The following is a 57,671-nucleotide window of genomic DNA, read 5'->3' as shown; positions in this document are numbered from 1 at the left end:
AACCCGGGTACTTCGACACCAACTTTATGGATAAAAGATCCTGCGGTGGTAGGAGAAAGCTACACCACCTTGGTTACTGACGGAAGTGTAGACACGATGAAGGTTGTGGCTGTGGACCAATCCATAACCGTTGCTGCAGGAACTATTTCCAACTGCTTAAAAATTGAAAATTACGATACCAATAGCCTCGAAGGAGTAAATTATTTCAATTCCAATCAAGGTATTTTTATTTACCAGGAAGAATATGATGAACATACCAACGGTAACCCAGGCATGTTTACTGATTACAAAATGGAATTGGTAAGTTTTAACCCTTAGTTTGTGACATTCCAAAATCACTCCACTAATTCATATTATAAATTTTAATCAAAACAGAAAACACTCGAACAGAAGTAAAGTATCTTCTATTTTTTATAAGCTTTTCTTCCATTTCAGCGTTCCGGAAAGCACCAATGGTGATGTTTGAAATACAGCAGTTGCTTCATTACAGAACTGGAAACAACCTGCTTATTCCGGAATAAATAAAGGAAATGCTTCATTGTATCTATTTAGAAACGAATGAAGCATTTCCTTTTTCTTTTTTTGGCTTAAAGCACTAAACTCCTTAGCAAGTCCGGGTATTCGCTGTAAATATTCCTCCAGATTATCCGTAGTAAACTCGACGGTTTTACCTGTATTATAATCCAACAACATCTTCTTAATTTCTGTAGAAGGAACATAGGTAACACCTCCCATGTAGGGAGTTCCAGGGTAAAATCCATTATTATTTACCGGTACATAAGTAGTAATAGTAGCCACAAATTGACATAGGCTACCAATGGTCATTATGCGATGAAATGATCCTTGAATTTGAATATATACATTCCCATTGCTACAATACCCCCAAACCTTATCTGTCAATATTCGATTAATGTGTAAATTATATGAATAAACCAACTCCTTTTGCTCCAGAACATTTTTTAAGAAATCTTCTTCTTCAGAATTAAAGTCACTTAAAACACTGTCGGCCGGCAATGGGTCGTTGGCCCTAAAGTCATTAATAACCAAATAGATACCTTCGAGAAATTCAAAATCGCCATTCCATTCAACTTTAGTTCGCTCTCCGCTATAATATTGATTGAATCCTTGGAAGGGAAACAACATAAAAGCCCATAGAAATAGTATAATTCTCACTTGCCAAATATACAAACAAGGTGAACCGGTCAAAATCAAAAAATCGACTGAAGCAACCAAAAAATCCATTCGACAATAAAAACCGGAGATAGACGGAATCCTTTAATGTAACAGGAAATGGGCGAAAATTAGGATAACCTTTTATTTCAGAAGGAAGGAGTTAATATTCATAAAACACGGAACCTCCGGGTCTTTGTGCATGAACCAATTTATTAAACCAACCACGGATTTACATTAAATGGAGTTAACACTTAAGTACATAAAGGAATTGACACAAAACAACCAAAAATAACTTGAAAAACATCAAGTCTATGCACGGCAATTGGGTTTTGCACCTCGGGCAACGATAGAGGCAAGTAGCCCACAGGACACCGACGGCGTTAGCCTAGGGGGACGAGGACTACAGCCGAAAGCGTGACCCGAACGCCAGGCACTCTATTCGGGGATTGGCACATTTTTAGGATGGCGGAAGGGGGCCCGCATCCAACTTAGAAATAGATAAAAAACTAGTCAAAAAGAAGAAAGAAAACGACGGGAGAACAGTGATAGAACTCAATAAATAGCATGTAAAGTGTTAAAACCCGACACGATGAACCTTTAAAGTTTAATGAAGAATGAAAATTTAAGCAGTTTTGACCGACAAAATTAGAAAAATGTAATTGTTGGAATGGTTATAATGATTAGATTTGCACATTACCGAAAAAGTGCAGAAAAACCTTAGATATATTTCCCTTCTGTTAATCTGTTTATGGGCATACAGACCAATTGCCTATTCACAAATTAACAATCCGGCAACTTGTTGTGATTATACCCCTTGGAAGCATTACCAATTAATTCAATTTAAGAATGAAAACGGGAATGCATCCGTTGCAGGTGCGCCACATATTTTTTATATAAACACCCAAGCTTTGATTGCTGCGGGAAAATTACAGGCTAACGGAAATGATCTTCGATTTTTAGATTCTCCCTGTGGAAATCCTTTACCATTTTGTATTGAAAGTGGAATAAACACGACACAGACAGAGATTTGGATAAGTTTACCATCCATAGCTTCAGGTGCGACTTTAGACATTTATATGTATTATGACAATGCGGCTGCTCCTTCCGGGACAAATTGCAATGCATTTTTTTCGACCAGTTTAACTATTTCATCGAATCAGACTTTAAGTGGTGTTCAAAACTATGATCGAATTACGGTGAATGCCGGGGTTACAGTTAGTTTAAATCCTCAGCAACCATTGGTTTTTAATGGAAAAAAAATCAATATTTTAGGTAATATTGATGGGAATGGGAAAGGTTATGGACCAGCGAGCGGTCCGCCCGGACCACCAGCCGGATTGGGATTAGGAGGTGATGGGTTTTCTACGATTGGAGGCGGAGGCGGAGGATATGGTAATTTTGGTGGACGAGGAGGGATTTCGACTCCATCGAATGCAGGACAACCATATGGAACGGCGAATGCCAATGATATCGATATGGGATCAGGAGGAGGAGGTTCTGAATGTCCGGCATCGGCAGCGGGAGGTGGTGCTTTTACCGCAACAGGATTGGTTATCAATGTGAATGGGAACATTTCGATGAATGGGCAAAATGCGACCGGCTGCAATGATCCCCAAAAAGAAAGTGAAGGAGGAGGATCGGGAGGAGGTGTATTATTGCAAGGTATTTACATTAATGGAACAGGGACAATAACCTGCAAAGGTGGTAATGGTGCAAGTTCTGTGAATGTGGAAGGAGGAGGAGGAGGCAGTGGGGGACGTGTTAAACGATTTTATACCGTAAGCAATGGTCCGGGATTAGGAATTGACGTTGGATTTGGCAATGCCGGAACCGGAGGACAACCCAATATGACCAATGGACAGACAGGAACCAATGTATCCTTACAAACACCCGGAATAGCCACGACCATATCGGGTACAGAATTTCAGGTAAGTCCGGTACCTGTTGCTGACTTTACTACTCCAGGAGGAATTTGCGAAAATTCGGCAGCAGCTTTTGTAGACAATAGCACAGTTAGTTTAGGTAGTATTCAGTCGTATGACTGGGATTTTGGAAGCTTAACGATTCATTCAGGGTTACAGAATCCTGTAATTAATGTAACCAACTGCGGTCAAATTACAGTTACCTTAACCGTAAATACGGATGGTGGATGTATGGCAAGTACGAGTAGGATTTTAGATGTAACCGGATTACCCGATTTAACGGTAACCCAATCATCTCCATGCGAAGGAGCTCCTGTTGTATTTGATGAAACAGTATTTTTCACCGGAGGATGTACAGACACCTACAGTGTTAGTTATGATTTTGGTGATGGTTCACCTGTTCAAAACGGATCTGATTTATCGCATACCTATGCTTCGGCAGGTCAACAAAACTATTCAGTAACGGCAACAACTCCATCCGGATGTTCGGTTACCAGGACCGGAACAGCGACTGTTTATGCCAATCCAACCGTAAGTTTCACGACTTCTACTACAGGAGGTATTGGACAATGCCCAAACTCACTCATCAGTTTTCAAAGCACCTCCACTGTGCCAACACCATCCACCATTGCAAACTATACCTGGGATTTTGGGGATGGAACAAATCCATTTGGGACCGGACAAATTACCTCACATCCTTATTTAGCCAGCGGTACTTACAATGTTACCTTATCGGTAGTTACTATTGAAAGCTGCCCCGGTAGTGTAACACAGCCGTTGACCATTTATCCCAACCCGATACCATCATTTATTTACGACACTTCATGTATTGGAACACCAACAAATTTTTATAATACAACACCTACTGATCCTGCCATGACCTTTAGATGGCAAATCAATCCTCCAGGAGGCCTATATACAACAGCTAATGCTTCTCATACATTTTCGAGTAATACCAATTGCACAGCAGTTTTAACTATTGTAGACGGAAATCAATGTAGTGCATCTTATTCCGAATCAATCTATGTTCAACCCTTACCGGTAGCAAATTTTACTACTCCGGTTCCAATTTGTGATCCTCAGGATAATGCCATATTCACCAATACCACTATTCCAGCAATTGGAACCACCCAAACCTGGTCGTTCGGAGATGGAACCTTTTCGGTAGCTCATGATCCGGTTCATAATTACTTAGGTCCAGGAACCTTTACTGTTACATTGGATGTTGTTGCCGGCCTTTGTACATCTACGGTTACCAAAGATGTAGTTGTATCTGAAAAGCCAACCGCTAGTTTTACGGTTTCTTCATTGGATTTATGTCAAGGAACACCCATTACATTTATAGATAATTCAACCAATCCCAACGATGTAATTACCCTAAGGGAGTGGGATTTTGGAGAGCCACCCATTGCGACGGTCCAAGACCCTGTGTATAATCCAGTTCATGCTTATATAGGATCAAAACCTGATACAGGATTTATGGTTCGATTGATTGTTGAGAATTTTTCACAGTGCAAAGACACTATGATACAAGAGGTGAAAATTTATCCTCTACCTATTGCCAGTTTTACATCACCAGATGTTTGCGACAAAGTACCTATGATTTTTGAATCAACCTCCACCATTAGTTATGGCAGCATTAATTCATATTTATTTGATTTTGGAGATAATACTACATTTAGTGGGGATTCTACCAGCCATTTATATCCTGCCGCAGGTACCTATGCCACAACATTAACGGTAATTTCGGATCAGGGCTGTATTGGAATGGCAAATACTCCGGTGGAAGTGAATCCGATACCACAGGCTGATTTTGTGATGGATGATGATGAAGGATGTGATGTACACACCGTTCGATTCTCTAGCGGATCTTCACCAATCAATCCTCCTCATCAAATCATCGATTATTTCTGGGATTTTAGCAATGGAAATACATCGGACGATTTAGCACCAGGACCCGAAGATTTCCCAACAGGCTTGTATGATATTACCTTAATTGTTAAAAGCATTGATGGTTGCATAGATACATTGGTTGCGGCAGATGCGGTTACGGTTCATCCATTGCCTACTGCAGATTTTTCAACAGACAAAGAAACGGTTGGAATTTTGAATCCTTCTGTAATAATTGTAAATGAGAGTTTAGGCTGGAATTCATGTACTATCGATTATGGAGATGGGAATACTGACAATTTGAACGATTTAATTGAACATATTTATAACGATACAGGAATGTATCATTTGTTTCTAACCGCAGTAACTGAATTTGGATGCTTAGATACAATTTCAAGGTATGTTCATGTGGTTCCGGACTTTGCCTGGTATATTCCGAATGCATTTACACCTAATCATGATTTGAAAAATGAAATTTGGGGAGGGAAAGGAATGGCAATAAAGACCTACGAATTACAGATTTTCAACAGGTGGGGAGAAGAAATATTCAGGTCAAAAAATCCTGAAGAAACATGGGATGGGTCAGTAAGGGATTTTAAGAATTCGAGTGAAGGGAAGATGATCAAGCAGGATATTTATGTTTACAAGGTTAACATATTGGATAACAACGACATGCGTCATATATATACCGGAAAACTGTATGTTTATCCGGATACAGAGAAAAAACTGACAAAATAATTTAGTTTTTTCGTTTCAAATTCACATGGAATTACACTATCATTTAGGCATAAGTAGTATACTTGCGCCATGGTAAATATTATAGGAAAATCGAACTCAGTTTTCAATCAATTCCTTGCAGAAATAAGGGATGAGACTATTCAAAAAGATCGGATGCGGTTTAGAAGAAACATTGAACGCATTGGAGAAGTATTAGCCTATGAGATTAGTAAGGAATTTGCCTATGAAACCACAGAAGTGAATACTCCGCTCGGAATTGCCAATATTGAATTAGCGAAAGAGCAGCCGGTAGTAGCTACCATATTAAGAGCCGGACTTCCCTTGCATCAGGGAATTCTTAATTATTTTGATCAGGCAGATAACGCCTTTATTTCGGCATATCGTAAACACCACAAGGACGGAAGTTTTGAAATTAAATTAGAATATGTTTCAAGTCCAAACCTTGACAACAGGGTTTTAATTTTAACCGATCCTATGCTTGCAACCGGAGCTTCCTTAGTTCTAACCTACAAAGCCTTGCTTGCGAAAGGAAAACCTAAGCATACCCATTTAGTATGTGTAATTGCAAGCACAGAAGGAATTAATTATGCCAAGAAAAACTTACCGTCAAATGTGACCATTTGGGCAGGAGCAGTGGATGACGAACTTACAGCCCATGGATATATAGTTCCAGGTTTGGGAGATGCAGGAGATTTAGCCTTTGGTGTGAAAGAATAAACTTATTTTTCGGAATTAGTGTTAATTGTTATGGAGAAAACAACCAATAACGATTCGTGTCCGTTAAATTTGTAGTATTAAACATGCTGGAAAATATTCTTAAGATTCTATTTGTAGGCTTTATGAGTGCCGTAAAATTTATTACAGCAGCACCATTGGCTACCGCCTATGGATTTAATTATTTTGAAACGCTCGCTATCACTGCCATTGGTGGAGTATTAGGTGTATCTGTATTTTTTCAAATCAGCAAAGCAGCTCTTCAGGCAATTATTAAAGCCAAAAAGAAAAAAGAACTAGAGAAGCAAAGCAGGGAGGCATTACAAGGGAAAATAACTACAATAGATAAAAAGAGAATTTTCACCTGGAAAAATAAGATTATTGTAATGACCGTTCGAAAATTTGGTTTACCAGGAATTGCACTAATAACCCCGGTTATATTATCCATTCCCTTAGGAACTTTTATTGCCTTTAGGTACTTTCATAACAAAAAGAAAGTTTTTACCTATTTAAGTATGGCAGTCATTTTTTGGGCAATAGTACTTTCCTCACTTACCTTGATATTTTAGATTTCAAAAACCAAGTTAGTCAAGCATGAGGCATTTAGCTATAATTCTTGTAATTTTTATGTTTGCCGGTTGCGGGTCGGATGACTATGTACCACCGGGCCGGCCTGAAGATTATAAAGACCCATTAGTTAAGGCCAACAGGGTTGTAACCAAGAACGAAGCCCTCCAAATTGATCAATACATTCAAAGAAGAGCATGGAAGATGACCCAAACCGGGACAGGTTTAAGGTATGAAATTTATCAGGAAGGGAAAGGAAATTTAGCCCAGCCCGGACAGAAGGCATCTATCAGGTACAAACTTTATCTTTTAGATGGAACCCTTTGCTACGATTCGAATAAGGATGGGGTAAAAACTTTTGAAATTGCCCATGGAGGAGTTGAAAGAGGATTAGAGGAAGGAATTTTATTTATGAAAAAAAATTCCAAGGCTAGGTTTATACTACCTTCGCACCTCGGATGGGGGCTGCCTGGAGATGGCAATAAAATACCAATGAAGGTCGCCCTAGTTTATGACATTGAATTAGTTGATTTAAAATAGTAAAACAATAATGAAAAAAATCTTCCTTTTAGGAATAGCAGCTGCAGTAACCTTTTCCTCATGTAAAAACTCAAAATATTCTGGATTTGATGAATCTGAAACCGGTTTATTCTATCAGTATCACAACCACGATGAAGATGCCAAAGCACCATCGGTAGGAGATATCATTACCCTTCAGCTTGTATTAAAAAATTCTACAACAGATTCTGTTCTATTTGACTCCAGAAAATTCAAAAACGTGCAAAAATTCCCAATGCCGGAAAGCAAATATGCAGGTAGCATTGAAGAAGGATTTGCCATGCTTAATGAAGGAGACAGCGCCACCTTTATTGTAAACGCAGATTCATTTTATAAACATTCGAGCAGAGCACCTAAACCTAAATTTTTTAAAGAAGGGGATGCTTTGAAATTTGATATTAAAATGGTGAAAGTTGAAACCCAAGAAGAATATCAAAAACAAATGCAAAAAGAAATGGCCGCAATGGCATCTCTGGAAGCAGGCAAAATTGCCAGTTATGTTTCTTCAAAAGGTATTAAGGAAAAGCCAGACCAAAATGGAATTTACACCATTATAACAAAAGAAGGTAAAGGTGCTACTCCTCAAGATGGTGATAGTATTACAGTACATTATGAAGGTACATTTCTAGATGGACAAGTGTTCGATAGCAGTTTGAAAAGAAAAAAACCAATTGGATTTAGACTTGGCAGACAAGAAGTTATACCAGGGTGGGAACTTGCATTTTCAAAATTGAAAAAAGGAAGTAAGGCAACATTAATTATCCCTTCTAAATTGGCATATGGTGATGGCGGAGGACAATTACCTCCATTTGCTACTTTAGTATTTGAGGTGGAATTATTGGAAATAAATAAAAAATAAAAGTACTTTGGTTCGTCTCCTTGGTTTACTTTTTATCATTTTGCTTGGTTTTAATTCCTGTAAAACCAAGCAAAACTTAGTTTTAACCGAAGCTAAATCCAATACGAGTTCCAAACGGGAAATCAACAAGGAGTATCAATTAAAATCAGGAGTAAAATATACCTTAACCTCCCTAGGTGATGGGCCCAAGGTTCATTCAGGAGATGAGGTATATTTCCATTATTTGGGCAAATTAAGTACAGGAAAGGTTTTTGACAATAGTAGGGAACGTTACCAACCAATCGGAATTAAAATAGGTAGCGGATTAATAATTAAAGGATTAGAACAAGCCCTACTTGAAATGTATAAAGGAGATAAGGCTATTATTACCATACCTCCGAACTTAGCCTATGGAAACAAAGACTTGGAAGTAATTCCCCCTAATTCAACTTTAGTATTTGAACTTGAACTTGTTGAAGTAAAACCTTACAAACCTTACACTTATCAAGCCATTCAGGGTGATACCCTTCGAACAAATTCCGGATTAAGGTATATTGTTTTAAAGGCAGGTAATGGCAATCCTATTTTACCAAAGCAAAAAGCCATGGTAAACTATGCAGGATTTTTATGGGATGGGACCAAATTTGATTCAAGTTATGATACAGGAATTCCGTACCATTTTACCGTAGGAACCGGTGAGGTTATTCAAGCTTGGGATGAGATTCTTCCGTTAATGAATAAGACAGAAAAAGTCAGAATTATAGTACCTCCTCATTTGGGATATGGAGATAAAGGTAGCCCACCAGAAATACCTCCGCATTCCAGATTAATTTTTGATATTGAATTACTAGAAATAAGCAATTAGTCTTGAGGTTTATTTAATTCAGACCAAATTTTATCTTTTAGTTGCTGAATACCCTGACCGGTATGAGAAGAAATAAAAACATATTGAATGCCTCTGGGGAGGTCCTTTTTCAATAATTTTTCAAGTTCTTCATCCAAGAGATCGGATTTGGAAATAGCCAAAATCCGAGTTTTATGAAGTAACTCAGGATTATACAATTTCAATTCCTTTTCAAGAATTTTGTATTCCTTCTTAATGCTTGGAGAATCGGCCGGCACTAAAAACAAGAGCAGGGAATTTCGTTCGATATGACGCAAGAATCTTGTTCCCAAACCTTTTCCTTCGTGAGCTCCTTCAATAATACCAGGGATATCGGCCATAATAAATGAACGGTAATCCCTGTATTTAACAATACCAAGGTTAGGTACCAGGGTAGTAAAAGGGTAATTGGCAATTTCCGGTTTAGCCGCGCTTACAACACTTAGAAGAGTTGATTTTCCGGCGTTTGGAAATCCAACCAATCCTACATCTGCCAATACTTTTAGTTCTAGGATATTCCAATCTTCCCGACCGGGTTCACCGGGTTGAGAAAAACGAGGAGTTTGACGAGTTGCTGTTTTGAAATGATTATTTCCTAATCCACCTCTTCCTCCCGGGGTCAAAATTCGCTCTTCACCATCAACAGTAATTTCGAAATACACTTCATCCGTTTCAGCATTTTTAGCTACAGTCCCAAGAGGAACTTCAAGAATAATATCCTTACCATCCTTTCCGGTTTTGAGCATACCCTTTCCACTTTCTCCCGGTTCAGCTATAACATGCTTCATATATTTCAAATGAAGTAAAGTCCATAACTGGGCATTACCTTTAAGAATAATGTGACCTCCACGCCCTCCATCTCCACCATCAGGACCGCCTTTTGCAGTTAATTTATCGCGGTAGAAATGCGTACTTCCTCCCCCACCCTTGCCACTGCGGCAACAAATTTTCACATAATCAACAAAGTTGGAAGCCATAAGAAGTTATTAAAGTGTACTAGTAACCTATTTGGTCACAAATTCTAGAAAAAATATCCTCAATACTTCCAATTCCATTGATACCACGAAATTTCGATTGTTTTGAGTAAAAATCCTTAAGAGGAGCTGTTTTTTTATTATACTCTTTTATTCGATTATGAATAATTTCTTCATTTTGATCATCAGGCCTTCCGCTATCCTTTCCTCTTAGTAATAATCTTTTTACCAGCTCAGACTCAGGGACTTCAAGGGCTATCATCATGGCAATTGAAGTACCTTTTGATTCCAAAAACAAGTCAAGAGATTCGGCCTGAGCTGCTGTTCTTGGAAAGCCATCGAAAATAAAGCCCTTAGGCCTTGCATGCTTTTGAACTTCGCTTTCCAGCATCCGAATTGTTACATCGTCAGGAACTAATTCTCCTTTATCCATATAACTTTTAGCAAGGTTGCCAAGAGGAGTTTCGTTTTTAATATTGAATCTAAAAACGTCTCCTGTGCTTAAATGAACTAAACCATATTTTTTAATTAGATTCTCGCTTTGTGTGCCTTTGCCTGCACCTGGAGGTCCGAATAATACGATGTTTAACATGAAGAGGGGTTATTCTGGGTCAATTACATAAATATCTCGAAGATTACGACCTAATCCATCGTAATCCATTCCATATCCAACAATAAAGTCGTTTGGAATTTTTATTCCGACATAGTCGATTGCGAAATTTCGTTTAAAGGCTTCCGGTTTAAATATTAGGGCGGCTACGCTAACGGAGGCAGGATTTTTCTCTTTCAACTCTTCCAGCAAGGCATCAACGGTAGCTCCAGAATCAATAATATCTTCCAGAATTACAATATTCCTTCCTGCAACATCTTCTGTTAATCCGATTAAACTTTTCAATTGTCCACTTTCTGTTCCTGAGTAGGATGCCATTTTAACAAAAGAAATTTCGCATTCATTATTAAAATGCTTAATCAAATCGGCAGTAAATAAAAATGCACCATTTAAAACAGAAAGAAAAAGCGGTTTCTTATCACCCAAATCCCTGTTTATTTCATCGGCCATGTCTTTAATTACACCCAATATCCTTTCCTCACTAATTGCAGGTTTAAATCTAGAATTGTGAATATAAATAGGCTTATCCTTCATGAATCTTAAAGTCTGCGAAGATAATAGAATAAAGTCCCGAGAATCTAAAACTTTTTGTTTCTTTCCTCCTGTTCAATAATCTTTCTAATTCGTTTTTGTTTTTGTTGTTCCAAGTTTTCATCGCTCTTTTCAATAGCAAACTTAACTGCTGAAAAAAGGAAAACAATAATAATCACAGCAATAACAGATAACATGGCAAAAACCCGGTATTTTTGATACCTCTTTTTTAGTTTTCGCCTTAAATTGGATGGCTTTCGGTATTTAACCTTGTTTTGAAATTTAAACCTTTTTGCCGTATTTTCAGATGCTCTTACACGCGGTCTTCCATCCGATTCCAATTCTTTGGCCTCTTCATTTTCTTTGTCTGAAACCATAGTTCGGAATTATGACCAAGATGGATTAGGATTTAAATTGCCGGTTAATTTAAGAACCACAGCCAATAAAACCATTAACCCCATGGCTACAGCAAATCCTATCGATAACTTTTTATAAAATGCAGCATCATGCTGCAATTTTAAACTCTTAATAATATTGAAAATTGCATTCTCAGATCGGTGAAATGCACTTTCACTTTTAACAATATAGTCAAACGCACCATACCTCATAGTATTCACAGCTACATCAATTTTTTCTTGACCGCTGATCATAACAACTTCGGTTCCTGGTAATTCCTTTTTAATTGCCTTGAGAACCTCTAAGCCATTTTTTGCCTTTGCATTAACACTGTTTAATTCATAATCTAAAAATACCAATTCCGGTTTTAATTCCGACAACTTCGACAAGGCGTCCTCTCCGGTTTGGAATGTAAAAAATTCAAATTTTGTTTTAGAACTTAGATGGTCCTTAAACATCTCCAATTGAAACGGGTCATCATCGACCAAAAAAACTCGTTTAATTTCTGACATAATGCTATCTATTTATCTTTTGAATTTGGACAAAACTACAATTAAAAAGTATATATTATATTCAAGAATTTCTAACCAGGCTTCCCCCCCCTAGAAATAGCTATAGGTCATTACCATTTAACTTAACTTTTTATTGGATAATAGCCACAAAAAGGAATACCTTAAATAAAGCCAATAGTACATCCCATTGTACAAAGGACTCTTGTAAAAACCATCTTTAAGGGCAAAATACCAATATAGATTTGCTAATCTAAAACTAGCCGGATTATCTTTCAATTTATTTTTCAAAAAACGCACATAAGCTTTCGGAATCAAAGAGTTTGCCACTAAGGAATTATTTCCTTCACTAAACAAGTTTAAACGGAATTTAATTATTGCTGCAATTTGTTTCAATTCATCCAATCTCTTTATCAATCCTGTTGAAATTTTGGATTCCGGATCCGATAATTTCAAATCAAGTAACCAATGTCCATCCGTTTCAAGCAAACCATTCAATATGGTAAATTCTACCGCTTTATCAATTGAAACCAAGGGAATATGTCCCAATTGGGTTTGACAAGAATCTAATTTATCCAAGAAATACCCTGCATCAAAATTTTCTACCGGAAAGGCCACAGGTCTAATATGTATATCAATACCTACATTTTCCTTTGAAATAAAACCAATCGAATTTTTCCTCAGTAACTTAACATGTTCCAGTTTCTTTTTTGGAATGAACCCTGCCTTTATTAATATTCGACTAGTTTTCTCAAGGTCATGTTCATTGATTAAAAGGTCAATGTCATTCATAGGACGAGTGCCTAAAGAAGGATATACCTTAAGTACAAATACCAACCCTTTTACAAACCCATGTTGAACCTGATTTTCAGAAAGTATCTTACTGACTTCAACCCCATTTTTTATCATTCGGGTGTTATGGAAGAGCGTTCTCTTATAAACTCCCTGAAACCTATCTGAAATGGGATGGTCCTTAAATTTTGATTTATGCCTAAACCATAAATAAGGTAAAAGCCTATACTCCGTATGCGAAAATTCCTTTTCGAAATCCTGATGGTTAACCCAACTACAGAATAGGGAATACGATTTCTCATCCTCCTGCTCCAAACCAGCCTTTAAAAGTAAAATTTGATCTTCCCTATTGAATTGTGGCATTAATATTTCAAAGTTTGGCAAAATTAATCCAGTAATTGAATTAGCAAGACTAAATTCATTTCCACTCCATTCCTTAACAAACGAATATATCTTTGCAGCGATTAATCATGGTAAATAGCATTTGGAACTGGGTTAAAAAAAACAAAGCACTAGTTTTAGGAACTAGTCTGATCTATTTCCTGATCTCACTCTATAATATTAGAGAATTAACTCTAAACGAAGACATTTCAGCCTTCGTCCCTCAAGACTCTACCACCATACAAGCAACCAAGTTGCTATCCGAAAGCGGATTTTCAGATAAAATAATTGTTCTAATAGAGGATAGCACTAGCGAAGACCATTTAATTCAGGTTGGAGATTCGGTATTTGAAAAGCTTCAACACAATGCTTTTAAAAATCTTATCAGAAAAATAGATTACAAAGCCCCGGATACCTTATTAGAGGCCTACCTCGATTTCTTTTATCGCAATTTGGTTTTCCTAATTCCTGACTCAAATTATTCTGCCTTCTCTCCTTTACTTACCGATACCGGAAGTCATAGGCTTTTAGCCGATCTTAAGGAAAAAATTCAAAATCCATTTTCCATTTTTTCAACCCAACACCTAGGACAGGATCCTGTTGGTTTGCAAACTATTGCCTGGAAATTATTGAAGAATATTCAGCCTGATGGTAATTTTGAAATAGTGGATGGAAGAATTCTAACTAAAGATCACCATAACCTGATACTTTTCATAACCCCCAATTACCCTTCTAATAATACTCAGAAAAATGGGGAATTAGTCGATCTCCTTGAAAAAGAATTTTCAATTTTCCCTGCCTATATTTATGGAGGTCCTGTAGTAGCAGTTTCCAATAGTCGCCAAATGAAAAGGGATACCTTATTCACATCCATTTTAGCGATTGTTTTAATTCTTGGAATAATGATTTGGTACTTCAGATCTATTCGAATTCCCTTGTTACTTTTTACACCTGTTTTATTCGGAGCAATATCATCTTTGAGCCTACTAGGAATTTTTGTTGGAGAAATTTCAGTTATTGCCATAGCTGCCGGTAGCATAGTTTTAGGAATTGCAATTAATTATTCCTTGCATTTCTTGACTCATTTAAAGCATGAGCAATCCATACCAAATACCTTGAGTGAAATAGCAAGACCAATGTTGGTAGGTTGTATAACTACTGCCGGAGCCTTTTTTGCATTAACCCTGGTTAAATCTCAAGCATTACAACAGTTAGGAATGTACGCAGGACTGGCACTTATTCATTCCGCCATTTTTACTTTATTGGTCTTTCCCTTATTAGTTAAAGAGAAACAATCCTCCAATGCTTCCAACCTATTAACGTCATGGCTGGAAATACCTTTTGAAAAAAACAAATTTATTTTGATTTCAGTTCTGGGTTTTACCATTCTCTTACTCTTTTTCTCTGATAAAGCTGGATTTGAAAAGGATTTAATGAAAATGAATTTCCTGGATGAAAAAACTCATTTAGCCGAATTAAAATTAGAAACAATTAGCTCCAATTCCATCAAGAATCTATTTGTTGCCAATTCAGGTGCCACTCTACAAGAGGCTTTAGAAATAAATGAAAGACTGAATAAAAAAATCGAAGAGGCTCCATTCAATAAACTAATTCAACAAGCAATTACTCCAAGTTCTTTGATACCATCCTTGAGCAAACAAACTGAAAAAAGAAGAAGTTGGACAAATTACTGGAACAAGGAGAAATTGGTTTTGGTACGAAAAAACCTAGAATCACAGGCTAGGATTCTGGGATTCAAACCTAATTCTTTCGAGGTGTTTTTGAATAACTTGGCTTCACCGCCAAAGGCCATGGACGAGAAGGATATCAAATGGGTTACGACCGCCTTTTTTAATGACTTTATTTTCGAAAAAAACGGAAATTTCTATTTAATAAATCAAATAAAATCTTCACCTGAAAATCGGGAAACACTAACCGAAAAACTTATTGAATCTAATTCAGGAATTGTTTTAGACAAGCAACACCTAACCAAGCAATTCATCCAACTCGTTAGTTCAGATTTCAACACCATTATCTTCACTGCCGGAGGATTAGTATTTTTTGTTTTACTATTAAGTTATGGCCGAATAGAACTTACCCTAATTAATTTCTTGCCGATGGTTTTAAGTTGGATTTGGCTCTTAGGAATTATGGGTATTTTTGGCCTTAAATTTAATATTGTAAACATTATTATTGGTACTCTGCTCTTTGGCTTAGGAGATGATTACAGTATTTTTGTTTTAGGTGGTCAACTGGAAGAATTCAAAACAGGAAAAAAAGTTCTAACCTCCTTTAAGTCGTCCATCTTCTTATCGGCTCTTACCACTTTAATTGGCGTTGGTGTTCTAATTTTTGCCAAACATCCGGCCTTAAAAAGTATAGCTTTAGTTACCATTATTGGTATGGTAGGCGTTTTGATTATTTCTTTTACTATTTCCCCTTTTCTATTTAGAATATTAGCCTTGGATAGAAAGGACAAAAACTATCTTCCTTACACTGCCATTTCTTTTATTTTATCCTTTATTGCATTCTTTTACTTTCTAATAGGATGTACCATTCTAAATGTCATTGGAGCTATACAATTCAGATTGTTAAGACAAACCTCTTCCAGGTCTAAGTTTTTTTTCCACCAATGTCTTTCTTGGTTTACAGGTAGTTTAGTATACCTAATGGCAAATGTTAAGAAGAAAATTATCAATCAATCCAACGAAACCTTTGAAAAACCGGCAATCCTAATAAGCAACCATCAAAGTTTTTTGGATATTCTTACCATTCAAATGTTATCACCAAGAATGATCTTATTGACTAATGAATGGGTTTGGAATTCTCCGTTTTTTGGCACATTCATAAAATACGCCGATTATCTGCCGGTTGCTGATGGCATTGAAAACAACATTGAAAAATTAAAAGCAATTGTAGATCAAGGATATAGTATTCTTGTATGGCCGGAAGGAACTAGAAGCCCAACCGGCAAAATGAAGCGTTTCCATAAAGGTGCATTTTTACTAGCCAAAGAACTTCAATTGGATATTATTCCAATCATTACCCATGGTACCGGTTACACCATGAGCAAAGGAGATTTTTTATTAAAAAACGGAGAAATTACCTTGAAGATAATGCCAAGGATTAAGGCAAAAAAGGAAAAAGAAACCGATATTGGAATGGATGATTTTGGTGAATTACCGGCCGATTTAGCTAAAAATATCGGAAAGTGGTTTAGAAATAACTACGCTAATCTGTGTTATGAATTAGAAACTCCAAGGTTTTACAAAGAAAAACTCATTAAGAATTACATTTATAAAGGACCTGTGTTGGAATGGTACGCAAGAATAAAAATACGCCTGGAAGACAACTATACTCCTTTTCACAAATTAGTTCCTCTTTCCGGAAAAATTACCGATATTGGTTGTGGTTACGGATTTTTAACCTGGATGCTTTCATTCCTTTCACCAGAAAGAAAACTAATTGGATTGGATTATGATGAAAGTAAAATCGAAGTTGCTTCTAACATTTCTACCACCAGTGAAAATGTGAGCTTTAAATCTGCAGATATTGTAAAGGAGGATTTGGAAAATTCCGATGTATTCATCATGGCTGATGTACTTCACTACCTAACACCCGATGAACAAAAGCTTGTACTCCAGAAAATGTTCTCCAAATTAAATCCTAATGGATTGATTATCATCCGGGACGGTGATTCTGATTTATTGAAAAGACAAAGGGGAACCTGGCTAACCGAGTTTTTCTCGACTACCATTTTTGGCTTTAACAAAACCCAAAACAGTTTGCATTTTATTTCTGGAAATTGGCTCCTAAACTTCGCTCTCCTAAATGGTTTTTCGGTAGATGTATTAGATACTACCAAACTAACCTCCAATAAAATTTGGATATTAAAACCACTTCCTAATTTTACCTGATTTTTGCGAATTTTCAATTCCATGTATTTGCTACTTTTATCCATTCAAAGTCAACCACCATGGATCCACTAAAAGACCCAGCAGTATTATTTATTCCAGGTTTTATTTTCCTAATCCTTTTGGAATTGTATTTTGATTGGAGGGACAAACTCAAATTACATGATCCTAAAGATAGTTTTGCCTCTATTGGAATGGGTATAGGTTCCTTGCTCATTGGCTATTGGGTAAAAGGGGCTGCCTTCCTATTATACAGTTTGCTTTACGAATACAGGCTTTATGATATTCCTTTTGTTTGGTGGAGTTGCTTACTTTTATTCTTAGGAGACGATTTTACCTTCTATTGGCACCACCGCTTAAGTCACGAAATACGCCTTCTTTGGGCCGCTCATATAAATCATCATTCTTCTGTAAATTATAATTTGGCAGTTGCTTTAAGACAAAGTTGGACTGAAATCCTTTACAAATATGTTTGGTGGTGTTGGATGCCCTTGCTTGGTTTCCATCCAATTTGGATCATGTTTATGATGCAATTGAGTTTAATTTATCAATATTGGATTCATACCAAAACTATTAAAACATTGGGACCTTTAGAATGGATTTTCAATACCCCCTCTCACCACCGGGTTCACCATGCCAGCAATGTTAGGTACTTGGATAAAAACCATGCCGGTATTCTTATTATATGGGATCGATTATTTGGAACCTTTCAGGAAGAACGTGATGACGACCCGGTTAAATTCGGCATCACCAAAAACATACATACTTATAACCTTATCAAAATTGCCTTTCATGAATATGGAGACATTTGGAAAGACATGGAAAAAGCGCCAAACTTTTTATCCAAACTAAAATATATGTTCATGCCACCCGGATGGAGCCATGATGGAAGTACCCAAGTAGCGTCCAAATTACAAAAAAACCTTCCTTCCGGTCAAACCTAATTAAGTTTACTTAAAAAGTTAATCGTCCTTAATCGACTATAACTAATAATACCTTTTAGGCGGGCCCCCTCCGCCCAACTATTTGTTTACCAAATCCTTAACTACTTGCATGGGCGTTCGGGTCACGCTATCGGCTGTAGTCCTCGTCCCCCTAGGCTAGCGCCGTCGGTGTCCTGTGGGCTACTTGCCTCTATCGTTGCCCGATGCGCTACCTATCCTTGTAAAAACATACCCAAATGGTAACTATACCTATCCTCTTCTGCAAAGGGAAACATCGCCAAACTTCAACCCAACTGCCATGGTTTTCTAAACTCCGGGAAAACCAAGGAACTAAAAATAAGTATGAAATGCGGCAGGTAATAACTTTAAACTAAAGCTGCAGTTCCGGCTAAAGTCAAGATCTAATTATCAAACCAAATGAAAATAATGCTAAGAACATTAGGTAAAAGTCAAGCGATTAGTTGTAGTAAATGATTCATTATATCTGGTATATTAAAAGCTTCCCGGCTTCACGCAAATTCCCATTATACCAAACCATAAATAGTTCCAGGATAACATTTTACAATCCCTTTTAGTTCCAAATTAAATAAGGTGGAAGATGTTTGACTTAAACTTTTTCCAATTTTCAAGGACAGGATATCCATTTTAAGTTTACCATCCAGCTTTAAGGTGTTCCAAATTTGTTGTTCAACTTCATCTAATTCAACAAACAATTGCTTTTGAATAGGTTTGGTATTCTGATTGTCTAATCTCCAGCCAAGAATATCAGCAATTTCTTTGGAAGACTCCACCATTTTTGCTTTCCCCTTTTTAATCAAATCATTACAACCCGCCGAAAATGGGTCAATGGATCTTCCGGGAAATGCCATAACATCCCGTTTAAATTCTGAGGCAAAATTGGCAGTAATTAAAGCCCCACCGGAAGCACCAGCCTCCATAACAAGCACCGCATCTGTCATGGCTGCTACAATTCTGTTTCTATCCGGAAAATTATTGGGGTCTATGGATGTTTTACTCGGATATGCGCTCAAAACTCCTCCGTTCTCCATCATTTTCTCCGCAATGGGTTTATGCAACGATGGATAAAGTGTATCTAAACCATGCCCAACAACTCCAACTGTTTGCAAACCAATATCCAATGCCGCTTTATGCGCTGCAATATCAATACCATAAGCTAATCCACTTAATATTAATGGTTGGAATGGAGCAAGTTCCTCAACAATTTTTGAAGTCATCAATTTGCCGTATTCTGTTGCATTCCTAGTTCCAACAATTGAAATAACTCTATCTGAATTGAGTTGTAAATTTCCTTTACCAAACAATAGAACCGGACTATCGTCCAACTCTTTTATTCGGCGTGGATAATTTTCATCCAAAAAATAGTAGGTTTGAATATCATTTTTCTCAATAAACTTCAGCTCCTTTTCAGCCCTGGGAAGCAAATCATCTTTAAAAATCCCTGAAATATGATTGTCTCTAATCCCGGGAATTTTTGCCAGGATGGATTTTTTTGAACTGAAAATTGGAGCCACACCTCCTGAATAAGCAATTAATTTTCTTGCAGTTACAGGACCTACTCCTTCTATCATTGTGATAGCGATCTTATATAATAAATCGTTGTTTAACAAAGGCGTAAAAGAATTATATTATTTTCGTGGCCGCGAATTTAACATATTTTAAATGAAATCCTATCTTACCCTAGTACTAACAGTCTGTTTTACAGCATTTTACAATTTTTCAATAGCCCAAACAGGAACTGTTAAAGGTGTCATCAAAGACGGAAAAACCCAAGAAACTATCCCGGGAGCCAATGTGGTTTGGGAAAAAGACAAGTCCAAAGGGGCATCAACTGACCTAGATGGAAAGTACGAATTAAAGTTACCTGCCGGAAAACAAACCATCCTTATCACCAGCGTTGGTTTTAAAGAACAAAAGAAAATTGTTGAAATTAAAGATGGTGGAATCGTTCTGCTCGATATTGCCCTGGAAACTGCCACGACCGAACTGGGAACCATTGTATATTCGGAAGGTAAGTTTGCCAAACCCATTGAAAAGGTTACCGTTTCCATGGATGTAATTAAGCCAAACATTATTGAGAATAAAAATACAACATCGATGGATCAGGCCGTTCAACAAACGCCCGGTGTTACTATCGTAGATAATGAACCTCAAATTCGTGGCGGTAGCGGATATAGCTTTGGAGCAGGAAGCCGTGTAATGGTTCTAGTAGATGATTTACCACTTCTTTCCGGTGATGCCGGTCGTCCTTCCTGGGGCTTTTTACCGGTTGAAAATGTTGAACAAATTGAGGTAATTAAAGGTGCTTCTTCCGTATTATATGGTTCTGCTGCCCTAAATGGTGTTATTAACATCCGTACTTCCTACCCAAGAGATGTTCCTCAAACCAAAATAAATGTGTTTACCGGACTTTATGATAAACCTCAAACCGACCAAGAATATTATGCCGGTAAAACATCTCCAATTTACACAGGATTAAATTTCCTACATTCCAGAAAAATTGGCCAATTGGATTTTGTTTGGGGTGGTAATTTATACTATGACCAAGGGTTTATCGGACCTGAAACCGGAGATACCCTTGTTTCCGGAGTTTCCTACAATTACGTTAAAGATGCCAATGATTCCATTACAGGAATTTCCAGAAATGAAAGCATGTACGAAAGAAGAGGCAGAACTAATATAAACCTTCGATACAGATTCAAAAAAGTTGATGGACTTTCTATTGGAGTGAATGGTAACTATATGTATTCTCATTCCAACGGAACTTTATTGTGGTTAAATGATTCATCCGGATTATACAGGCCTTATCCTAATTCTGTAACCGAAACCAAACAAGTTACCTATAACATTGATCCATATTTGACCTATTATGGTAAAAAAGGAGCGTCTCATGCTTTGAGAACCCGAATTTTCCATGTAAACAATGCCAATAGCGGTAACAGGGCCAATAAATCAGATTGGTATTATGCCAACTATCAATACCAGCAACGTTTTGATGATTATGGTATTAAAGAATTCACCTTAACTACCGGTATCATGGGCTCCTATACCGTTGCAGAGGCTTCGTTGTATATGGGAAATGAAGATAAATCAGGTAAAAGTTCCGCAACCAACCTGGCTGCCTATTTACAATTAGATAAAACCTTTTGGAAACGTTTGACTCTTAACGCCGGTGTTCGATATGAGCATTTTGCTATTAATGGTGAAGATCAAGGGAAACCCGTTTTCAGAGCAGGGATGAATTTGAAGGTAACCAATAAAGAAACCTACCTTCGTGGTTCTTTCGGACAAGGTTACCGTTTCCCAACCATCGCTGAGAAATATATCTATACCTCAATTGGTCCTATCCAAATTTTCCCAAACCAAACCTTAGGTTCAGAAACCAGTTGGAATGCTGAAGTTGGTATTAAACAAGGCGTTAAAATTGGAAACTTCAAAGGTTACTTCGATGCTGCCTACTTTCTACAACAATACAAAAACAACATTGAATTCATTTTTGGACTTTGGGATTCTTCAGCCACATCCGGTATTGGCGGTTTAATCAATCCAGGTTTCCGTTCAGTAAATATAGGCCCTACACGTTCATCCGGAGTTGATATATCCATCTTAGGTAATGGTAAAATTGGCAATGTTGAAATCAATATGTTGTTGGGTTATACCTATATGAAACCAATTTCATTAAATCCAAATTTCTATTTCGACAATGATAGTGTAGCCAAAATCACTTACCTAACTACCTCTTCTGATACAACCAACTATATTTTGAAATATCGTTTCCAACATTTGGTTAAAGCCGATATCGAGATTTCCTGGAAAGGATTTTTACTTGGAGGTAGCTTAAGGTATAATAGCTTTATGCAAAACGTGGATAAATTGTTTGAGGATTTCAATGGCTATAATGGTATTGGTAACGTTACCAATTACAGAAAAAAACACAACAAAGGTGACTATGTGGTGGATTTCAGGGTTGCCTACAATATCAACAAAAACAACCGAATTTCACTTATCATCAACAATATGCTTAATAGAGAATACACCTTGCGTCCTTTGAACATTATGCCTCCAAGAACCTGGGTAATTCAATATACTTTAAAAATCTAATTCCGATTATCCGGCTATTTTCTTAAAAATCACCTGGATATTTGAAAACTAAAAAGGATAAACTTTCCTAACAATAAAAAAGGCCGAAATTTTCGGCCTTTTTTATTACCCTTTCGTCTGTTTATTGGACTAATATCGATAGCCGAACTGTATTAATCCAATGAAGCTTCGCACTAATTTGCCTAAACAGCTTTAGCATCGGAATTTACCCCTGTAATTTTCGAAATAGGTTTTGGACTATTTCTCAAATAACACTGGTATTAAATAGAAATGAAAGGAAACAAAATAGGACGAGAAGGAACTGCATCGTTCCTTAAATTGGTTAAGCCCAAGTGCAAGGCATAAGTCCCATCCGGTAACGAATCTGGCACATAAACCAATTCTGTTATCGTACATCCATACCGAGATCCTCCCTTCCAATCCCACCAAATTTTGTGAGCACTTAATTCTCCTCCATCCTCTTCCTTGTCAACGGAGGGTAAATCAATTAAGAAATGCTCAAAGCCAAGATTAACCAATCTTCTCATGAGTTCCTGATCTACATAGGGTGGATTGGTACCTGAGTATTGTGCCGTTTTCTTGCTTTCAGGATTAGGCAGGCTGCGAATTACAATGGCCTTACAATGGGTTTGTTCAGGTAATTGTAGCGATTCTAAACCTATAACCCAATCGTCCATTCTGGAAACCGGTGTAGCTGAAACCAACAAACACTTCATCAGAAATGGCAAGGTCAACTCATTGACTTTCTGCCAATCCGCATGAATATGCCCTATACATTCGGTATGTGTCCCATTTCCATGTGGGTTGAAAAAAACGTTTCGGTAATTGACACTGCTTCCATGATTAATATCCCCGATAAATGAACCATTTATGTATGGCTCAATAGAAACATCAGGTGCCCAAAATGCATTAACTCCTTGAGGTTGAAATGGAATAGAAATATCCTTCCCGTTTTCGAAATCGATGTTGGCATAATCCATACTTAAGGAGCAATAGGTTTTTTAAAGTATTTCATGGCTTCAGGCAAATATTCTTTCATAGCCTTTTCGCGAGAGGCATCGCTCGGGTGAGTACTTAAAAATTCGGGCGGTTTGGAACCTCCTGCTGCTTGCATCCGTTTCCAAAATTCAGGTGATTTAGAAGGGTCGTATCCGGCCAAAGCCATAAAAACCATTCCCATTTTATCGGCCTCGCTTTCATGCATTCTGCTAAAAGGCAACATCACTCCAACCTGGGCTCCAATGGCATAGGCCTGGTTAAATAGTGCCCTGGACTTCACTTGTTGCGTTTGCAGATAGGTATCTAAAGCCAATGCCCCGGTCTCAGCAATAATGGCTTCACTCATTCGCTCATTTCCATGCCGAGCTATGGCATGCGCAATTTCGTGCCCCATTACAAAGGCTAAGGATGCTTCATCTTTGGTTACATTTAACAATCCGGAATAAACCACCACCTTACCACCGGGCATACACCAGGCATTCACTTCAGGCGAATTAACCAGGTTAAACTCCCATTTATATCCATTCAATCTGGATCCTAGGCCTTTCTGTTGAAAAAACTTAGTGACTGCTTGTTGTATTTTAATTCCAACTCGTTTCACCAAATCTGCATTGGAGTTTCCGGAAGCTACCGGAGGATGTTGAGCTAAGAAGGACTTATACTCGGTTAAACCCATTCCCACCAATTGAGACTCCGGAAGTAAGTTGAGTTGTTTACGATTGGTAATTGGAACACTGTTACACGAGCACCCAAACAAAATAGCAATAAAGAGTATTTTTTTCATGCAATGGTTATTGGTTCAACCTGACTTAAATCGAGGCAAAGATGACAAAGTTCCTGAATGCTTGTTTTAAAAACCGGATGTTGAACTTCGGCAGAAACTTCGGCCAAGGGCAGCAAAACAAACCTACGTTCTGTCATTCTAGGGTGTGGTACATTTAATTGGTCCGTCTCAATGACCTTATCTTCCCACAACAGAATATCAATATCCATTTTTCGGGAATGGTAAACCTTTTGTCCTTCCTTAACTTCCCGCTTTCGGCCTAATTTCTCTTCAAAACTCAAAATTTCGGTGAGTACTTCCATTGGCTCAAGACTTGTTTCGACACATAAAACCTGGTTATAAAAATCCTGCTCAGCTTGAAAGCCCCAAGGCGGAGATTGGTAAATTTGACTTGTCCGAACAATCATTCCAATCCTTTCTAAAACCATTTCATGGGCTAAATCGAGATTATGCATTCGATCACCCTGGTTGGTACCTAATAGCAAGTGGATAGTGTTCATATATAGCACAAAGATAGAAGTATGCACAAACCATTTGATTATTAGAAGCAGAATCGCTTTTCATGCGGGCTAAACTACTGTTCAGGGGATGAACCCTCGGGCAACGATTGAGGCAAGTAACCCACAGGAGAACGCGGCGCTAGCCAAGTGCGACGAGGATTACAGCCGAAAGCGTGACCTTTTTGCCTGTGGCAGCCATTTTGGAGCATATCAACAAACCTGTAAGGCAAAAAGGGGCCCGCATCCTAAAAATTAAAAACATCTACCAATTTATCAAACATAAAATCGAACACCAAAAGAAAGCTGAAAAACTTTCGGTTTAAACCACTACTTTTGCCTCCCTTAAATCTCAAATAGAAATGAAACAGTTCTTCAAAGTTGTTTTCGCCTCAATGCTTGGTTTTATTTTGGCCAATGTAATTCTTTTGTTCCTGGTAATTGCCATTATTGGAGGCATTGCAGCATCTGCAGGCAGCAAAAAGACTGCTGAAATTGATGATAATAGCATCTTAAAAATTGAATTTTCAGGTCCAATTTCTGATCGGTCAGATAACAATCCGTTCAAAAATTTTAATCCACTTAGTGGCCAAAACAAACAAGGAATGGGCTTGGTGGACATTTTAAATGGACTTGAAAAAGCCAAAACCGATGATAAAATCAAAGGAATCTATATGCATATTGATGGTGTTCCTGCGGGAATGGCTACCACCGAAGAAATTCGGAATGCCTTATTAGATTTTAAGAAATCGGGCAAATTTATCTTGGCCTATTCAAATACTTACGATCAAAAAGCCTATTATTTGTCATCCGTTGCTGATTCTATCATGATCCACCCGGAAGGAGGATTGGATTTTCGTGGACTTTCTGCCTCGGTTATGTTTTTAAAAGGCACTTTGGAAAAGTTGGAAGTTGAACCACAAATTATTCGCCATGGAAAATTCAAAAGTGCTATTGAGCCTTTGATTTTAGACAAAATGAGCGATGCCAACCGCGAGCAAACCTCCACTTACCTAAATGCATTGTGGAACCGTATGTTAGATGGAATTTCATCTGCACGTAAACTATCGGTTCAGGAATTAAATGCCATGGCCGACCAAGCTTTGATTCGCAACCCAAAAGATGCGTTGAAATATAAATTGGTTGACAAACTAGCCTATGAAGATGAAATTCAGGCTAGCCTGCGTAAACGTGTTGGTATTGAAGAAAAAGACAAAATTAAGTTTGTGAGTTTGAGCAAGTATTTTGAAACTCCAAGTAAAGAAGAAAAAGTTAAAGAAAAAGTGGCCATTATTTATGCCAGCGGAGATATTGTTGATGGTGAAGGAGAAGATGACAATGTTGGTGGAGACCGAATTGCAGCCGCTATTCGTAAAGCCAGATTGGACGAGAAAGTGAAGGCCATTGTTTTGCGTGTTAACTCTCCTGGAGGATCGGCTTTGGCTTCGGACATTATGTGGAGAGAAGTTGTTTTGACCAAGAAAGTTAAGCCGGTGGTTGTTTCTATGGGTGATGTAGCTGCATCAGGCGGGTACTATATTTCATGTGCAGCCGATCGAATTTTCGCCAGTCCGAACACCATTACCGGTTCCATCGGTGTATTTGGCGTATTGATGAATACCAAGAAGTTGTTCAACAACAAATTAGGTATTACAATTGATACCGTTCGTACCAATAAGTTTGCCGACATGGGAGCCTCTTATCGTCCGCTTACCGACACCGAAAGAGATATTATTCAACAAGGTGTAGAAGAAGTTTACCAAACCTTTATTACCCACGTTGGAGAAGGTCGTAACATGCCAACCGCCAATGTTGATTCCATTGGTCAAGGTCGTGTTTGGGCCGGAAGTGATGCCAAAAAAATCAAATTGATAGATGAATTTGGTGGATTAAAAGATGCAATTGCTTTTGCTGCTAAAAAAGCCAAACTTGAAAACTACCGTGTAGTTGGCTATCCGGAGCAAGAAGAACCTTTCCAAAAAATAATGAAACAATTGGGTGGCGAAGGTGAAGAAGCCATCATTAAAGCCCAATTGGGACAACATTACGAATACTATAAACGAATTCAGCGTGCTTTACAAATTGAAGGCATTCAAGCCAGAATACCTTACGAATTGGAGGTTTACTAAGAATTAACACCCTATAGATTATGTATACCAAGGAGGAATTATTAGCCATATACAACCAGCCTTTGTTCGACTTGCTGTTTCAAGCTCAGCAGGTTCATAGAGCTAACCAAACCCCAAACGAGGTTCAGGTGAGTTCACTTATATCGGTTAAAACCGGTGGTTGTAGCGAAGATTGTGCCTATTGTCCACAATCTGCCAGGTATAATACCAAGGTGAAAGTTCATAAGCTTATGGAAGTAAATGAAGTGATGGAAATTGCCCAAAATGCCAAGGATGGAGGGGCTTCCAGACTTTGTTTGGGTGCAGCATGGAGAGAAGTTCGCAATAACCGCGATTTTGATAAGGTGATTGATATGGTGAAAGGTGTAAACAACATTGGAATGGAAGTTTGTTGTACCCTTGGCATGCTTTCAGAAGAACAGGCACAACGACTAGCCGATGCCGGTTTATATGCTTATAACCACAACCTCGATACCTCTTCAGAAAATTACGAAAACATTATTACCACCCGCACTTACGACGACCGTTTAAACACTATTAACAATGTGCGTAAAGCGGGTGTTACCGTATGTTCGGGTGGAATTATTGGCATGGGTGAATCGGTTGAAGACCGCATGGATATGCTGATAACCCTTGCCAATTTAGATCCTCAGCCGGAAAGTGTTCCAATCAATGCTTTGGTACCGGTGGAAGGTACTCCGTTGGAAGACCAACCGGTTGTTCCAATTTGGGACATGGTTCGGATGATTGCCACTACCCGAATTGCTATGCCAAAAACTACCGTTCGCTTATCGGCCGGAAGAACCAGAATGTCGCTCGAAGGACAAGCGCTTTGCTTTATGGCAGGCGCGAATTCCATTTTTGCCGGCGAGAAACTGCTTACCACCCCCAACCCGGATTTCGACCAGGATAAAGAAATGTTTAAACTTTTCAATCTGAAATCAAAACCGGCCTTCAAAAATGATCCAAGACCGGACAAGGTGACTGAAAAAACCTTGGCATAGTTAATTCTAGCTTCTTCATTTGCCTGAATATCCAATCGAAAAAAGGCTTGCCGAAGTCCTTGAAAAACGCAAGCAGGAAGGGAGTTTAAGAACCCTTAAACTTACCGGAGGATTGGTTGATTTTTACTCCAACGACTATTTGGGATTTTCAAGATCATTGGAGCTGGATGATTTGTTTGTTCAGCATTGGCAACAATTTCACGATACCAACCTTCGAAAACATGGCTCCACCGGTTCCAGGTTGCTTTCGGGCAATTCGGAATTAGCCGAAGAAATTGAAAATACCTTACAAGCCTTCCACGATGCACCGGCTGCCTTGCTCTTTAACTCGGGTTATGATGCCAACATCGGTATGATTTCGGCCTTCGTTCGTCCGGGCGACGTGGTATTTTACGATGAACTGGTTCACGCTTCCATGCACGATGGTATGAAACTAGCCCGAATAAAAGGAATTCCGTTTCAGCACAACGATATGGATCACTTGGAAGCACTTTTGGCCCATACCAAAGGAGAATCAATTGATTTCCAAAAATTTATACTGGTAGAAACTATTTACTCCATGGATGGAGACCCTGCCCCTCTTACAGAAATTTGCGAACTTGCCGAAAAGTATGGCGCTAATATTCTTGCGGATGAAGCCCATGCAACCGGCATTTTTGGGCCAAAAGGTCAAGGATTATGCTATGAATTAGGCCTTCAAAACCGCATCTTTGCCCGTTTAATAACCTTTTCTAAAGCTTTAGGAAACCATGGTGCGGCCGTATTAACCTCTCCTTTAGGTAAACAATACCTAATCAATTTTGCCCGCTCCTTTATTTATTCTACGGCTGCGTCATTGACTTCCCTGCTTGAAATTAAATCGGCTTACGAGTTGCTAAATTCGCATCCCGATTATCCCCAACAAGCTCAAAAAACCATTCAGACCTTTAAAAATCTAATGGAAACTCATGCCCATTTGCCCTTTCTAAAGGGAAGTTCCAGCATGATTCAAGGACTTTTGCTTCCCGGAAACCACGAAGTACGTAAGCTTTGTGCTAAGTTGCTGGACTCAGGTTTTGATTTACGCCCCTTGGTTTTTCCCACGGTTCCTAAAGGCAAGGAGCGTATTCGAATTTGCCTGCACACCTTTAACTCCACTACTGAAATGGAAGGTTTGGTGGAATTAATTGACAGTAATTTACCTTAAACCTGCAACAGTTGGCTTCTTTTTTTTAAATGCTTATTATGCGGGTACCTTCGCATGAACTTGGATAACATTGCCCAAAAGGTAACCGGGCTCAGGTCCGGGCTATCGTCGTTACTCCTCGTCCCACTTGCTATCGCTGCGTGGTCCTGTGGGGTAACTGCCTCTATCCCTACCCGACCCAAACCCAACCGAACTTGCAAGGAACAATTAGAACCGGTTACCAAAGGTTTTAAATTCAAAAAGTTGAAATCAAAATCTTCAACTGATATCTTTTAAGGCTTAAAATGCCCTTTTTTACTTTCAAAACTGAATATCCAATACGTATGGCAATTTTTGAAAAATTAATACGTTTGCGTCGGATGCAAAAATTTCAACCCCTACTCTTTCTGCTTCTTCCATTGTTCGGATTTTCACAAAAACTAAGCTGGGAAAAACTAAACGATTTCCCCGGTTTACCCTTTGATGATGGAATAAGTTTTACCTATCAAAACCAAGTATATGTTACAGGCGGATTAAACTCAGGCTTCTACATTGCCCCTGATATATGGCAATTTGACCCTGATTCTGAAACATGGAACAACCGGGGTTTTATAAATTATACCCCCCGGCAATATGCATCCGGTTTTTACTGGAATGACCATTTTTGTATTGCAGGTGGAAAAGCGGGATCTACCTTACAGGACTGCCAATGCATGGGTAGCAATCCTAACCTTTGGACTCCCTTTCCATTTCCGTTTGGACCTGCACGAAAACAACAAGTATCGGGAAATGTAGAAGAACGAATTTTCTTTGGACTTGGTAGCAATGGAAGCTCATGTTTTAACGATTGGTGGGAATTTAGTTTAGCAGATAGCACCTGGTTAAAAAAGCCGGCCTTTCCCGGAGAACCAAGAAAAGAAGCTGTTTTATCCAACTGGGGGAAAGTTGTTTTTGTAGGCTTAGGAATTGATTCTTCTGAAAAAATTGGATTCCATGACTGGTATTCATATGAACCTAACTCTGCCATTTGGCAAAGGAAAAGTGACTTCCCGGGAAAAAACATACAATATGGAAATGCCTTTTCCTTTGCGGATGGAATTGTTGTATTAGGAGGAATGGATCCAAATCGTGTCTTCTATAATGAAGCTTATTTTTATAAACCATATCTCGACGAATGGATTGAATTAGGTGAATTACCCTTTTCACCGCGCAAAGGCATGAATGCAGTTTCTATGGGTAATTCAATCTACCTAATTTCAGGAATTGATTCGAGTTACCATCGCACTCCTGAAGTTTGGAAAGGTAAATTCACCCCATCCGAATCCGGATTACATGTATTCCCCAATCCGGTACAGAACGAGCTGGTTATACAAGGTTCAACCAACATGAATGCAACCATTCGACTATGGAACCTGAGTGGCGAAAAAATTCAGGAATGGCAGATTTCCAAAGTAAGTTGGTCTCAATTGGATATTAGTTTTATAGAAAGCGGATTTTACCTGCTCGAAATAGAAAAGGAGGATGGAAAAACCATTCAAAAACTAATTAAAACTAAAGGTTAAGACTACTCCAATAATAACAGGTGATTCCGATAGATTCGTTACCATTCCTTTTTATCCCAAATTCAAAATTGGATGGTACCAAAACTCCGAAAAACTTCATAAAAAAAAGGGGAACACCTTCATTTGTCCCCCTTTAGCAATTTTAACCCGAACATACTTATTTTGGTAAAAGCACCTGATCAATTACATGGATCACTCCATTGGAAGCCGTGATAGTTGCTAGAATTTCATTTCCATTTACATAAGTTTTATCGCCTTTTTTGGCAATTTTTACTTTACCACCGAAGACCATATCGTACTGAGCTCCATCTTGCAGAAGAATTCCGTTAATAACTCCCACATAGGTATGATAACCTAAAATATTGGTCAATTTGTCCTTGTTTTCGGGTTTTAGTAAATCATCTACGGTTCCCGGAGGTAGTTTATCAAATGCCGAATTAACGGGAGCAAAAACTGTAAAAGGACCTGCATTACTGAGAGCGTCAACCAATTCAGCGGCTTTAACAGCAGCAACCAAGGTAGTATGATCTTTACTTCCAACAGCTACCTGTACAATGTTTGGAGCCGACTGATCATCTTGCACACCGAATTGTCCCGCAGGTGCAGAAGTTTCGGTGGATTCTGAGGTGGCGTTTTCGCTTGGAGTTTCGGTTCCATTACCACAGCCTGCCGACAAAGCTAAAACTAGTAGGCTGGGCATCAAGAGATTTGTTTTCATTTTTTATGAATTGATATGCACCAAAAGTAAGTGGGCAATAACAGCCCAATTATGGGTGCAGTCATAAAAAAGGCATGATAAACAACAGGTTTTGATTGAAAATCAAAGTTCCAATTTTGGTTTAACCCAAATTCTGCATTAGAAATCGTGATGAGGCTTTCAAATACAATAAGGACAGGGGTTTCAAGTTAATTTTTGGGATAAGAAATAGTAAACTATTATTAAGTCAAAAATTGTTCTGAAATCCTTGTATTTGCAGTAGTTGGAAGCCGTAATAGAATTCTATTTCGGAATTTGGGTTTAATGTTTGCTAGAATTTCAATTGGAGTTAAAAGGAATTGGGCCAATGTTTTCGAAGTTCCGCGGCACATGCTTCTACAGACAAGGTGTTAGCTGCAGCCCAGGCACCCATTTCAGATGAAGCATACCATTTTATTTTCTCTTTATCTCGCAAAGGAGGATAAAACTCGATATGAAATCGGAAATAGCCGGAGGCATTGCTAAACTCGGGCAAGTTAACCGGGGTCTGGTGAATGGCCATCATGTAAGGGAATTCCCGATCGAACAAGTGATCGAAGGAATAAACCACTTTTTTAATTAAAATAGCTAATTCAGAAATATCTTCCGGTTGAAACTCGGCCAAATTAGCTTTGTTCTTATTTACAATAAAAACTCCAAATGGATAGTCGGTAAAGTAGGGAATAAAGCAGGCAAAATTGGGCGTTTCATCCAGCATTCGGGTGCCTGCAGTTTTTTCAGCCTGAATCATTTCTTCGAAAAGGTTCTTTCCGGTGGTTTCCGTATATTTCCTTGCGTTATCGAGTTCGGTTTTTATTTTAAGCGGCAACCAACCATAAGCATACAATTGTCCGTGAGGATGTGGAATTGTAACACCCACTTCCTTTCCACGGTTTTCAAAAGGATAAATGTATTTGAGTTTAGGGTCGAGGGAGAATTCAGCATTTTTAGCAATCCAAAGCTGAATGATTTTTTCAACCTTTTCATTCGCCAAATCATACATTTTAGCATTATGATCAGGGGAATACAATATTACCTCACAACGACCATAGGCTTGGCTAGCTTTGTAAAATTCCGGTTCTGATTCAGCTTCGCATGATTCGGGTGAATTGGACAATACCGGAAAATCATTGGGATAGGAAATAACGTCATAATTGGGATCCACCTTACCTGAATCCGGACAAAAGGGACAAGTTTCCTTCCCGGGCAAATGCGGTCTATGTTGGCGATTCGAGGCCACCATGGTAAAGGTATCGAGTAATGGATTGTAGCGAAGATGTGGCAAGGAAACTTAATTAGGTTGAAACAAAAGAGTTAAATTCGATGGTGATTTTTGAAGGAGGAAATATCCAATTTCATCAAAAAACAGGTGCAAAAATAAGGGATAAAAAAAGGCATTGGCAAATCACATGAAAGGAAATAACTTTGCGCCCAATTATGGAAAACAGAAGAGTACGATTGAGATTTGCGCCAAGTCCAACCGGACCGCTACATATGGGCGGAGTTAGGAGCGCATTATACAATTATTTATTTGCCAAAAAACACGGAGGAGATTTCCTCTTAAGGATAGAAGATACCGACCAAACCAGGTATGTGCCGGGAGCCGAGGATTATATTATCGAAAGTTTAACCTGGTGCGGTATTATTCCCGACGAAGGACCGCATGTAGGTGGACCTCATGCACCTTATCGTCAGAGTGAGCGCAAGGAACAAGGCGTTTACCAAAAATTTGCCGATCAACTTATAGCTTCAGGCCATGCCTACTATGCTTTCGACTCTGCCGAAGACCTGGATGCCATGCGTAAACGTTTGGAAGCGGCCAAAGTAGTGGCTCCCCAATACAACCACACCACCCGGGAAATGATGAAAAACTCATTGACTTTGCCCGAAGATGTGTGGAAACAAAAAATTGCCGATGGCGAACCCTTCGTTATTCGGTTGAAAGTACCACGCAACGAAGAAATCCGCTTTCATGATATTATTCGAGGTTGGGTAGTGGTGAATTCATCCACGGTAGATGACAAGGTTTTAATCAAATCAGACGGGATGCCCACCTATCATATGGCGCATATCATTGACGATTATTTAATGGAAATCACCCATGCTGTTCGAGGTGAGGAGTGGTTACCATCAGCACCATCCCATGTGTTGATTTGGCGCTATTTGGGTTTGGAAGATAAAATGCCGGAATATGCCCATTTGCCCTTGTTGTTGAAACCGGATGGAAACGGAAAACTGAGCAAAAGAGATGGGGACCGTTTGGGATTTGCCGTATTTCCTTTGCAATGGAAAGACCCATTCAGCGGAGAAATTTCTTCGGGTTACCGCGAAAACGGCTATTTCCCTGAGGCCTTCGTCAACATGTTAGCCTTGTTGGGCTGGCATCCGGGCGGAAACCGTGAATTGTTTGCCATGGACGAATTGATCAGCGAATTTTCTTTCGAGCGGGTGAATAAAGCAGGTGCCAAATTTGACCCTGAAAAAGCCAAATGGTTCAACCAACAATACTTACGAAAAAAGTCGGCTTCTGAATTAGCCGATGCCTTCCTACCTGCCTTAACCAACAAAGGAATCAATCCTGACCGGGCTTATTTGGAAAAAGTATGCTTATTGATTCAGGAAAAAGCCCATTTCGTGCACGAATTTTGGGATTTGGGCAACTATTTCTTCCAAGCTCCAAGCAGCTACGATGCCGAGGTTTTGAAAAAACGTTGGAATCCGGCAGCAAAAGCGTATTTCGAACAATTTATCCAAAACTTAGGCAACTTAGAGAATTTTGAAGCCACCGAAATTGAAAAAACCTTCAAAGGAACCGCCGAAACCTTGGGAATGAACCCCGGCAGTGTAATGCAGTTGTTCCGGGTGTTGGTTTCCGGTGTAGGTGGAGGCCCTCAATTATTCGAATTGGTTGCCACCTTAGGTAAAACTGAAGTTTTGAATCGTTTACAAAAAGGTATAAGCCTTCCAATACCTGCCTAATGGGACAACATTCCATTTCCGTTTTGGGAATTAAGACCTTTGCCTACCATGGTTGTTTGGATCAGGAAGCTATTATCGGGCAGGAGTTTGAGGTAAATGTGCATTTTCAACTAGATTTTGAGGAAGCAGCTGAAGCAGATGATTTAAGCAAAACGGTTGATTATGTAACAGTTTATACCGTTGTTAAATTGGAAATGGAACAACGATCCAAATTAATTGAAAACGTTGCCAAGCGAATTCATGATCATTTAAGGAGAATTTTCCCTTGGGTTTTTAGAATTGATGTGGAACTTATTAAATTCAATCCGCCGGTAAATGGCCCTTTGCACAGCGCTGTGGTTAGGTATTCGGCATAAAATTAAGTTATGATTTACGATAAACATATTTTCATTTGTACGAATCAACGTGTTCCGGGCACCAGACCCAGTTGTGGTGAACAGGAAGGACTTGCATTGGTTCAGGAATTTAAAAGACAGCTAAACCATAAAAAGCTACCTATTTCGGTTCGAGCTCAAAAATGTGGCTGTTTAGATGTTTGCGAAAAAGGCCCTATGGTTGCCATTTATCCCGATGCAGTTTTTTATGGTGGGGTGCAAGTGAAGGATATTCAAGAAATTATCGAAAGCCATATTGAAGGTCAGCAAATAGTAAGCAGGTTGGAGGTGAAAGAAAAATAGATTATTTTCAATCTTGATTTCCTCTCTTACTCTTAGGTTGGCAGGGTTTTAAAGTACTTGTTGTGCTGAAAAACTGACTGTTAAATAATTGGCTAAGCTCGGTTCGAAGCGCTCGGGCAACGATTGAGGCAGTGTAGCCCACAGTTCCCCGACGGCTTTAGCCTCGGGGGACGAGGACTACCGCCGAAAGCGTGACCCGAACGCCCAAGCAGAATAAATTGTCCGTTGTAAAATGCTTGTTGGGCGAAGGGGGCCCGCCAAAAAATCAAACAATAGAGGCAAGAAATGGTCCGGTTTAGATGTAAACAATTCTATAATTTAAGCTTAAGCTTGAGGAAATAATCAGGCCTGTATTTGCTCTACCTTTGTTGGTTGACAGTTTTGATAAGAATTCGCCATCCATATTACAATTGGTTAAAATATAGCCATCTGTACCTTCTATTTGGAAAGTGGTTGGGCAGACCTTCGTTAAATCCTTATCTCATTTTAAGCTTTGTATTCGCATTTTCAATAGGGTTTAAAGGCAAGACTGCAGCACAATGCACCGTAAACAGTTACCCATATTTTGAAGATTTTGAATCAGGACCGGGCATTTGGTCCAATGGAGGCACCAACTCCTCCTGGACCTACGGAACGCCTAACAAACCCGTGATTACCGGAGCAGCGAGTGGACAAAATTGCTGGACTACAGGTGGACTTACCGGGTCTTCCTACAATAATTCGGAACATTCAACTATAACGAGTTCCTGCTTCGACTTTTCTACACTGAATTATCCTTTTATTTCATTTCAAATCTTTTGGGAAACCGAAAAAAAATTTGATGGTGGAAACTTGCAATCGTCTATTGATGGAGGAGTAACCTGGGTCAATGTTGGAGCTTTTGGCGATGCGGTAGACTGCAATACCGATAATTGGTTCAATTACGATCCGATAACCTATTTGGGAAGTCCTGCCTGGATAACCGTTCGCCATGGTTGGTCGGGAAATATCCAAGCAAACTCAGGAAGTTGCCTGGGAGGCGGAGGAAGCGGAACCTGGGTTTTGGCCAAACATTGTTTAACCGGTTTGGCTAATCAACCCAATGTTCTTCTTCGGTTTACTTTTGGTTCAGGATCGTCGTGCAATGCTTACGATGGCTTGGCCATTGACGATATAACCATCTCGGAAGGGGCGGTAATTCAACCTGATTTCACTTATACCTGTGGGGCAGGCAATGCTTTTTCGTTTTTAGGCAACACACCTTGCACAGCAGCCCAATCGTGGAGTTGGGACTTTGGGGATCCGAGTTCGGGATCTAATACCTCCACGGCTATCAATCCCAGCCATACTTTTTCGGCACCCGGAACCTATACCGTAACAGCCACACTTTCCGGTGGACCTTGCAATCCACCCGGAACCATTTCGAAAACGGTACAGGTAATCGGAGGTAATGTGATAAATATTCAAAATCCATCTTGTCCTGGCTTATCTGATGGAAGTGCCCAAGCCAATCCGACCAATGGTGCAAGTCCATTTAGTTTTTCATGGAGTAGCGGAGAAACGAATTCCAATGCCAACCAACTGCCCGGTGGAGCTAATTCTGTAACCATAACAGACAACAATGGATGTACTTTGACTTTGCCGGTTCAGCTAACTGATCCTACCCCGATTAGTTTAAGCATTACCCCTACCCAGGCAGGTTGCGGAGGATTAGGCTCTGCCACGGCAACTGTTTCGGGAGGAAGTTCACCATACAGTTATGTTTGGAATACCACTCCAGCTCAAAATACCGCAACTGCAACCAATTTGATAGCAGGAAATTACACGGTTGATGTAACCGATAACAATGGATGCACAGCCACTGGCAATACAAGCATCACCTCCGGAAGCTCCCTTACTATAAACACCAGCTCAGATACCATCCTATGCCTTGGAAGTTCAGTTCAATTATCAGCACAGGTGGTTGGAGGAACAGGTCCATATAGTTTTTCATGGAATCCGGGCGGTGAAACCAGCGCTAGTATTACGGTTAGTCCGGCTACCAATACCACATATACAGTTTCTGCTACAGATGCAACCGGGTGTAACGCAGGACCTGCCACTATTCAGGTTGATTTGGCAGCTCCAATTCAATTTAGTCACACCCCGGATACCAGCATGTGCAATGGCAAAACAGCCACCTTGTATGCAATAGACAACTTCAATCAAAACCTGCAATTTACCTGGACACCCGGAGGAATTACCGGAAATACCATAACAGTTTCACCTACCATACCAACTTATTATTACATAAGCGCAACCAATAATCAAGGCTGTCAATCAACCGATTCTTTGCTTTTAGATATTGTTCCGGGTATTTCTCCTGCATTTGCAAGTTCAAACTTAACAGGCTGTGCTCCTCTTTGTATTCAATTTACTAACACTTCATCCAGCACCGGCACCTGTACCTGGGATTTTGGTGATGGAACTTCAGCCAATTCCTGTGATACAATTACCCATTGTTTTAGTAATGAAGGATATTATTCCGTCACTTTAACCGCAATGGATTTAAATGGTTGTTTGGGAATAAACCAAAAAGTAAATTTGGTGCATGTAACCCCGGGTCCCACTGCCTCCTTTGTTTATTCACCTGATTATTTAACCAATGCAGGTGAAAGTATTTATTTAGAAAACAGGTCAATGAATGCCACTACTTTTGCCTGGAACATGGCACCAACGGGTTGGAATTCAACAGATGAAAATCCAATTACGTCCTTTCCTGATGGCAATGATTGTGTTTATATCCAACTAGTTGCCTCAGATACCGGCCGGTGCTCTGATACAACAACCATCGAAGTATGCCTTTCAACAGAATTTACCTTCTACATCCCCAACGCTTTTACAGGAGCCATAGACAATAAGAACACTGTTTTTAAACCCAAAGGAACCGGTGTTCTAGAAGAAGGATATGAAATGCGAATTTTCGATCGCTGGGGTATGGAATTGTTTCGGAGCAAATCGCTGGACATTGGATGGGATGGTAAAATTGCAGGAACTGATCAAAGAGCCCCCCAAGGAGTTTACTCTTACCGCATCGATTGCATAGATGTGCAATTTAGACGCAAACACCACTACATGGGAAAGGTTATCCTTATTCAATAAGAATGAAGCCTATTCACCCCACTCCGGATCAACTCGGAATTTTACTATATTCTGATTTGCAATTGATTGAAGACACGAAGAATCAGCTTCAAAAAGATTTGCAAAAAATGGGTTGGGACGGACAAATAAGCTATGAACCTGAAAATGCCTTGGAAAGTTTAACAGAGCTTTTGGCTAAAATTCTGGCCTCCTACTTGGAAAAAGACAGTCAACGCTTTTTTCGGTTTATGTATATTCTTGACCTCGATGAAAAAAAAGTTCTTACCATCCTAAAACAGGAAAACCCATTTCATTCCATTGCACACATGGCCATCATGAGGGAATGTATGAAAGTAATTCTCCGCAAGAACATGGGTTAGAATTTTACCTTTGACTACTTAATTTCCAGTTTTGAATCAACCTGTTTTAGAAATTTATACCGACGGCGCCGCATCCGGAAATCCTGGCCCCGGAGGGTTTGGATTAGTCATGAAGTTTGCGCATCATCGCAAAGAAATATCCCAAGGCTATCGACTTACAACCAATAATCGCATGGAATTACTTGCTGTTATTGTCGCTTTGGAAAGCATAACTAAGCCCAATACTTACGGCCATTTATATTCCGATAGTAAATATGTTATTGATGCAATAACCAAGGGATGGCTTAACAATTGGATAAAAAAGAACTTTGTTAATGTAAAAAATCCGGATTTATGGGTAAGGTTTTACAAAATCAACAAACAGCATCAAATCCAATACCATTGGGTGAAAGGACATGCCAGTAATGTAGAAAACAACCGTTGTGACCAATTGGCCGTAGCTGCTTCAAAAGGTAAACACTTACAAATAGATTCCTTTTTCGAATCAAGTCGAAATTCTGATTTTTGATAATTCCAAATTGATCCCGAAATTATCATTTGAAACGAAGTGAACAAATGACAAGTGCGGTTGGATTTGGGTAGATTCGGGTTAACCCCGAGCTAGTGTTAGTTAGGTTTTCTTACCATTTAAAATTACTTGAAAACCTTACTAACACTTGTCTCGAAACGTAGTTTAAAATTTCTAATGACAATTTTGGGTTGATCAGAAAAAGGTTGATTCCTGTTACGGACGAAAAAGTACAATTCAATTTCCCATTCCAATTGAAGTAGAACCCAACAAGATTTTCCTGTTTTTTCCTGGTTCGCTCCTTTTTTTGTAATCCGGTCAGCTATAATTTTCCAAATATCTTAGGGTTTAGAAAATTCCAATCTTTAGCAACTACCTATTCTATTACAAACTTCCTACTAATCGTAACACCTTCCGCACTGCTTAGGTAAACTACAAACAAACCCGAACCCAGCATCTGTCTGGTAAAATTTTTAGAGTAAATACCGGTTGAAGGTAATTTCTCCGTAAAAACCTGTTGACCATTCAGGTTAACCAACTTTAACTCCCCGTTGAAATTTCCATTGGAATGTAGGTTAATATTTACCCAATCACCTGTAATTCCGGATTTCACCTGTAATACAGGTAAATTATTGGTTTCCTTCTCACCTAAATCATCGTCTCTTGTGTACCAAATGGGTGAGGTATACATTTGGTCTCCATCCGTTTGTTGAACCTTTACGTAATAATATTTTGTCTCTCCATCGTTCAAATTAGGCGTAAATGAAAAACTTTGATTTTGATAAATAGTATAAACCAAATTGGGAGGAAGTCCGCTGCCTGGGGTTCCATCATAAAGCCACATTTGGGTAATTCCTTCCCCATCAGGGTCGAGGTAATTCACTGTCACTTCAGGTTGACCTTGGCCAGAAAAAACAGAGCCCATTATTTTATTATTTATCCTAAAATCAACCTGTGCATTCCAGTCATCGGAAGCAAAAATATTCATTTCATGATAGGCATTTAAGATAGAACCTTGAGTCAATTCCCTGGCAATTACCCCTGTTCTGCCTGCCTGAGAACGTCCAAAAACAGTATTATGAGTATCATGATCCATACAAATTCCAACATGATAACCTTTAGAAAGGGCGGTTTGAAACTTACTTAAATAGGTGCCATTGGCCGGGTCATCATAATTCACGCTGGTACTAAAAGCAGGACCACTTCGAAAAGGGATGGCAGTTATTGCTTTATCAATAATACTATCATATGGTTTAAAAAACAAACTATCATAATCTGTAGATTGAGGATGAGCCAAATAGGCAAAGGTTTGATTGCGTTGGGCTATTTTTTCAAACAAGCCCTGGTAATCAGTCTCTGCATTGTAAATATCATAATTACCTGGATCCCAGCCAACTAAGGAATCAAAACCATACACTATAAGGTGTCCTCCTGAATTAATTACACCCCACTCCATACCAAACAAACAAACGAATTCCCCATCCAAATTAGCCAAATTGGCTTCTTGCAAACCCAAATGGTAATTGGGCAATACTAAACCTGCGGCCAGGTGATTATGTTCCGAAATTCCTAGAAAGTCAAAATTTTGAGACTCCCTGGCATATAGAAAATCGTCGTAAGGCTTATAAATTCCGGATTCCAACGAATCTTTATTTCCATCCGAATATCCGGAATGGGCATGCAAAGTGCCATAATAAAAATTATACTCTTGTCCTTCAGCAGCAAAATTAGCCATTAATACAAAGACCAAAAACATCACAAAAAGACTTGCCCACTGCCTAACATTCATTCGTTCAATCATCCGATTAATCATTCATTCATATTGATGCAAAAGTAACCAATCCAATGTTTCAGAATTATTTTCATTTGATTGTTTCTGTTTTGGCGGGTCCCATTCGCTACAAAATGGCTTGCTTATCCTTGATTGACAAAGGCGAATGGTCGGGCTATCGGCTGTAGTCCTCGTCGCATGCAGCACCGAAAGGGTTCGGCGCTGCATGCTCCTGTGGGCTACTTGCCTCTATCCCTACCCGACTAGTACCCCCAAAAAATCACCTTTCACAGAATTGACAAGCGTTCCGGATAAAATTTATTTTCAAAGAAACTTGGCACTTTGAATTGGGCTATTATTTTTGTCAAACACTAAAAATCTGTGACAAACAAAGGCTTTCTACTACTTTTTTTCGTATTTATTATTCACGTTGAATGGAGCCTTGGGCAAAAATCAACCCTTAGTGGTACCCTGAAAGATGGCAAATCGGGTGAAGTATTAATTGGAGCCACCTTATTTGTAAAAGAACTTAAAACTGGAACCGCCTCCAATATTTATGGTTTCTATTCCCTTACACTTCCTTCGGGGAGCTATAATCTTACCTTTTCCTATACCGGTTATTTATCTAAGGATACGATTGTAAACCTGGATAAAAACATTGAAATAAACCTGGAACTTTTTCCTGCCACCAAGCAACTGCAAGAAATTCAGGTAAGTGCAGAAAAAACCGACCAAAATATTTCCTCATCAGGCATGAGTTCAACCATGCTAAAAATGGAAACTATCAAAAAAATCCCGGCACTTATGGGAGAAGTGGATGTAATAAAAGCTATTCAACTTTTACCGGGTGTTCAAACCGGAGGTGAAGGATCTGCCGGTTTCTTCGTTCGAGGCGGAGGTTTTGATCAAAACCTGATTCTTTTAGATGAAGCGCCGGTTTACAACGCCTCACATTTAATGGGTTTCTTTTCTGTGTTTAATCAGGATGCAATTCGTGATGCTCAACTTTACAAAGGAGGAATACCCTCCCAATTTGGTGGCAGATTAAGTTCAGTATTGGATGTTAGAATGAAGGAAGGTAATTCCAAAAAATATGTGGTATCGGCTGGAATAGGAACTCTCTCAAGCCGTTTAACCATTGAAGGTCCAATTAAAAAAGATAAGGCTAGTTTTATTGTTTCGGGCCGACGAAATTATGCTGATATTTTCCTCAAATTTTCAAGCGATAAAGAATTAAAAAACAGTATCCTTTATTTTTATGATCTTAATGCCAAGGTAAATTATCAAATCAACGACCATAACAAGGTTTTTCTTTCAGGATATTTTGGAAGGGATAAATTTAAAGTAGGAGATTTATTTCTTTTGGGTTGGGGAAATGCCACTGCAACAGCTCGCTGGAATCATATTTTTTCATCCAAGCTATTTAGCAATCTAACTCTGATTTATTCCAATTTCAATTATGTTATTTCGGTCCCAACGGGAACTCAGGCCTTTGAATGGACATCTAAAATTATTGATGGAGGATTGAAATATGACCTTACCTTGTTTTCAAACCCAAGAAATACGATTAAATTTGGTTATCACAGCATATTTCACACCTTCAAACCTGCTCATGTAGAGCCCAGAGATATCAATACTGCTATGAGTGAACCCATTGATTTCCCCAATCTGTATGCCTGGGAAAATGCTGTTTATTTGAGCAATGAACAGCGCATTGGAAGCCGCATTGAATTAACTTATGGTTTGCGGTACAGCTTCTTTACCAACATTGGCCCTGGAGGAAGTTACCAATTCGATTCTAATTATGACACAACCGGACTAAAAACTTTCGACAAAGGCTCCTTTTACAATACCTGGCATGGTTTTGAACCTCGCTTTTCAGGACGAATCAGTATAACCGATAAGGATGCATTTAAGGCTAGTTATAATCGAACCCGACAATACATACAGGTAGCCAGTGTGGCAGCAAATGCTTCACCATTAGATACCTGGTTCCCCGCAACTCCGAATGTTAAACCTCAAATAGCAGATCAAATTGCCATAGGTTATTTTAGAAACTTCAAAGAAAATATGTTTGAAGTTTCAGTAGAAGCCTATTACAAATGGCTTCACAATACCTTGGATTTTAAAGATCATGCCGATGTTTTTCTAAATCCTTTGTTTGAAGGTGAATTACGAAGAGGATCGGGAAAAGCAATGGGATTGGAAGTGATGATTAGAAAACAAACAGGAAAATTAAACGGTTGGATTGCTTATACCTTGTCCAGAATACAGCGAACTACCCCGGGTATAAACAATGGCCAGGCTTATGCAGCTAGCAATGATCGTCCACATAATTTCACCTTCGTAGGAACATATGCCATCAATAATCGTTGGGATGTTTCAGCTACCTTCATCTATTACACCGGTGCACCTCTGACTGCACCTGCCGGAAGGTTTGAGTACCAAGGAACTCAAGTACCGGTATTTACTGAACGAAACGGAGCCCGAATGCCTGATTATCACCGATTGGATATTGCAGCAACTCTTTATAGCAAGGAAAAACCAAAACGCAAATGGAAAAGCAATTGGGTCTTTGGAATTTACAATGTTTATAACCGAAAAAATGCTTTTATGATAAACTTCAAACAAAGCGAAACAGATCCTTTGAAAACGGAGGCCGTTATGACTTATTATTTTGTGATAATTCCTTCCATCTCTTACAATATTCAATTCTAATGAAAACTCCATTTAAATTTGTTTTGAATTGGCATATACTAAGTTGGATAATTTTGGTATTGTCTTCCTCTTCCTGTACCAAGGTCATCGACTTTGATGTAAGTGATACCAATGTTCATCTCGTGGTGGATGGTTCTGTAACTTCCGAACTAATTCACCATCGGGTAAAATTATCCAAAACAGCATCCTATTTCTCCAATTCACATCCGCCGGTGGTCAGTAATGCAATTGTACAAGTAAGCGACGGAACCAATACCTGGAATTATACAGAAAACCCCAACGAACCAGGTACATACTTGTCTGATAGCATTTTTCAGGCATTGCCCGGACTAACCTATACCCTTATCATCCAATCGGAAGGTCAAGAGTACAAAGCCTCAGAGACATTGCAAACAGGAGCCCGGCTCGATAGCGTTGACCTAAAACAACAATTTAAACCCATTCCCTTCGAAAACAAGGTAGATAGCAGCTATACCCTCTCGGTTTGGGGACAAGAAGTTCCCGGTGTAAGAAATTTTTACATGTGGAAGGTTAAATTAAACGGTTCATTTGGATTTACAGACACTTTAAAAAACGTCTATTTTTTAGACGATAAAGGAATTGATGGGGCATACATTCCGGGATATCCTATTTACAACATTGATAAACAATATATTCATAGTGGTGACACGGTTTCCATTTACGGGTATACCATTACTGAAAACTATTATGAATATCTACGTTCCATTTTATTAGAAACTTATTGGAGAGGCGATAGTCCTTGGGATGGACCACCAGCCAATATTCCTTCCAATTTAAACAATGGAGCTTTAGGTTATTTTTGGGTTGCTCCATTATCAGTCAAAACAAAAATAATGGATTAAAAGGATTTTATGATTTTCTTTGATAACCCCAGGAAAATCTCTCCTTTTGCTTATCTTCGCCTCCTAAACCCAAGAAAAAGGCATAAAAACAGGTATGAATCCAATCAGAAATTCAACCCATATTCTACTTATCCTGGCCTTTCTTGTATTTGCACCCAGCTTTGGTTTCGGACAATTACAAGTATCAGCAGTTTCGCATAATGAAACTTGTTTTGGTTTACAAGATGGAGATGCCGTTTTTACCATTACCAATGGAACTGCCCCTTACACTTTTTCCTGGAACAATGGACCTTATACCGGACAGCAGGAAGTATTAAATGCGGATGGAAACACCCAAGTTTATACCAACCTGCCACCAGGAAATTACTCCATTACAGTTGTAGATGCTAATTTAAATTCCCAATCACTTTCTATTGTAATTCAAGGTTCTAGCAATCCATTATTTGTTCAAATAACCAATGTAACAAACATTAGCTGTGCAGGCACTCAAGGCTCCGGAACAGCCTCTCCTTCGGGCGGTACCGGACCTTATACCTATGTTTGGAGTCCGAGTGCGGAATCGAATGCCACCGCCACTCAGTTAATTGCCGGAAACAATGATGTTACAGTAACTGATGCATTTGGTTGTGTTGCAACAGCTAATGTTTCAATTACAAATACCGGTGGATTAACCATCGCAACCAGTTATACCGATATTACCTGCAATGGATCTAACGATGGAACAGCTACCATTACAGTAAGCAACCAAGTGCCACCTGTAGTTTACAATTGGTCTGACGGACAATCTACAGCTACTGCTACAGGTTTTGGTCCGGGTACCATATCATGTACAGTCAGTGATGCCAGTGGGTGTCCATCTGCTATTTTCAATTTCACTTTTACTGAACCACCTGCAATGTCTGTTAACATTGTAGTTACTGATGCAAATTGCAATGGACAATCGAGCGGTGCAGCAATTGTTCAGGTTATTGGTGGTTCCTTTCCTTATTCGTATCAATGGGGAGGCGGACAAACAGGAAATTCAATAACTAGTCAACCTGCAGGGCCAGTCAATGTTATCGTCACCGATGCCTCAGGTTGCACATTGACTGACAACGATGTAATAAATGAACCTTCCGTATTAACCTTAAGCATATCCGGTTTTGTAAACGATGCTTCCTGCAATGGATATGCAGATGGGGGTGCTACCTTACTCGCCAACGGAGGTACTCCTCCCTACCAATGCAATTGGTCGCCAGGTACAGCTTCCGGATTAGTAGTAAACACCTTACCCGCCGGAATTTACAATGCTACTTTGGTTGACTCAAAAGGATGTACGGCCATTCAAACCATTCCAATCAATGAACCTGCTCCCTTGGTTTTCAGTGTTGCTTCCAGTGTAACTGCTCCAATTTGTGTTGGTCAGAGTGCTGATTTAGTGGTAACTCCAGGTACCGGAATGCCACCATTAACCTACACTTGGGATGATGGCGGAACTGGAAGCCCTTACACTGTTAATCCGGTTGTTACTACAACCTATTCTGTGCAAGCCAGTGATGGCACCTGCACCAGTCAGGCTCAAAGTATTACTGTAGATGTAAATTTACCATTAACAATTTCCGCTATTAGTCCATTATCTGCCTGTGAATTTGATACGGCTTGGGTGGAGGCTTTGGCTCAAGGAGGAGATGGGAATTACACCTATACCTGGGATAATAATTTGGGCCCGGGTTCAGGTCCATTTCCTTTTCCGGTTACTGCACCGGCTACAATTAATGTTAGTGTTTCAGATGGATGTGGCACTACTCCGGCATCCACTACCATTCAGGTTAATATGAACCCCAATCCTGTTGCTCTTTTTGAATTAGATACCAATATGGGTTGTGTTCCATTGCCAATTACATTTACCGATTTAAGTACTATCTCTTCCGGATCAATCACCTTATTAGAATGGAATTTTGGAGAAGGTTCCCCTTCCTATGACCCAAATGCTTTTCATGTTTATGAAAATCCAGGTTATTATACTCCCTCTCTTATAGCCACCTCTAATTTAGGTTGCAAGGACACCCTTAGTTTGGATAGTTTTATTCACGCATTTCCAATTCCAATAGCTAGTTTTCAACCTAGCTATTACAATGTAAACATGTTGGATCCCTATGTTTTATTTACCAATCAATCTATTGACGCGAGTATTTATACTTGGTTAATTGATGGGGATTCCATCACTGTTGAAAATCCTGATTATACCTTTCAGGATACAGGTGTTTACTATATTACTTTAATAGCCTCCAATGAAGGAGGCTGTGTAGACCAGGTAACTCAAAAAATTGCAGTTGAAGCTTTCTTTGCCATTTACATTCCAAATACCTTTACTCCTCATGACCCCGATGGAATAAATGATGGCTTTAAACCTAAAGGAATCGGTGTACGAGAATATGAAATGAAAATCTATGATCGAAAAGGAAACAGGGTTTTCCGTACGAAGAACTTTGATGAAGCCTGGATGGGTACCATTTTAGATACCGGCGAAGAAGCAGAACAAGGAAATTATATTTACGACATTTTCCTGAGGGATGCCAATGGGAAACAACGGTTTTATGCCGGAGGTATTAAACTAATCAAATAAGTCATTGATTAGTTAAAAGAAACAATTAATTCCCCCCCCCCTATTGCAGCATTTGAATAAATTCTTCTTCTGAAAGTATTGGCACACCTAATTTTTCGGCCTTCTTCCTTTTTTCAGGCCCCATATTTTCACCAGCTAATAGAAAAGATGTTTTAGCAGACACACTTCCTACATTTTTCCCACCATGTTTTTCTATCAGTTCTTTAATTGCATCTCTTGAATAATTGGCAAAAACCCCGGAAACAACAAAGGTCTTACCATCCAAGGTTGAACTTAATTTCATCTTAGTTGCAGGATCTATTGCAAACTGGAGACCTGCCTCCTGAAGCCGACGAACAACTTCCATATTCTCGGCATTTGCAAAAAAAGCTTGAACACTTTCGGCAATTTTATCTCCGATTTCCTCTGCGCTCAACAATTCTTCCGGATTTGCCTGTTGAATTGCTTCGAGAGAGCCAAAATGTCCGGCTAGTTTTTTGGCCACTGTTTCACCTACAAAACGGATTCCCAAAGCAAACAATACCCGCTCAAATGGAACCGCTTTTGATGCCTGAATACCTGCCAAGAGGTTGTTTATTGATTTCTCGGCGAACCGATCCAGACCCAACAACATAGAGGCTTGAAGAGAATAAATATCAGCACAATTTTTCAATAATCCAGCCTCAAATAACTGCTCAATTGTTTCTTCCCCCATTCCATCAATGTTCATTGCTTTTCTTCCAATAAAATGAACCATTTTACCTTTTATTTGAGGAGGACAATGCCATTCATTCGGGCAATAATGCTGTGCTTCACCTTCCTTCCTGATTAGTTCCGTTCCACATTCCGGGCAATGAGTAATATATTGCAATGGTTCACTAACAAACATATCACGCTTTCCAAGTTCCACCCCAACAATTTTCGGAATAATCTCACCACCCTTTTCAACGAAAACCCAATCTCCAAGACGAATATCTAGCTTTTGTATCTGATCTGCATTATGCAAAGAAGCTCGCTTAACGGTAGTTCCGGCTAACTGCACAGGTTTTAAATTAGCCACCGGGGTAATTGCACCGGTTCTACCTACCTGAAAAGAAATACCTTCCAACCGGGTACAAACCTGCTCAGCCTTAAACTTATAAGCTACAGCCCAACGAGGAGATTTTGCAGTAAATCCAAGTTGTCGTTGGTAACTAAAGTCATTCACTTTGATAACAATACCATCCGTATCATATCCTAATTTGCTTCTTTCTTTATCCCAATGTTGTATATAGGATTGAATATCCCCTAATCCATTACAAATCTTGGTATGTTCGGATATTTTAAAACCCCATTCTTTGGCCTTTTGGAGATTCTGGTAATGTGTATCAAATGGCAATTGCTCACCTAGCATTGCATATAAAAAACAATCCAAATTACGTTTAGCTACTACTGAACTATCTTGCATTTTCATTGTTCCAGATGCAGCATTTCGTGGGTTTGCCAATGGAGGCTCTCCAATATCTTCCCGTTCCATGTTGATTCTTTCAAAGGACCTTAATGGCATAAAAATCTCACCACGCATTTCAAACTCCTTAGGCCAATCGTTGCCCTTCAATTGCAGTGGAATGGAGCGAATGGTTTTGACGTTGGTGGTAATATCATCCCCTTTTTCTCCATCTCCACGAGTTACAGCCTGCACCAGTTGACCATCTCTATAAGTAATACCAATGGCTACTCCATCAAACTTCAGTTCGCAAACATATTCCAAATTGCCTTGAATCACCTTTCTTATTCTATCCTCAAACTCTGCAATCTCCTCCATATTGTAGGTATTTCCTAATGACAACATAGGGTAACGGTGCTTTATGGATGCAAACTCCTTGGTCACCTGACCTCCTACGCGTTGGGTTGGAGAATTGGGATGGGCAAATTCAGGGTAGGCCCTTTCGAGCAAAATCAGTTCTTCTAACAATTTATCAAACTCCAAATCACTGATGGTTGGGTTATCCAAAACATAGTAATTATAATTGTGTTGTTCCAAATCGGAACTAAGTTGATCTATCCTAGCTTTGGGATCCATTCCGCTTAAGTTTGTCCAAAATTACAGTTTTGTTCCAACCGCACAGACCGGATTATAGAAAATAAAATACCTACAAGTTGTTAGCACTTTCTTATTTAAAATAATTCTAAATAATTATCTTTGTGGTATGAATTTGCAACAACATACCTTGGTGGAGATGGAGCCCGGTGTTTTACCAAAACCGGTTCTTATCTCTGTTTGCAATTGGGAAAATTGCTTTAAAAAGAAAAAATGTTGCAAAAGCTATAAAAAGGGAAAACGCTGCAAAAAGTGTCCGGATTAAGACTATTAACCTTACAATCAAGTCACTACCATCAAGTTTAGAATATTTTTAAACAACATGGCAACTACAAGAGATTCCTAATAATTTTGCGGCCTTAATTTTTTCGGAAAGATATAGAATGGATAAAGTAGAATTAAAGAAGCGATTGTTGGAAACATGTATTAGTATTCAAACCAATCATCTTCAAACCTTAAAAGATGAAATTGACGAGGCTGAGCGTATTGCGAATGACCATGATGGCGGTGCAGAAGAAAACATGGATTCATTTCGGGAAGAAATGCAAAACAAAAGGGAAGTATTTACCCGACAGTTTCAAGTGACTAGCAATGATTTGCAAATTTTGAGAAGAGTTGACCCAAACAAAACTGATACTCAAGTTCAATTTGGAAGCGTTGTTTTTACGGAAAGTCAAAAACTGTTTGTCACTGTTAGTTTAGGAAGGGTAAATGTAAATGGAGAGGACTTTTTCGCCATCAGCATGCAAACCCCCTTATTTAAAGTATTATCAGGAAAACGAAAAGGTGAAACTGCCAACTTTAATGGCAAAGACATCAAGATTGTGGATATTTTCTAAACTTGTACAGGCCAATTAGGTAGAAAAAAATCGGCTTAAGAGCCGATTTTTTTCATTTTACACGGTTTCCTTTCTTTACTTCTTCCGGCTTTACTTCAGTACCAAATACTTTATCCCAAAGCACAAACATGGAAGCATAATTTCCGAAAGGGCGGCTATGGTGCAAATCATGGTGTTCGGCCGGTGCCATAAGCGGAATCCATTTAAAAAACCACGATTTTACTCCGGAATGAATATCCAGTTCATGCAAATTTCTGAAAAAGGCATAAAACAAAAAAGCAGCTTCTCCGATCGGATACCCAGCCAGTTTGCAAATTAACACGCCAATGAATGGACCAAAGGAACCTAAGAACCATTCAGCAGGGTGCACATAAATAAATTCCAAAGGGAATGGCATAATTGCTTGATGATGAACACCATGGATTTTGTGCAAAGCCCATTTGTTTTCATGCAAAAATTTGTGCAGGAAAAAGAAATACAAGTCATCAAAGAAAACGACCAAAAAAAACTGAGCGACACCTAACCATATTGGATATGAACCTGTGTGATCAAAAAAGTCATAACCAAAATACAAACCTACCAAGGTTACCAAACATAAGAGGAATATGTTCAGTGAAATCAAGGGCAACCTCTTCCACAATATTCCATCCTTGTATGGTTTTTCCTGTATCCGATTCTTACTAAATAAGGGAGTATACAAAACCAAGAAAGAATGCACCAAACCAACAACATACAAACCAAGTGTAATTCCAATGGCCGTTAAGGCAAATTTCAATTCGGGAGAAATAATCATCAAGGGCAAATTTAAAATACAAACCTACAGGACAACCTGAAAGTGTAAGCATTTTCTTAACAACTTTGTCCCGAAATGCCATGAAAGTAGTACTCCCCATTTTTCTATTTCCACCTATTGAATATATACTGCTGTTGCAATCAGCAGAAAAGGTCATACTATGTTCGGGTGAATATTTTCAAAAACAAACTTTTAGAAATCGCTACGAAATTGCCACATCCAATGGTAAACTTCGGTTAACAGTTCCTGTAGAAGGAAGCAAAAACCACCGAAAACTATCAGAAATGTCGATACATTACCGGGAAAATTGGCCTCAGATCCATCTTAAAACCTTAGTATCTGCCTATAAAAACAGTCCCTATTTTGAATTTTACGAACCGGGGCTACAAAATCTCCTATTTTCTCAAGAACAGAATTTGGTACAATTTTCTTTAAAGGCCCTTAGTTTTTTGGAAAAAGGTTTTAAACATCCATTTTCCTATGAAATAAGTCCAAATTACTTAGCCGATTATGGTGCAGATTTCACCGATTTACGTAATTATGCATTCGATGGAAGTATGCAAGTTCAACTTCCCTCCTATTTTCAACCTTTTTCTGATCGGCTTGGTTTTATTTCAAACCTTAGCGGGCTTGATTTGCTTTTTTGCGAAGGACCAAATGCTTTAAATTAAACAGCAACTGCAGCCTTAATATGAGGATAAGGTTCGTAATTTTTTAAAACAAAATCTTCAAACTTAAACCCAAAAATATCCTTCACATCGGGATTTATCTCAAGCAAAGGCAATGATTTAGGAGTTCTGGATAATTGAAGTTTGGTTTGCTCCAGATGGTTGGAATACAAATGAGCATCGCCTAAGGTATGAACAAACTCACCTGGTTTGAGTCCACAAACCTGAGCCATCATCATGGTTAGAATAGCATAGGAGGCTATATTAAAGGGCACACCTAAAAAAATATCGGCACTACGTTGATACAATTGACAGGACAATCTTCCATTTGCTACATAAAACTGAAAAAAAGCATGGCATGGAGGAAGTTTCATCTTTTCAATTTCGGCTACATTCCAAGCACTAACAATAAGCCTTCGGCTATCCGGATTTCGTTTTATTTGATCAACTACTTGCGAGATTTGATCAATGGTATTTCCGTCTGCACCGGTCCAACTTCTCCACTGAACCCCGTAAACCGGACCTAAATTCCCATTTTCATCAGCCCATTCATCCCAAATACTTACTCCATTTTCTTTCAGATATGCAATGTTGGAATCACCTTTTAAAAACCAAAGCAACTCATGGATGATACTTCGTAAATGCAATTTTTTTGTTGTAACCAGAGGAAAGCCTTCTTCTAAATCAAATCGCATTTGATATCCGAACACACTGATAGTTCCGGTTCCTGTTCTATCCATTTTCTGAACTCCATGGTCCAGCACATGTTGCATTAAATCGTGGTACTGTTTCATCTTTCTTCTTATTGCTTTTTGTTTGCTCCGCGAACTGCATTTTCAAGAACATCCCACATTTCGTTTGGAACTTTATGAAAGAAATTAAACTCCCCTGCCCCATTTATCCATTCACCACCATCCATAGTAACCACTTCTCCGGTAATATATCCGCTGAAATCAGAAACCAGGTAGGCTGCCAAATTGGCTAATTCTTCATGATCTCCCAATCTTCCTAATGGAATCCGGTCAATTGGATTTACCATATCAGCTACCTCTTTAGGAAACAATCTATTGAAAGCACCTTCTGTATAAAACGGCCCAGGAGCAATGCAATTTAATCTAATTCCGTATTTCCCCCATTCACTTGCCAATGACCTACTCATGGCTAGCACACCCGCTTTTCCGCATGCTGATGGAACAACATACCCGGAACCGGTCCATGCATAGGTAGTAGTAATGCTCAACACTGTACCCTTAATTCCTTTGTCTATCCAATATTTACCCATCGCCAAAGTGCAGTAATAGGTCCCCTTTAAAACAATATCCACAATGGTGTCAAATGCCCGGTGGCTGAGGCGTTCGGTTGGGCTAATAAAATTCCCGGCTGCATTGTTCACCAGAATATCAATTTGTCCAAATTTTTCGATACCTGCTGCCAGTACCTTTTCAATATCATCGTACTTTCTTACATCACAGGCCAAGCCTAAAACATTTCCTCCGGTTTCCTGTGCAAGCTCCTGGGCAGTTTTTTCAATTACCTCCAATTTGCGGCTAGCAATTATAACATTGGCACCCAGTTGCAAGTATTTCTTGGCCATGGAGCGTCCCAGACCGGTACCGCCACCTGTAATGAATGCGGTTTTACCTTTTAAAGCATCGTCTTTAAGCATAAATTTGGAGTTTTTAGTATCTACAAAAATAGGTCAAGGTGCCGGGTTTTTTGAGGGAAGCCCCTTGGTATTTTTCCACAATTTTAGCGGGCAATAGCTTAAGATTGTTAATTAGTAATTGCCATGGAGGCTTTATGAATTTTAGCCGGAGAGTTACTTCGTAATTTGTAGCATCAATTTTTCAAAACAGGTAGAAATGCCATGGTGAATACTTTCGATTCAATTACATTCCAAATGAAACAGGACCATTTGCGGATTGCACTCGGATGCCAAGGATTCCACAAATCTAGAAACGAAAAAAAACAGGTCATCTTTACAGGCCTGAATAACCTATAAAATCAGCAAGGGACAAGCAACAAATTCATACCAACAGCTACTTTTTGGGTTTGCACCTCGGGCAACGATAGAGGCAAGTAGCCCACAGGACACCTATGGCGATAGCCTAGGGGGACGAGGACTACAGCCGATAGCGTGACCCGAACGCCCAACCAAAATAAGGGAAAATTAACGACTATTATGGCGGAGGGGGCCCGCATCCAAAAATAACAAATCAGGACCGACTAACTGCCTCACCATTTGTTTTGAATGCTTTTAACTCCATCACAATCAAATAACTAACAATTGACATGAGTATCCAGGAACCAATTTTCTGGGTATCTACCATAGACCAATTTTTGTGTTGGTAAGCATATTTCCAGGCACCCAAGAACGTTGCCATGTTTTCGGCAATCCAAATAAAGAAGCCGATTAGAAAAAACGACAGTGGAACCGGCATGGAAAAGCGTTTTTGGAAAGGCGTAAAAAAGACTTTAGTACGAAAAAATGCCAAAAATACCAGGGCGGCAAGGATAAACCTAAGGTCGTAGAAAAAATGGTGTGTAAAGAAATTAAGGTAAATTGCAGCAGCCAAACCAATGGAAATGAAACGATTAGGCGAATCTACGATTTGAAGTTTGAAACGACGCCAAGCCTGACACATATAACTTGCAACGCTGGCGTACATAAAACCGGAATACAAGGGAACGTTGAAAAACTTGGTATAAGCATATTCAGGATAGCTCCATGATCCTTTATAGACCTTAAAAAGTTCCATAGCCAAACCCAGCAGATGGAAAAGACAAATTACCAGGATTTCGTTGCGGGTTTCAAGACCGGATTTAAGCATAAAAATTTGCATTCCGATGCAGGCCAAAAGCAGTAAATCGTACCTAAAAATAAGGTAAACAGGAACAAAATTACTTAGGGAAAGGAAGGAGAAAATAAATGCCGGAAAAATACAGGAAAGCACTTGTTTTAAGCCGAACCACCAAAATTCATTTGCGAGTATTTTAAAATTTAGCACTTACCAAAATTAGGAGAAGCCGAGACAAGAATGCAGGGACTAATCCTAAAAAATCACAATTGAGGCTTTAATCTAAAATACAGCAGGGTTTGCAAACCAAACATTAAACAGGCAAATACCAAGTGCACAGGTTGAATATAAATAGGGACGTTGAGATAAGCCAATACCATACCGGAAAGAATTTCAGCCACCAATACTACCATCAAACTAATGGTAAGAAGTGTACGAGCATGGGATAATTTAAAAAACAAGTAGGTATTGGTTGCCAGTACCAGGATAGAAAAGGAGCGATGCACATAAAACTTCCAATCCAATTGATCGATCCAGGTATTCCGTTGCAAGTAATTGGAAAGGTAGGAAATTTGGTCGATTTGTTTTCGAACCTCGGTACCCAGCATTACTTGGGTGAATGACAAAACCAAAGCCAGGAAGCAAATCCATTTAACGAAGGAAGAAGTTAATTGAGGATTAGGGCTAACCAGGTCATACATTTTAAGAAGTATTCCAAAAATGACAAATGAAAGAACCATGTGAACGGTTAAGATACCGGGTAAAATATTAGTGGAAACAACAATGGAACCAAACCAGGCTTGAAAGAGGGTGATAGCAAAAACGAGCAGGCTCCAGCCAAAAACACCTTGAAATTCAGACCGTTTTCGATAACTCCAAATACAAAGAGCAATTAGAAGCGGACCGAGCATAACACCACATAGTCGATTCACATATTCGGTCCATGCTTTTGAAACACTAAAATCGGTTTCCACTTTAATACTTGGGTCGGTTTGAATAAGGAAAGCCAGGTTAGTAGCGCCAATAGAATTCAGGATTTTGGCTAGTTTTTCATTTTTTTGAATTCGTTTTTCGAAATAGATTTCCTTGTAATTGGCGGGCAATTGGGCAGGATCAGTTGGCGGGGCAAGTTGCCCAAAGCATTTTGGCCAATCGGGGCAACCCATTCCGGATCCGGTAACTCTCACCACACTTCCTGCAAGAATAATCAGGTAAGTATTGATTATGCAGGCTAAAATCAGATTTCTCATACCCATAAATTTGTTGCAAAATTGGGGCATCTGGGGAAAAAAAATACCATTTTGAAGAAATTCTTTAAAAAAAAGTCTTCAAAATGGTATTAGGTCAAAAATTGGGAGAATTAGTTACCCAATTCCGAGATAAATTTGATTCGCATCAAGCGGATTTCTTCGAGTGAATATTCATCTTCACCCAATTCCTTTAGTGCATTCGTAGCGCTATCAGATTCGGCTCTATTGAAATATTCGAAAATTTCATCCTGTTTATCTTCATCGATTACTTCATTGATGAAATAATTCAAATCCAATTTGGTACCGGAAGAAACGATGCTTTCAATCTCATCGAGCAATTCAGGGATAGCCAAACCTTTAGCTTCAGCAATATCTTCCAATCCCAGTTTACGGTCAATACTTTGGATAATATACACTTTTAATCCGGATTTATTTACCACACTTTTCACCACCATATCCATCGGACGAACGATTTCGTTCTCTTCCACATATTTGGCGATAAGTTCGATAAAAGGTTTTCCAAATTTCAGCGATTTACCGGTACCAACCCCGGAACATTGTTTAAGTTCTTCGAGTGTAATTGGGTATTGGATGGCCATATCCTCCAAGGAAGGATCCTGGAAAATGACAAAAGGAGGAAGGTTTTGGTTTTTGGCAATAGTTTTACGAAGGTCTTTAAGCAACTTAAAGAGTGTTTCATCACCTCCACCACCTTTTTGAGCCCCACCTGCAACAATATCTTCCTCTTCATCGGAGCTTTCGAAATCGTTATCACGGGTAAGCATGATGCTGTAAGGTTTCTTCATAAAGGCATTGCCTTCCGGAGTTAACTTCAGCAAACCATAGTTTTCAATATCTTTAGCTAAGAGGCGATGCACCAAGGCTTGGCGAATAACTGAGATCCAGTATTTTTCACTTTCATCGCTACCATCGCCATACAATTCCAATTCGTGGTGCTTGTATTGTTTTATGGCAGTGCTGGAAACACCCATAATTACATTGGCAATGTGTTTGTCTTTGAATTTCTCTTTAACGGCAGCAACCGTATCCAATACTAATTGAATAGCATCTTTACCTTCGAATTTTTCTTTAGGGTGAAGGCAATTATCGCAATTTCCGCAATTTTCCTGTTCATAGATTTCACCGAAGTAATGGAGCAAAAGTTTTCTTCTGCAAACGGAGCTTTCGGCGTAGGTTACTGTTTCTTGAAGCAATTGTTTACCGATTTCTTGTTCAGCAACCGGTTTACCTTTCATAAACTTTTCTAGTTTCTGGATATCGTCGTAGCTGTAGAAAGCGATGCAATTACCTTCTCCTCCGTCACGGCCGCTTCGACCGGTTTCCTGATAATAGCCTTCTAAGCTTTTAGGGATGTCGTAGTGAATTACAAAACGAACGTCCGGTTTATCGATACCCATTCCGAATGCGATGGTTGCCACGATTACTTCGGCTTCTTCCATTAAGAAAGCATCTTGGTTATGAGCACGGGTTTTAGCTTCTAATCCGGCGTGATAAGGAAGAGCTCTAATACCGTTAACAACCAGGGTATCTGCTAATTCCTCTACCTTTTTACGGCTAAGGCAATACACAATACCTGACTTACCGGCTTGAGATTTAATGTACTTAATAATATCCTTGGCCACTTCATTTCCTTTCGGGCGTACTTCATAATATAAGTTAGCCCTATTAAAGGATGCCTTGTAAACATCGGCTTTTTGCATTCCAAGGTTTTTCTGAATATCCTGTTGTACTTTGGGAGTTGCAGTAGCGGTAAGTGCAATCAAAGGCACCACACCAATTTCTTCAATAATAGGTCTTAAACGTCGGTATTCGGGGCGAAAATCATGTCCCCACTCAGAAATACAATGGGCTTCATCGATAGCGACAAAGGATATTTTCACATCCTTCAAAAACTCTACATTCTCTTCTTTGGTAAGGCTTTCAGGTGCAACATAGAGTAATTTGGTTAGGCCTTTGGTAATATCTTCTTTTACCTGAGTAATTTCGGATTTATTCAAGGAAGAGTTAAGGAAGTGAGCAATACCGTCTTCCATTCCGAAAGTACGCATGCTATCCACCTGATTCTTCATAAGTGCAATAAGTGGTGAGATGATAATTGCTGTTCCCGGCAACATCATAGCAGGCAGTTGATAACACATTGATTTACCGCCTCCTGTAGGCATAATTACAAAGGTATCTTTCCCTTGTAAAACACTTTGGATTATAGCATACTGTTCACCTTTAAAGTTCTTGAAACCAAAGTACTTTTCTAAGGATTGAGTAATTTCTTTTTCTGAAAATGATAATTCTTTTGCTTGTGCAGCCATTTCTAGGT

General features: G+C 39.1%; 46 protein-coding genes (1 of these 46 running past the window's edge). 25 read left to right on the top strand and 21 right to left on the bottom strand.

Annotated features, from left to right (window positions below; translation table 11 throughout):
* A protein-coding gene (locus K1X82_00780; GenBank protein ID MBX7180620.1) for a hypothetical protein crosses the window boundary here: on the top strand, window positions 1-318 show its 3' portion. The gene continues 297 nt to the left of window position 1, outside the view; only the last 318 of its 615 coding nucleotides appear in the window; its start codon lies off the left edge, out of view; its stop codon occupies window positions 316-318.
* Between the two features lie 189 nt (window positions 319-507).
* On the opposite strand, the gene K1X82_00775 is transcribed toward K1X82_00780, so the two are convergent.
* Window positions 508-1,173 (bottom strand): hypothetical protein, encoded by a 666-nt coding sequence (locus K1X82_00775; GenBank protein MBX7180619.1) that lies wholly within the window; start codon window positions 1,171-1,173, stop codon window positions 508-510.
* 704 nt (window positions 1,174-1,877) lie between these two features.
* Here K1X82_00775 and K1X82_00770 point away from each other — a divergent pair.
* The 6 genes from K1X82_00770 to K1X82_00745 all read left to right on the top strand — a co-directional run bounded on the left by K1X82_00770 (window position 1,878) and on the right by K1X82_00745 (window position 9,265).
* Window positions 1,878-5,723: a DUF2341 domain-containing protein gene (locus K1X82_00770; GenBank protein MBX7180618.1), complete on the top strand. Its 3,846-nt coding sequence runs from the start codon at window positions 1,878-1,880 to the stop codon at window positions 5,721-5,723.
* Between the two features lie 69 nt (window positions 5,724-5,792).
* The gene (gene upp, locus K1X82_00765; protein MBX7180617.1) at window positions 5,793-6,440 is read left to right on the top strand and encodes a uracil phosphoribosyltransferase; all 648 of its coding nucleotides are present in this window, start codon (window positions 5,793-5,795) and stop codon (window positions 6,438-6,440) included.
* A gap of 56 nt (window positions 6,441-6,496) precedes the next feature.
* Window positions 6,497-7,006, top strand: coding sequence for a hypothetical protein (locus K1X82_00760; GenBank protein ID MBX7180616.1), 510 nt, complete (start codon window positions 6,497-6,499; stop codon window positions 7,004-7,006).
* Between the two features lie 25 nt (window positions 7,007-7,031).
* Window positions 7,032-7,544, top strand: coding sequence for an FKBP-type peptidyl-prolyl cis-trans isomerase (locus K1X82_00755; GenBank protein MBX7180615.1), 513 nt, complete (start codon window positions 7,032-7,034; stop codon window positions 7,542-7,544).
* Window positions 7,545-7,554: 10 nt separating this feature from the next.
* Window positions 7,555-8,421 carry an FKBP-type peptidyl-prolyl cis-trans isomerase gene (locus K1X82_00750; GenBank protein ID MBX7180614.1) on the top strand — a complete coding sequence of 289 codons (867 nt, stop codon included), beginning with the start codon at window positions 7,555-7,557 and terminating at the stop codon, window positions 8,419-8,421.
* Between the two features lie 7 nt (window positions 8,422-8,428).
* Window positions 8,429-9,265, top strand: a complete 837-nt coding sequence (locus K1X82_00745; protein MBX7180613.1) for an FKBP-type peptidyl-prolyl cis-trans isomerase — start codon at window positions 8,429-8,431, stop codon at window positions 9,263-9,265.
* Here K1X82_00745 and obgE read toward each other — a convergent pair.
* The 6 genes from obgE to K1X82_00715 all read right to left on the bottom strand — a co-directional run bounded on the left by obgE (window position 9,262) and on the right by K1X82_00715 (window position 13,458).
* Entirely contained in the window at window positions 9,262-10,260 is a 999-nt protein-coding gene (gene obgE / locus K1X82_00740) for a GTPase ObgE (GenBank protein MBX7180612.1), read from the bottom strand. The genes K1X82_00745 and obgE overlap by 4 nt on opposite strands.
* Window positions 10,261-10,279: 19 nt before the next feature.
* On the bottom strand, window positions 10,280-10,849 hold the full coding sequence (locus K1X82_00735) for an adenylate kinase (protein ID MBX7180611.1): 570 nt from the start codon (window positions 10,847-10,849) through the stop codon (window positions 10,280-10,282).
* A gap of 9 nt (window positions 10,850-10,858) precedes the next feature.
* Window positions 10,859-11,401: a hypoxanthine phosphoribosyltransferase gene (gene hpt, locus K1X82_00730; protein MBX7180610.1), complete on the bottom strand. Its 543-nt coding sequence runs from the start codon at window positions 11,399-11,401 to the stop codon at window positions 10,859-10,861.
* 44 nt (window positions 11,402-11,445) lie between these two features.
* Entirely contained in the window at window positions 11,446-11,775 is a 330-nt protein-coding gene (locus tag K1X82_00725) for a hypothetical protein (GenBank protein ID MBX7180609.1), read from the bottom strand.
* A 9-nt stretch (window positions 11,776-11,784) separates the two neighbouring features.
* Entirely contained in the window at window positions 11,785-12,306 is a 522-nt protein-coding gene (locus tag K1X82_00720; GenBank protein ID MBX7180608.1) for a response regulator, read from the bottom strand.
* Between the two features lie 117 nt (window positions 12,307-12,423).
* Entirely contained in the window at window positions 12,424-13,458 is a 1,035-nt protein-coding gene (locus K1X82_00715) for a nucleotidyltransferase family protein (GenBank protein ID MBX7180607.1), read from the bottom strand.
* Between the two features lie 107 nt (window positions 13,459-13,565).
* Between K1X82_00715 and K1X82_00710 the strand changes: the two genes are divergently transcribed.
* Together K1X82_00710 and K1X82_00705 are read left to right on the top strand one after the other, a co-directional pair.
* A complete protein-coding gene (locus K1X82_00710; protein ID MBX7180606.1) occupies window positions 13,566-17,393 on the top strand; it encodes an MMPL family transporter in 3,828 nt (1,275 codons plus the stop codon).
* 59 nt (window positions 17,394-17,452) lie between these two features.
* Window positions 17,453-18,334 (top strand): sterol desaturase family protein, encoded by an 882-nt coding sequence (locus K1X82_00705; protein ID MBX7180605.1) that lies wholly within the window; start codon window positions 17,453-17,455, stop codon window positions 18,332-18,334.
* A 524-nt stretch (window positions 18,335-18,858) separates the two neighbouring features.
* Here K1X82_00705 and dprA read toward each other — a convergent pair.
* Window positions 18,859-19,923, bottom strand: a complete 1,065-nt coding sequence (gene dprA / locus K1X82_00700) for a DNA-processing protein DprA (protein ID MBX7180604.1) — start codon at window positions 19,921-19,923, stop codon at window positions 18,859-18,861.
* Window positions 19,924-20,014: 91 nt separating this feature from the next.
* Between dprA and K1X82_00695 the strand changes: the two genes are divergently transcribed.
* Entirely contained in the window at window positions 20,015-22,453 is a 2,439-nt protein-coding gene (locus K1X82_00695) for a TonB-dependent receptor (GenBank protein ID MBX7180603.1), read from the top strand.
* A gap of 260 nt (window positions 22,454-22,713) precedes the next feature.
* On the opposite strand, the gene K1X82_00690 is transcribed toward K1X82_00695, so the two are convergent.
* From K1X82_00690 to folK, 3 genes are read right to left on the bottom strand one after another with little or no spacing between them, the layout of a single operon-like run.
* Window positions 22,714-23,433, bottom strand: coding sequence for a cyclase family protein (locus K1X82_00690; protein MBX7180602.1), 720 nt, complete (start codon window positions 23,431-23,433; stop codon window positions 22,714-22,716).
* Window positions 23,434-23,435: 2 nt separating this feature from the next.
* Window positions 23,436-24,236: a M48 family metallopeptidase gene (locus K1X82_00685; GenBank protein ID MBX7180601.1), complete on the bottom strand. Its 801-nt coding sequence runs from the start codon at window positions 24,234-24,236 to the stop codon at window positions 23,436-23,438.
* The gene (gene folK, locus K1X82_00680) at window positions 24,233-24,736 is read right to left on the bottom strand and encodes a 2-amino-4-hydroxy-6-hydroxymethyldihydropteridine diphosphokinase (GenBank protein ID MBX7180600.1); all 504 of its coding nucleotides are present in this window, start codon (window positions 24,734-24,736) and stop codon (window positions 24,233-24,235) included. Before folK ends, K1X82_00685 begins: the two co-directional genes overlap by 4 nt.
* Window positions 24,737-25,095: 359 nt before the next feature.
* Here folK and sppA point away from each other — a divergent pair, with 359 nt between their 5' ends.
* From sppA to K1X82_00660, 4 genes are all read left to right on the top strand, one after another.
* Window positions 25,096-26,862: a signal peptide peptidase SppA gene (gene sppA, locus K1X82_00675; GenBank protein MBX7180599.1), complete on the top strand. Its 1,767-nt coding sequence runs from the start codon at window positions 25,096-25,098 to the stop codon at window positions 26,860-26,862.
* A gap of 20 nt (window positions 26,863-26,882) precedes the next feature.
* Window positions 26,883-27,866 carry a biotin synthase BioB gene (bioB, locus tag K1X82_00670; GenBank protein ID MBX7180598.1) on the top strand — a complete coding sequence of 328 codons (984 nt, stop codon included), beginning with the start codon at window positions 26,883-26,885 and terminating at the stop codon, window positions 27,864-27,866.
* A gap of 19 nt (window positions 27,867-27,885) precedes the next feature.
* The gene (locus K1X82_00665) at window positions 27,886-29,052 is read left to right on the top strand and encodes a pyridoxal phosphate-dependent aminotransferase family protein (protein ID MBX7180597.1); all 1,167 of its coding nucleotides are present in this window, start codon (window positions 27,886-27,888) and stop codon (window positions 29,050-29,052) included.
* 323 nt (window positions 29,053-29,375) lie between these two features.
* Complete coding sequence (locus K1X82_00660; protein MBX7180596.1) at window positions 29,376-30,593, top strand: T9SS type A sorting domain-containing protein; 1,218 nt, start codon at window positions 29,376-29,378, stop codon at window positions 30,591-30,593.
* A gap of 157 nt (window positions 30,594-30,750) precedes the next feature.
* On the opposite strand, the gene K1X82_00655 is transcribed toward K1X82_00660, so the two are convergent.
* Both K1X82_00655 and galT read right to left on the bottom strand, forming a co-directional pair.
* Window positions 30,751-31,311 (bottom strand): fasciclin domain-containing protein, encoded by a 561-nt coding sequence (locus K1X82_00655; protein ID MBX7180595.1) that lies wholly within the window; start codon window positions 31,309-31,311, stop codon window positions 30,751-30,753.
* Window positions 31,312-31,639: 328 nt separating this feature from the next.
* Window positions 31,640-32,614, bottom strand: a complete 975-nt coding sequence (gene galT, locus K1X82_00650; GenBank protein ID MBX7180594.1) for a galactose-1-phosphate uridylyltransferase — start codon at window positions 32,612-32,614, stop codon at window positions 31,640-31,642.
* A 152-nt stretch (window positions 32,615-32,766) separates the two neighbouring features.
* On the opposite strand from galT, the gene gltX reads away from it, so the two are divergent.
* The 6 genes from gltX to rnhA all read left to right on the top strand — a co-directional run bounded on the left by gltX (window position 32,767) and on the right by rnhA (window position 38,972).
* On the top strand, window positions 32,767-34,308 hold the full coding sequence (gltX, locus tag K1X82_00645) for a glutamate--tRNA ligase (protein ID MBX7180593.1): 1,542 nt from the start codon (window positions 32,767-32,769) through the stop codon (window positions 34,306-34,308).
* Window positions 34,308-34,664: a dihydroneopterin aldolase gene (gene folB, locus K1X82_00640; GenBank protein ID MBX7180592.1), complete on the top strand. Its 357-nt coding sequence runs from the start codon at window positions 34,308-34,310 to the stop codon at window positions 34,662-34,664. The genes gltX and folB overlap by 1 nt, the downstream gene beginning before the upstream one ends.
* Window positions 34,665-34,673: 9 nt before the next feature.
* Window positions 34,674-34,985 carry a (2Fe-2S) ferredoxin domain-containing protein gene (locus tag K1X82_00635; GenBank protein ID MBX7180591.1) on the top strand — a complete coding sequence of 104 codons (312 nt, stop codon included), beginning with the start codon at window positions 34,674-34,676 and terminating at the stop codon, window positions 34,983-34,985.
* Window positions 34,986-35,357: 372 nt separating this feature from the next.
* Entirely contained in the window at window positions 35,358-38,105 is a 2,748-nt protein-coding gene (locus K1X82_00630; GenBank protein MBX7180590.1) for a PKD domain-containing protein, read from the top strand.
* 2 nt (window positions 38,106-38,107) lie between these two features.
* Window positions 38,108-38,464: a hypothetical protein gene (locus tag K1X82_00625; protein MBX7180589.1), complete on the top strand. Its 357-nt coding sequence runs from the start codon at window positions 38,108-38,110 to the stop codon at window positions 38,462-38,464.
* A 31-nt stretch (window positions 38,465-38,495) separates the two neighbouring features.
* The gene (gene rnhA, locus K1X82_00620) at window positions 38,496-38,972 is read left to right on the top strand and encodes a ribonuclease HI (protein MBX7180588.1); all 477 of its coding nucleotides are present in this window, start codon (window positions 38,496-38,498) and stop codon (window positions 38,970-38,972) included.
* Window positions 38,973-39,348: 376 nt separating this feature from the next.
* Here rnhA and K1X82_00615 read toward each other — a convergent pair whose 3' ends face one another.
* Window positions 39,349-40,785 (bottom strand): hypothetical protein, encoded by a 1,437-nt coding sequence (locus tag K1X82_00615; protein ID MBX7180587.1) that lies wholly within the window; start codon window positions 40,783-40,785, stop codon window positions 39,349-39,351.
* Between the two features lie 339 nt (window positions 40,786-41,124).
* Between K1X82_00615 and K1X82_00610 the strand changes: the two genes are divergently transcribed.
* From K1X82_00610 to K1X82_00600, 3 genes are all read left to right on the top strand, one after another.
* Window positions 41,125-43,461 (top strand): TonB-dependent receptor, encoded by a 2,337-nt coding sequence (locus K1X82_00610; protein ID MBX7180586.1) that lies wholly within the window; start codon window positions 41,125-41,127, stop codon window positions 43,459-43,461.
* Window positions 43,461-44,324, top strand: coding sequence for a DUF4249 domain-containing protein (locus tag K1X82_00605; GenBank protein ID MBX7180585.1), 864 nt, complete (start codon window positions 43,461-43,463; stop codon window positions 44,322-44,324). Before K1X82_00610 ends, K1X82_00605 begins: the two co-directional genes overlap by 1 nt.
* A gap of 94 nt (window positions 44,325-44,418) precedes the next feature.
* Complete coding sequence (locus tag K1X82_00600; protein MBX7180584.1) at window positions 44,419-46,929, top strand: gliding motility-associated C-terminal domain-containing protein; 2,511 nt, start codon at window positions 44,419-44,421, stop codon at window positions 46,927-46,929.
* A gap of 40 nt (window positions 46,930-46,969) precedes the next feature.
* On the opposite strand, the gene ligA is transcribed toward K1X82_00600, so the two are convergent.
* Entirely contained in the window at window positions 46,970-48,970 is a 2,001-nt protein-coding gene (gene ligA, locus K1X82_00595; GenBank protein ID MBX7180583.1) for an NAD-dependent DNA ligase LigA, read from the bottom strand.
* Between the two features lie 401 nt (window positions 48,971-49,371).
* On the opposite strand from ligA, the gene K1X82_00590 reads away from it, so the two are divergent.
* Complete coding sequence (locus K1X82_00590; protein ID MBX7180582.1) at window positions 49,372-49,827, top strand: hypothetical protein; 456 nt, start codon at window positions 49,372-49,374, stop codon at window positions 49,825-49,827.
* 52 nt (window positions 49,828-49,879) lie between these two features.
* Here the strand turns inward: K1X82_00590 and K1X82_00585 are convergent, their stop codons facing one another.
* Complete coding sequence (locus K1X82_00585) at window positions 49,880-50,620, bottom strand: sterol desaturase family protein (GenBank protein ID MBX7180581.1); 741 nt, start codon at window positions 50,618-50,620, stop codon at window positions 49,880-49,882.
* A gap of 80 nt (window positions 50,621-50,700) precedes the next feature.
* Here K1X82_00585 and K1X82_00580 point away from each other — a divergent pair, with 80 nt between their 5' ends.
* Window positions 50,701-51,291 (top strand): WbqC family protein, encoded by a 591-nt coding sequence (locus K1X82_00580; protein ID MBX7180580.1) that lies wholly within the window; start codon window positions 50,701-50,703, stop codon window positions 51,289-51,291.
* Here K1X82_00580 and K1X82_00575 read toward each other — a convergent pair.
* From K1X82_00575 to recQ, 5 genes are all read right to left on the bottom strand, one after another.
* Window positions 51,288-52,082 carry a thymidylate synthase gene (locus tag K1X82_00575; protein MBX7180579.1) on the bottom strand — a complete coding sequence of 265 codons (795 nt, stop codon included), beginning with the start codon at window positions 52,080-52,082 and terminating at the stop codon, window positions 51,288-51,290. The two genes, K1X82_00580 and K1X82_00575, sit on opposite strands and share 4 nt — an antisense overlap.
* Before the next feature lie 8 nt (window positions 52,083-52,090).
* Complete coding sequence (locus tag K1X82_00570) at window positions 52,091-52,954, bottom strand: SDR family oxidoreductase (protein ID MBX7180578.1); 864 nt, start codon at window positions 52,952-52,954, stop codon at window positions 52,091-52,093.
* A 550-nt stretch (window positions 52,955-53,504) separates the two neighbouring features.
* The gene (locus K1X82_00565) at window positions 53,505-54,296 is read right to left on the bottom strand and encodes a DUF817 domain-containing protein (GenBank protein ID MBX7180577.1); all 792 of its coding nucleotides are present in this window, start codon (window positions 54,294-54,296) and stop codon (window positions 53,505-53,507) included.
* Window positions 54,297-54,349: 53 nt separating this feature from the next.
* Window positions 54,350-55,336 carry a COX15/CtaA family protein gene (locus K1X82_00560; protein ID MBX7180576.1) on the bottom strand — a complete coding sequence of 329 codons (987 nt, stop codon included), beginning with the start codon at window positions 55,334-55,336 and terminating at the stop codon, window positions 54,350-54,352.
* 110 nt (window positions 55,337-55,446) lie between these two features.
* A complete protein-coding gene (gene recQ / locus K1X82_00555) occupies window positions 55,447-57,663 on the bottom strand; it encodes a DNA helicase RecQ (protein MBX7180575.1) in 2,217 nt (738 codons plus the stop codon).
* Between the last annotated feature and the right edge of the window lie 8 nt (window positions 57,664-57,671).

The sequence above is a fragment of the Bacteroidia bacterium genome (genome assembly GCA_019695265.1).
Classification (GTDB): domain Bacteria; phylum Bacteroidota; class Bacteroidia; order JAIBAJ01; family JAIBAJ01; genus JAIBAJ01.
This window is presented reverse-complemented; position numbering and strand designations above follow the sequence as displayed.

Bases quoted from the DNA above. Each gene is read 5' to 3' on its own strand.
- K1X82_00600 (MBX7180584.1), top strand. From the start codon at position 44,419: ATGAATCCAATCAGAAATTCAACCCATATTCTACTTATCCTGGCCTTT.
- obgE (MBX7180612.1), bottom strand. From the start codon at position 10,260: ATGGCTTCCAACTTTGTTGATTATGTGAAAATTTGTTGCCGCAGTGGC.
- K1X82_00605 (MBX7180585.1), top strand. From the start codon at position 43,461: ATGAAAACTCCATTTAAATTTGTTTTGAATTGGCATATACTAAGTTGG.
- K1X82_00695 (MBX7180603.1), top strand. From the start codon at position 20,015: ATGAAATCCTATCTTACCCTAGTACTAACAGTCTGTTTTACAGCATTT.
- folK (MBX7180600.1), bottom strand. From the start codon at position 24,736: ATGAACACTATCCACTTGCTATTAGGTACCAACCAGGGTGATCGAATG.
- K1X82_00560 (MBX7180576.1), bottom strand. From the start codon at position 55,336: ATGAGAAATCTGATTTTAGCCTGCATAATCAATACTTACCTGATTATT.
- K1X82_00685 (MBX7180601.1), bottom strand. From the start codon at position 24,236: ATGAAAAAAATACTCTTTATTGCTATTTTGTTTGGGTGCTCGTGTAAC.
- recQ (MBX7180575.1), bottom strand. From the start codon at position 57,663: ATGGCTGCACAAGCAAAAGAATTATCATTTTCAGAAAAAGAAATTACT.
- ligA (MBX7180583.1), bottom strand. From the start codon at position 48,970: ATGGATCCCAAAGCTAGGATAGATCAACTTAGTTCCGATTTGGAACAA.
- K1X82_00720 (MBX7180608.1), bottom strand. From the start codon at position 12,306: ATGTCAGAAATTAAACGAGTTTTTTTGGTCGATGATGACCCGTTTCAA.
- K1X82_00705 (MBX7180605.1), top strand. From the start codon at position 17,453: ATGGATCCACTAAAAGACCCAGCAGTATTATTTATTCCAGGTTTTATT.
- K1X82_00585 (MBX7180581.1), bottom strand. From the start codon at position 50,620: ATGATTATTTCTCCCGAATTGAAATTTGCCTTAACGGCCATTGGAATT.
- K1X82_00580 (MBX7180580.1), top strand. From the start codon at position 50,701: ATGAAAGTAGTACTCCCCATTTTTCTATTTCCACCTATTGAATATATA.
- K1X82_00735 (MBX7180611.1), bottom strand. From the start codon at position 10,849: ATGTTAAACATCGTATTATTCGGACCTCCAGGTGCAGGCAAAGGCACA.
- K1X82_00690 (MBX7180602.1), bottom strand. From the start codon at position 23,433: ATGGATTATGCCAACATCGATTTCGAAAACGGGAAGGATATTTCTATT.
- bioB (MBX7180598.1), top strand. From the start codon at position 26,883: ATGTATACCAAGGAGGAATTATTAGCCATATACAACCAGCCTTTGTTC.
- folB (MBX7180592.1), top strand. From the start codon at position 34,308: ATGGGACAACATTCCATTTCCGTTTTGGGAATTAAGACCTTTGCCTAC.
- K1X82_00710 (MBX7180606.1), top strand. From the start codon at position 13,566: ATGGTAAATAGCATTTGGAACTGGGTTAAAAAAAACAAAGCACTAGTT.
- upp (MBX7180617.1), top strand. From the start codon at position 5,793: ATGGTAAATATTATAGGAAAATCGAACTCAGTTTTCAATCAATTCCTT.
- K1X82_00590 (MBX7180582.1), top strand. From the start codon at position 49,372: ATGGATAAAGTAGAATTAAAGAAGCGATTGTTGGAAACATGTATTAGT.
- K1X82_00725 (MBX7180609.1), bottom strand. From the start codon at position 11,775: ATGGTTTCAGACAAAGAAAATGAAGAGGCCAAAGAATTGGAATCGGAT.
- K1X82_00750 (MBX7180614.1), top strand. From the start codon at position 7,555: ATGAAAAAAATCTTCCTTTTAGGAATAGCAGCTGCAGTAACCTTTTCC.
- sppA (MBX7180599.1), top strand. From the start codon at position 25,096: ATGAAACAGTTCTTCAAAGTTGTTTTCGCCTCAATGCTTGGTTTTATT.
- K1X82_00655 (MBX7180595.1), bottom strand. From the start codon at position 31,311: ATGAAAACAAATCTCTTGATGCCCAGCCTACTAGTTTTAGCTTTGTCG.
- K1X82_00625 (MBX7180589.1), top strand. From the start codon at position 38,108: ATGAAGCCTATTCACCCCACTCCGGATCAACTCGGAATTTTACTATAT.
- K1X82_00615 (MBX7180587.1), bottom strand. From the start codon at position 40,785: ATGATTAATCGGATGATTGAACGAATGAATGTTAGGCAGTGGGCAAGT.
- gltX (MBX7180593.1), top strand. From the start codon at position 32,767: ATGGAAAACAGAAGAGTACGATTGAGATTTGCGCCAAGTCCAACCGGA.
- hpt (MBX7180610.1), bottom strand. From the start codon at position 11,401: ATGAAGGATAAGCCTATTTATATTCACAATTCTAGATTTAAACCTGCA.
- K1X82_00715 (MBX7180607.1), bottom strand. From the start codon at position 13,458: ATGCCACAATTCAATAGGGAAGATCAAATTTTACTTTTAAAGGCTGGT.
- dprA (MBX7180604.1), bottom strand. From the start codon at position 19,923: ATGATAGAAGGAGTAGGTCCTGTAACTGCAAGAAAATTAATTGCTTAT.
- K1X82_00635 (MBX7180591.1), top strand. From the start codon at position 34,674: ATGATTTACGATAAACATATTTTCATTTGTACGAATCAACGTGTTCCG.
- K1X82_00660 (MBX7180596.1), top strand. From the start codon at position 29,376: ATGGCAATTTTTGAAAAATTAATACGTTTGCGTCGGATGCAAAAATTT.
- K1X82_00575 (MBX7180579.1), bottom strand. From the start codon at position 52,082: ATGAAACAGTACCACGATTTAATGCAACATGTGCTGGACCATGGAGTT.
- K1X82_00570 (MBX7180578.1), bottom strand. From the start codon at position 52,954: ATGCTTAAAGACGATGCTTTAAAAGGTAAAACCGCATTCATTACAGGT.
- K1X82_00755 (MBX7180615.1), top strand. From the start codon at position 7,032: ATGAGGCATTTAGCTATAATTCTTGTAATTTTTATGTTTGCCGGTTGC.